Annotated in this window: 42 protein-coding genes and 1 pseudogene; 20 read left to right on the top strand and 23 right to left on the bottom strand. The window is 70.7% G+C overall.

Going from position 1 to position 41,874, the window contains the following annotated elements:
* Nucleotides 1-432 precede the first annotated feature (432 nt).
* Nucleotides 433-1,506 carry a M23 family metallopeptidase gene (locus GWK15_RS24420; RefSeq protein WP_168044025.1) on the top strand — a complete coding sequence of 358 codons (1,074 nt, stop codon included), beginning with the start codon at nt 433-435 and terminating at the stop codon, nt 1,504-1,506.
* Nucleotides 1,507-1,549: 43 nt separating this feature from the next.
* On the opposite strand, the gene clpB is transcribed toward GWK15_RS24420, so the two are convergent.
* The gene (gene clpB, locus GWK15_RS24415; RefSeq protein WP_168044024.1) at nt 1,550-4,135 is read right to left on the bottom strand and encodes an ATP-dependent chaperone ClpB; all 2,586 of its coding nucleotides are present in this window, start codon (nt 4,133-4,135) and stop codon (nt 1,550-1,552) included.
* A gap of 112 nt (nt 4,136-4,247) precedes the next feature.
* Between clpB and GWK15_RS26445 the strand changes: the two genes are divergently transcribed.
* Nucleotides 4,248-5,015 (top strand): MOSC domain-containing protein, encoded by a 768-nt coding sequence (locus tag GWK15_RS26445; RefSeq protein WP_168044023.1) that lies wholly within the window; start codon nt 4,248-4,250, stop codon nt 5,013-5,015.
* An 80-nt stretch (nt 5,016-5,095) separates the two neighbouring features.
* Here the strand turns inward: GWK15_RS26445 and GWK15_RS24405 are convergent, their stop codons facing one another.
* From GWK15_RS24405 to GWK15_RS24360, 10 genes are all read right to left on the bottom strand, one after another.
* On the bottom strand, nt 5,096-5,416 hold the full coding sequence (locus tag GWK15_RS24405; protein WP_168044022.1) for a hypothetical protein: 321 nt from the start codon (nt 5,414-5,416) through the stop codon (nt 5,096-5,098).
* A 79-nt stretch (nt 5,417-5,495) separates the two neighbouring features.
* Nucleotides 5,496-5,951, bottom strand: a complete 456-nt coding sequence (locus GWK15_RS24400; protein WP_408892082.1) for a DUF4167 domain-containing protein — start codon at nt 5,949-5,951, stop codon at nt 5,496-5,498.
* A gap of 236 nt (nt 5,952-6,187) precedes the next feature.
* Nucleotides 6,188-7,057 (bottom strand): peptide chain release factor N(5)-glutamine methyltransferase, encoded by an 870-nt coding sequence (gene prmC / locus GWK15_RS24395; RefSeq protein WP_168044020.1) that lies wholly within the window; start codon nt 7,055-7,057, stop codon nt 6,188-6,190.
* Nucleotides 7,054-8,109 carry a peptide chain release factor 1 gene (prfA, locus tag GWK15_RS24390; protein ID WP_168044019.1) on the bottom strand — a complete coding sequence of 352 codons (1,056 nt, stop codon included), beginning with the start codon at nt 8,107-8,109 and terminating at the stop codon, nt 7,054-7,056. Before prfA ends, prmC begins: the two co-directional genes overlap by 4 nt.
* 139 nt (nt 8,110-8,248) lie before the next feature.
* Entirely contained in the window at nt 8,249-9,487 is a 1,239-nt protein-coding gene (hisS, locus tag GWK15_RS24385; RefSeq protein ID WP_168044018.1) for a histidine--tRNA ligase, read from the bottom strand.
* Nucleotides 9,488-9,511: 24 nt separating this feature from the next.
* The gene (locus GWK15_RS24380; RefSeq protein ID WP_168044017.1) at nt 9,512-9,958 is read right to left on the bottom strand and encodes a hypothetical protein; all 447 of its coding nucleotides are present in this window, start codon (nt 9,956-9,958) and stop codon (nt 9,512-9,514) included.
* Between the two features lie 29 nt (nt 9,959-9,987).
* On the bottom strand, nt 9,988-11,127 hold the full coding sequence (gene ispG, locus GWK15_RS24375; protein WP_168044016.1) for a flavodoxin-dependent (E)-4-hydroxy-3-methylbut-2-enyl-diphosphate synthase: 1,140 nt from the start codon (nt 11,125-11,127) through the stop codon (nt 9,988-9,990).
* A 78-nt stretch (nt 11,128-11,205) separates the two neighbouring features.
* Nucleotides 11,206-12,213, bottom strand: a complete 1,008-nt coding sequence (locus GWK15_RS24370; RefSeq protein WP_168044015.1) for a helix-turn-helix domain-containing protein — start codon at nt 12,211-12,213, stop codon at nt 11,206-11,208.
* Between the two features lie 66 nt (nt 12,214-12,279).
* Nucleotides 12,280-13,272: an NAD(P)H-dependent flavin oxidoreductase gene (locus GWK15_RS24365; RefSeq protein WP_168044029.1), complete on the bottom strand. Its 993-nt coding sequence runs from the start codon at nt 13,270-13,272 to the stop codon at nt 12,280-12,282.
* 53 nt (nt 13,273-13,325) lie between these two features.
* Nucleotides 13,326-14,549, bottom strand: a complete 1,224-nt coding sequence (locus tag GWK15_RS24360) for an aspartate kinase (RefSeq protein WP_168044014.1) — start codon at nt 14,547-14,549, stop codon at nt 13,326-13,328.
* Nucleotides 14,550-14,729: 180 nt separating this feature from the next.
* On the opposite strand from GWK15_RS24360, the gene ubiG reads away from it, so the two are divergent.
* Nucleotides 14,730-15,452, top strand: coding sequence for a bifunctional 2-polyprenyl-6-hydroxyphenol methylase/3-demethylubiquinol 3-O-methyltransferase UbiG (gene ubiG / locus GWK15_RS24355; protein WP_168044013.1), 723 nt, complete (start codon nt 14,730-14,732; stop codon nt 15,450-15,452).
* Nucleotides 15,453-15,459: 7 nt separating this feature from the next.
* Here the strand turns inward: ubiG and GWK15_RS26650 are convergent, their stop codons facing one another.
* From GWK15_RS26650 to GWK15_RS24330, 5 genes are all read right to left on the bottom strand, one after another.
* The gene (locus tag GWK15_RS26650) at nt 15,460-16,944 is read right to left on the bottom strand and encodes an autotransporter domain-containing protein (protein WP_168044012.1); all 1,485 of its coding nucleotides are present in this window, start codon (nt 16,942-16,944) and stop codon (nt 15,460-15,462) included.
* Between the two features lie 162 nt (nt 16,945-17,106).
* Complete coding sequence (locus GWK15_RS24345; RefSeq protein ID WP_168044011.1) at nt 17,107-17,616, bottom strand: DUF1178 family protein; 510 nt, start codon at nt 17,614-17,616, stop codon at nt 17,107-17,109.
* A gap of 86 nt (nt 17,617-17,702) precedes the next feature.
* The gene (gene grxC / locus GWK15_RS24340) at nt 17,703-17,960 is read right to left on the bottom strand and encodes a glutaredoxin 3 (protein WP_168044010.1); all 258 of its coding nucleotides are present in this window, start codon (nt 17,958-17,960) and stop codon (nt 17,703-17,705) included.
* 51 nt (nt 17,961-18,011) lie between these two features.
* A complete protein-coding gene (locus GWK15_RS24335) occupies nt 18,012-18,794 on the bottom strand; it encodes a ComF family protein (RefSeq protein WP_338147328.1) in 783 nt (260 codons plus the stop codon).
* 8 nt (nt 18,795-18,802) lie between these two features.
* The gene (locus GWK15_RS24330) at nt 18,803-20,392 is read right to left on the bottom strand and encodes a rhodanese-like domain-containing protein (RefSeq protein ID WP_168044009.1); all 1,590 of its coding nucleotides are present in this window, start codon (nt 20,390-20,392) and stop codon (nt 18,803-18,805) included.
* Between the two features lie 77 nt (nt 20,393-20,469).
* Here GWK15_RS24330 and GWK15_RS24325 point away from each other — a divergent pair, with 77 nt between their 5' ends.
* The 4 genes from GWK15_RS24325 to GWK15_RS24310 all read left to right on the top strand — a co-directional run bounded on the left by GWK15_RS24325 (nt 20,470) and on the right by GWK15_RS24310 (nt 24,102).
* Entirely contained in the window at nt 20,470-21,357 is an 888-nt protein-coding gene (locus GWK15_RS24325; RefSeq protein ID WP_168044008.1) for a methyltransferase domain-containing protein, read from the top strand.
* Between the two features lie 81 nt (nt 21,358-21,438).
* Nucleotides 21,439-22,245, top strand: coding sequence for a type I methionyl aminopeptidase (gene map / locus GWK15_RS24320; protein WP_168044007.1), 807 nt, complete (start codon nt 21,439-21,441; stop codon nt 22,243-22,245).
* A gap of 75 nt (nt 22,246-22,320) precedes the next feature.
* Nucleotides 22,321-23,079, top strand: a complete 759-nt coding sequence (gene radC, locus GWK15_RS24315; protein WP_168044006.1) for a RadC family protein — start codon at nt 22,321-22,323, stop codon at nt 23,077-23,079.
* Between the two features lie 75 nt (nt 23,080-23,154).
* A complete protein-coding gene (locus GWK15_RS24310; RefSeq protein WP_168044005.1) occupies nt 23,155-24,102 on the top strand; it encodes a S1C family serine protease in 948 nt (315 codons plus the stop codon).
* A 12-nt stretch (nt 24,103-24,114) separates the two neighbouring features.
* Here the strand turns inward: GWK15_RS24310 and GWK15_RS24305 are convergent, their stop codons facing one another.
* Both GWK15_RS24305 and GWK15_RS24300 read right to left on the bottom strand, forming a co-directional pair.
* Nucleotides 24,115-24,750: a hypothetical protein gene (locus tag GWK15_RS24305; RefSeq protein ID WP_168044004.1), complete on the bottom strand. Its 636-nt coding sequence runs from the start codon at nt 24,748-24,750 to the stop codon at nt 24,115-24,117.
* 265 nt (nt 24,751-25,015) lie between these two features.
* A pseudogene (locus GWK15_RS24300) lies at nt 25,016-25,654 on the bottom strand (TerC family protein); the annotation flags it as partial.
* Between the two features lie 154 nt (nt 25,655-25,808).
* On the opposite strand from GWK15_RS24300, the gene purB reads away from it, so the two are divergent.
* The 7 genes from purB (at nt 25,809) to purQ (ending at nt 30,497) form a co-directional block, all read left to right on the top strand.
* On the top strand, nt 25,809-27,146 hold the full coding sequence (purB, locus tag GWK15_RS24295; protein ID WP_168044002.1) for an adenylosuccinate lyase: 1,338 nt from the start codon (nt 25,809-25,811) through the stop codon (nt 27,144-27,146).
* Between the two features lie 86 nt (nt 27,147-27,232).
* Entirely contained in the window at nt 27,233-27,559 is a 327-nt protein-coding gene (locus GWK15_RS24290; RefSeq protein ID WP_168043987.1) for a hypothetical protein, read from the top strand.
* Nucleotides 27,560-27,601: 42 nt separating this feature from the next.
* The gene (locus GWK15_RS24285; protein WP_168044001.1) at nt 27,602-28,348 is read left to right on the top strand and encodes an NRDE family protein; all 747 of its coding nucleotides are present in this window, start codon (nt 27,602-27,604) and stop codon (nt 28,346-28,348) included.
* Nucleotides 28,349-28,460: 112 nt separating this feature from the next.
* Complete coding sequence (gene purC / locus GWK15_RS24280; RefSeq protein ID WP_168044000.1) at nt 28,461-29,225, top strand: phosphoribosylaminoimidazolesuccinocarboxamide synthase; 765 nt, start codon at nt 28,461-28,463, stop codon at nt 29,223-29,225.
* 91 nt (nt 29,226-29,316) lie between these two features.
* Nucleotides 29,317-29,556 (top strand): phosphoribosylformylglycinamidine synthase subunit PurS, encoded by a 240-nt coding sequence (purS, locus tag GWK15_RS24275; protein WP_168043999.1) that lies wholly within the window; start codon nt 29,317-29,319, stop codon nt 29,554-29,556.
* Between the two features lies 1 nt (nt 29,557).
* Nucleotides 29,558-29,785: a hypothetical protein gene (locus GWK15_RS24270; protein ID WP_168043998.1), complete on the top strand. Its 228-nt coding sequence runs from the start codon at nt 29,558-29,560 to the stop codon at nt 29,783-29,785.
* A 16-nt stretch (nt 29,786-29,801) separates the two neighbouring features.
* Nucleotides 29,802-30,497 carry a phosphoribosylformylglycinamidine synthase subunit PurQ gene (purQ, locus tag GWK15_RS24265; protein WP_168043997.1) on the top strand — a complete coding sequence of 232 codons (696 nt, stop codon included), beginning with the start codon at nt 29,802-29,804 and terminating at the stop codon, nt 30,495-30,497.
* A gap of 184 nt (nt 30,498-30,681) precedes the next feature.
* Here purQ and GWK15_RS24260 read toward each other — a convergent pair whose 3' ends face one another.
* On the bottom strand, nt 30,682-32,100 hold the full coding sequence (locus GWK15_RS24260) for an LCCL domain-containing protein (RefSeq protein WP_168043996.1): 1,419 nt from the start codon (nt 32,098-32,100) through the stop codon (nt 30,682-30,684).
* 508 nt (nt 32,101-32,608) lie between these two features.
* Between GWK15_RS24260 and GWK15_RS24255 the strand changes: the two genes are divergently transcribed.
* The 5 genes from GWK15_RS24255 (at nt 32,609) to grxD (ending at nt 37,398) form a co-directional block, all read left to right on the top strand.
* The gene (locus GWK15_RS24255) at nt 32,609-33,907 is read left to right on the top strand and encodes an AAA family ATPase (RefSeq protein ID WP_168043995.1); all 1,299 of its coding nucleotides are present in this window, start codon (nt 32,609-32,611) and stop codon (nt 33,905-33,907) included.
* A 67-nt stretch (nt 33,908-33,974) separates the two neighbouring features.
* Nucleotides 33,975-34,538 carry a transposase gene (locus GWK15_RS24250; protein ID WP_168043994.1) on the top strand — a complete coding sequence of 188 codons (564 nt, stop codon included), beginning with the start codon at nt 33,975-33,977 and terminating at the stop codon, nt 34,536-34,538.
* Between the two features lie 47 nt (nt 34,539-34,585).
* A complete protein-coding gene (purL, locus tag GWK15_RS24245) occupies nt 34,586-36,814 on the top strand; it encodes a phosphoribosylformylglycinamidine synthase subunit PurL (protein ID WP_408892085.1) in 2,229 nt (742 codons plus the stop codon).
* Nucleotides 36,814-37,047 carry a BolA family protein gene (locus GWK15_RS24240; RefSeq protein WP_168043993.1) on the top strand — a complete coding sequence of 78 codons (234 nt, stop codon included), beginning with the start codon at nt 36,814-36,816 and terminating at the stop codon, nt 37,045-37,047. Before purL ends, GWK15_RS24240 begins: the two co-directional genes overlap by 1 nt.
* 12 nt (nt 37,048-37,059) lie before the next feature.
* Nucleotides 37,060-37,398, top strand: a complete 339-nt coding sequence (gene grxD / locus GWK15_RS24235) for a Grx4 family monothiol glutaredoxin (RefSeq protein WP_168043992.1) — start codon at nt 37,060-37,062, stop codon at nt 37,396-37,398.
* A 15-nt stretch (nt 37,399-37,413) separates the two neighbouring features.
* On the opposite strand, the gene GWK15_RS24230 is transcribed toward grxD, so the two are convergent.
* The 4 genes from GWK15_RS24230 to GWK15_RS24215 all read right to left on the bottom strand — a co-directional run bounded on the left by GWK15_RS24230 (nt 37,414) and on the right by GWK15_RS24215 (nt 41,290).
* The gene (locus GWK15_RS24230) at nt 37,414-37,983 is read right to left on the bottom strand and encodes a hypothetical protein (protein ID WP_168043991.1); all 570 of its coding nucleotides are present in this window, start codon (nt 37,981-37,983) and stop codon (nt 37,414-37,416) included.
* 98 nt (nt 37,984-38,081) lie between these two features.
* Nucleotides 38,082-39,875 (bottom strand): DNA helicase RecQ, encoded by a 1,794-nt coding sequence (gene recQ / locus GWK15_RS24225; RefSeq protein ID WP_168044026.1) that lies wholly within the window; start codon nt 39,873-39,875, stop codon nt 38,082-38,084.
* Nucleotides 39,875-40,255: an OmpA family protein gene (locus tag GWK15_RS24220; RefSeq protein WP_168043990.1), complete on the bottom strand. Its 381-nt coding sequence runs from the start codon at nt 40,253-40,255 to the stop codon at nt 39,875-39,877. Before GWK15_RS24220 ends, recQ begins: the two co-directional genes overlap by 1 nt.
* A gap of 75 nt (nt 40,256-40,330) precedes the next feature.
* Nucleotides 40,331-41,290 (bottom strand): radical SAM protein, encoded by a 960-nt coding sequence (locus tag GWK15_RS24215; protein WP_168043989.1) that lies wholly within the window; start codon nt 41,288-41,290, stop codon nt 40,331-40,333.
* 192 nt (nt 41,291-41,482) lie between these two features.
* Here GWK15_RS24215 and GWK15_RS24210 point away from each other — a divergent pair, with 192 nt between their 5' ends.
* Nucleotides 41,483-41,803 (top strand): Hsp20 family protein, encoded by a 321-nt coding sequence (locus tag GWK15_RS24210; RefSeq protein ID WP_168043988.1) that lies wholly within the window; start codon nt 41,483-41,485, stop codon nt 41,801-41,803.
* The last annotated feature ends 71 nt before the right edge of the window (nt 41,804-41,874 follow it).

Below are 41,874 nucleotides of genomic sequence, written 5' to 3'. Positions count from 1 at the left end.
CCAGCGAAACCCCGCTTCCTCAGCGGGCCAACGAACCTAAGGCACCAACCCCAGCCCGTCAACCCCGCCCCACCAGCGGCGTGGCGGGCTTTTACGGGCCTCCTCGAACCATGTCAAACGGGTTTCATGCGGTTTCGTGCAATGCGCTGGACGCATAGGTCGCACCCTTGATTGCCCAGGGAATCGCAGACGGGCATTACGCCCTTGTCATCGGTCCGCGATCCATGCCCCCTGCCCCCTCGCGATCCTTGCCAGGGAGCCACGTCGAACATGCGGCCACGTCGCGCCAGAACCGCGCTGATCCTTCCTTTCCTCACGCTCTGCCTCGCCCACGCCCCGGCCCGGGCCACCCCACCTGAACCTTCCGCGCCCGCCGAAGCGGCCGACTCCTCCCCGGCCGAGCGGGTCCTTGTCGTCCGTCGCGGCGACACCTTGGCCGGCCTCCTCGGCAGCGCCGGCATCGACGCCGCCGCCGCCCATGCGGCGGTCGCTGCTCTCGCGAGCCTCTACCGCCCCTCCGCGCTGCGTCCCGGCGACGAGGTCGCCATTCGTCTCTCCGCCGGCGAATCCCCCGACCTGCTCGAGATCGAGGTCGAGCCCCAGCCCGGCCGCACCGTCCGAGCCCTCCGACAGCCCGACGGCACCTGGCGCGCCGCCGAGACCATCGCCCCCCGCAGCCGCTTCCTCGTCCGCGCCGAGGGCACCGTCGATGGCGGCCTCTTCCCCGCCATGACCAAGGCCGGCATCCCGCCCGGCCTGGCGCTCTCGCTGATCCGGATCCTCGGCCACCAGGTCGACTTCCAGCGCGACCTGCAGCCAGGCGACCGCTTCTCCATCCTGTTCGACCGCTACCGCGACAGCGACGGCGACATCCTCGGCCACGGGCAGGTCCTGCAGGCGACGCTGACCCTCTCGGGGCGGGCTCTCGCGGTCTGGCGCCACAAGGACCGCGGCGGCTCGGCCGACTGGTACGACTCCGACGGCCGCACGCTGCGCCGCTCCTTCCTGCGCACCCCGCTCGACGGGGCGCGCGTCTCCTCAGGCTTCGGGATGCGCAGCCATCCGGTGCTCGGCTTCAACCGCATGCACCAGGGCATCGACTTCGCGGCACCCACCGGCACGCCCGTCTATGCCGCCGCGGACGGCATCGTGGTGACCGCCAAGCGCGAAGGCGGCTACGGCCTCATGGTCCGCCTCCGCCACGCCGGCGGCACGGAAACGCGCTATGCCCATCTCTCGCGTTTCGGCCGCGGCATCACCACCGGCCGGCGCGTCCGCCAGGGCGACGTGATCGGCGCGGTCGGATCGACGGGCATGTCGACCGGCCCGCACCTGCACTACGAAGTCATTGCGCAGGGGCGCGCGGTGAACCCCTCACGGCACGTGCAGCCCGCCACGCGCCTCGCCGGCGCCGAACTTAACGCCTATCGCACGCGCCAGCGCGTGCTCGAGCGCATTGCAGCGAACCTCCGCACGCAGGAGGAAGTGGCGATGGCGCCCGACTGACGCGACACGGGCCGGCGGATCGCTCCGCCGGCCCGTCGACGCCTCAGGCCGCCGCGGCCAGGCCCGGCCTCACCTCGAGGCCATCCTGCGACGCGGTCACACGCACCGTGTCGCCGTCCTTGATGCTGCCTTCCAGCAGCAGCCCGGCAAGCCGGTCCTGCAGGTTCCGCTGGATCACCCGCTTGAGCGGCCGCGCGCCGTAAACCGGGTCGTAGCCCGCCTCGGCCAGCCACTCCCGCGCCTTGTCGTCCAGTTCCAGCGTGACCTTGCGGTCCTCCAGCAGCTTCAGCAGCCGCTGCAGCTGGATGTCGACGATCGAGGCCATGTCCCCGCGCGCCAGGCGCCGGAACAGCACGATCTCGTCGAGCCGGTTCAGGAACTCCGGCCGGAAGCGCTCGCGCACCGCCCGCATCACCGCCGGCCGCGCCGCGTCGATCTCGGCATTCTCCGGCAGTTCCGCGATCGCCTGGCTGCCGAGGTTGCTCGTCAGCACGATGATCGTGTTGCGGAAGTCGACCGTCCGCCCCTGCCCGTCCGTCAGCCGCCCGTCGTCGAGGACCTGCAGCAGAACGTTGAAGACGTCGTCATGCGCCTTCTCGACCTCGTCGAACAGGATGACCTGGTACGGGCGCCGCCGCACGGCCTCGGTCAGCGCACCGCCCTCCTCGTAACCGACATAGCCCGGCGGGGCGCCGATCAGGCGGGAGACGGCGTGCTTCTCCATGTACTCGGACATGTCGATGCGCGTCATCGCCCGCTCGTCGTCGAACAGGTACTGCGCCAGCGCTTTCACCAGCTCGGTCTTGCCCACGCCGGTCGGGCCGAGGAACAGGAACGACCCGATCGGGCGGTTCGGATCCTGCAGCCCCGCCCGCGCCCGCCGCACTGCCTTGGAGACGGCTTCCAGCGCCTCCTCCTGGCCCACGACGCGACGGCGAAGCTCGTCCTCCATGCGCAGCAGCTTGGCGCGCTCGCCCTCGAGCATCTTCTCGACCGGCACGCCGGTCCAGCGGGAGACGACCGCCGCGATGCCTTCCTCGGTCACCGCCTCGTTCACCAGCCGCGCATCGCCCGAACCCGCATCGGCGATCTTCTTCTCGAGCTGCGGGATGGTGGCGTAGAGCAGCTCGGACGCCTTGGTGAGATCACCCTTGCGCTGCGCCAGCTCCACCTCGGTCCGCGCCTTGTCGAGCTGCTCCTTCAGCTTCTGGCTCTCGACGACCTTGCCCTTCTCCGCCTCCCAGCGCTGCGTCATCTCGCGCGAGCGCTCCTCGAGGTCGGCGAGCTCCTTCTCGAGCTTCTGCAGCCGGTCCTTCGACGCGACATCCTGCTCCTTCTTCAGCGCCTCGCGCTCGATCTTGAGCCGCATCAGGTCGCGGTCGATCGCGTCGAGCTCCTCGGGCTTCGAATCCACCTGCATGCGCAGGCGGGAGGACGCTTCGTCGATCAGGTCGATCGCCTTGTCCGGCAGGAAGCGGTCGGTGATGTAGCGGTTCGACAGTGTGGCGGCGGCCACCAGCGCGCTGTCCGTGATGCGGACGCCGTGGTGCAGCTCGTACTTCTCCTTGATGCCGCGCAGGATCGAGATGGTGTCCTCGACGCTCGGCTCGCCCACGAAGACCGGCTGGAAGCGCCGCGCCAGCGCGGCGTCCTTCTCGACATGCTTGCGGTACTCGTCGAGCGTCGTCGCGCCGATGCAGTGCAACTCGCCGCGCGCCAGCGCCGGCTTCAGCAGGTTGGACGCATCCATCGCGCCATCCGCCTTGCCCGCCCCGACCAGCGTGTGCATCTCGTCGATGAACAGGATGATGTCGCCCTCGGCCTGCTCCACTTCCTGGAGCACACCCTTCAGGCGCTCCTCGAACTCGCCGCGGTATTTCGCACCCGCGACCATGGCGCCGAGGTCGAGCGCCATGACCTTCTTGTCCTTCAGCGCCTCCGGCACGTCGCCCTTGACGATGCGCAGCGCCAGGCCCTCGACGATCGCCGTCTTGCCGACGCCGGGCTCGCCGATCAGCACCGGGTTGTTCTTCGTGCGCCGCGCGAGCACCTGGATCGACCGGCGGATCTCCTCGTCGCGCCCGATCACCGGGTCGAGCTTGCCCTGCCGCGCCGCTTCCGTGATGTCGCGGGCGTACTTCTTCAGCGCGTCGAAGGATTCCTCGGCGTTCTGGCTGTTCACGGTGCGGCCCTTGCGCAGGTCGGCGACGGCCTTCTCCAGCCGCTGCGGATCGGCCCCCGCGTCGCGGAAGGCCCGCCCCGTCTCCCCCTCGCTCGCCGCCAGCGCGACGAGCAGGCGGTCCTGCGCGACGAACTGGTCGCCGGCCTTGGTCGCCTGCTGCTGCGCGGCGTCGAGCACGCGCACGATGTCGGGGGTGAACTGCGGCTGCCCCGCCCCGCCACCCGAAACCTTCGGCAGCTTCGCGAGGATCGCTTCCAGCGCCTGCTTCACGCGGGCCGGATCGGCGCCGGCGGCGCGGATCAACCCACTGGCGGCGCCTTCGGCATCATCCAGCAGCGCCTTGGCGAGATGCGCCGGCGTCACCTGCTGGTGATACTCGCGAATGGCGATGGTCTGTGCGGCCTGCAGGAAACCGCGGGCCCGGTCGGTAAACTTCTCGATGTCCATATGCGTCCCTCTCCAGAGCGGACAGGCGGAACCTACCCCCATCCGGGCAGCAGGCACGCCTCTATCGACCACCCATGTGGTATGCGTCCTTGATCTGCTTCAAGGGGCCGCCATGCGCATCGAGACGATCTATCGCTACCCGGTGAAGGGCCTCACGGCGGAGGCCATGGAAGACGTCCTGCTCACCGCGGGCGAGACCCTTCCCCATGACCGCCGCTTCGCCCTGGCCCAGGGCGATTCCGCCTTCGACCCTGCTGCCCCGTCCTGGCTGCCCAAGCGCAACTTCGCCTGCCTGATGGTCAATGCCCGCCTGGCCCTGGCCCATTCGGCCTTCGACGCCCGCACAGGCGAACTCGCCATCCGCATCCCCGGCGCGGGCCTCTTCCTGGGCGACACCCGCACCCCCGAGGGGCGCACCGCCATCGCCGCCCACCTCACCGCCTTCCTGGGCGAGGAAGCCCGCGGCACCCCCCGCTTTCTCGAGGCCCCCGGCCATTCCTTCTCCGACGTCGCGAAGAAGGTCGTCTCCATCATCGGGCTGTCGAGCCTGCATGCCCTCGAACAGGCGACCGGCACGACGCTCGACCCGCTGCGTTTCCGCGCCAATGTCTATGTCTCGGGTGGCAGCCCCTGGGCCGAGTTCGACTGGATCGGCCGGGAAATCCTGCTCGGCCAGGCCAGGCTGCGCATCGTCAAGCGCATCGTCCGCTGCCCGGCGACCGAGGTGAACCCAGCCACGGGCGAACGCGACGCCGAGCCCCCGCGCTGGCTGCGCCAGCATTTCGGCCACGCGGATCTCGGCGTCTATGCCGAGGTGATCGAAGGCGGCCGGATCTCGACCGGCGACACGCTGCAACTGCACGAGGACGACGCGCCCTGACCTCCGAACCCGCCGCCCCCCTCGGGTGCCGGGCCCCCGCACGCAGATCCGCCGCCGTGGCGTCGGGCCTGACGTCACTCTCAGCCGAACAGGCGCCAGCCCTTGCGCCTGCGGTCGAGATAGCCCTCCCAGCCCGGCGGAACCGGGAAGGCGCGCTCATAGGCTGCCTGCTCGGCCGGGGTCAGGGCCGCATAGCGCTCGCGCGCCTGGAGGAAATAGGCCTCCCCACCCATCCGCCACCCGATCGAATCACCCGGCCAATCCGGCCGGGCGACCCACGGGGGCGGCAGAAGCGCACGGGGATCGAAGCCGCGATCAGGCGGTAGCGCGCGGCGGACGGTGTCCCGCAGCTGGCGCCCAAGCATCGCCAGCCGCGCAAGGAGGTAGCGCAACGCGGTCACGGCCGCGCCGCTGGGCCGCCCGCAGACCGCTCACGCATCCGTCCGGTCCATGGCGGCGCCAGACATCGCCGCCGCGGCGTCACGCGGGCTCGCGGGCCTCGCCCTCGGCGCCTTCCGCCTCGGGCATCTCGGTCGGCCCCGGGCTGGTCATCTCGACCGCCTCGCCCTGCGGCTCGCCCTCGCCCGGCTGCTCCTGCCCCTGGTAGCGCCGCCCCTGGGGCTGCTGCTGCTGGTGCTGGGCCGCGGCCTGGTTCATGGCGTTAAGGATGCGGAAATAGTGCTCCGCATGCTGGAAGTAGGATTCCGCCATCACCCGGTCGCCGCCGCTCGTCGCATCTCGCCCGAGCTGCAGGTACTTCTCGAACAACTGCTGCGCCGTCCCGCGGAGCCGCATGTCCGGCCCGTTCGAGTCGAAGACATGGTTGCGGTTCAGGGGCTGCCGGTCGCCGCCCCCACCCCCGCCGCCGCCGCCGCTGTGGCGGAACTGCCCGCCGCCCCCGTGGCGATGGCCGCCACGGCCGCGCATGCGCTTCATGTTCATCGGTGTGCTGTTTCGCTGTCTCGCATCCGCGCCGCACCGGCTGAAACGACCCCTTGTGGGGCCGAGGGAGCCAGCACGCATCCGGTTTCGTTGCATCCACGCGGTCCCGGATCGTTCGGGCGGGATGACCCGCCGCTCGGCTGTCCGGATATGGGGAGGGGTCCGACCTTCCCCGGCCGCCCCCGCAACCTAGCCGCGACGGCCGGGCCCGCCAAACGGTTTTTTGAGACCTACCCCGCCGCCAGGACGAGTGCCCGCTCCACCCCGCCCAGGTCCGCCCGTACGCCTAGCGACCGCAGCCCCTCCGCCGCCGCGATGGCCTCGACCGCCGCGCGCTGGCCGACCCCCAGTTCCAGCACCGCCCGGCCGCCCGGCGCAAGCAGCGCCGGCAGCCGCGCCAGGATCCGCCGGTAGGCGCCCAGCCCATCCGCCCCGCCATCCAGCGCCAGCCGCGGCTCGTGCCGCGCCACCTCCGGCATGAGCCCGCCGATGTCCTCCGAGGCGATATAGGGCGGGTTGGACAGCACCAGGTCGAACCGTCCGGACAGCGCCGAATCCCAATCCCCCGCGACGAAGGCCGCCCGCCCCGCCAGCCCGTTCGCCGCCGCATTCCGCGCCGCGAGAGCCGCCGCGGCCGGCGCCAGATCCACCCCGACGCCCCAGGCCCCCGGCACCTCGGCCAGCACGGCCAGCAGCAGCGCCCCGGTCCCGGTCCCGAGGTCCAGAACCCGCCCGATCGCCTCGGTCGCAGGAAACGCCGCGAGGGCCGCCTCCACGATCGCCTCCGAATCCGCCCGGGGGATCAAGGTGTCGGCAGAAACCTCGAGGTCCAGCGTCCAGAACCCCTGCCGCCCGAGGATATGCGCCACGGGCACATGCGCCGCCCGCCGCCGCAGCGCCTCGCCGAACGCCGCCGCCGCCCCGCCCGGCACGGCCGCCCGCGGATCACGCAGCAGGTCCTCCTCCCGGCAGCCCATCGCATGGGCCAGCAGCCGCCGCGCCTCGAGCCGCGGCGCCTCGATCCCCGCCGCCCGCAGCACCTGGCCCGCCTGGCACAGGAAGGCGCCGACGGACCCGCCCGGATCCGCGCAGCCGCTCACGCCGCCTCGGCCGCCAACCGCGCCGCCTGGTCCTCGGCGATCAGCGCGTCGAAGATGTCGTCGAACTCGCCCAGCATGACGCGGTCGATCTTGTGCAGGGTCAGCCCGATCCGATGGTCGGTCACCCGCCCCTGCGGGAAGTTGTAGGTGCGGATCCGCTCCGAACGGTCCCCCGTGCCCACCTGCGACTTCCGGTCCGCCGCGCGTGCACTGTCGGCGGCCGTCCGCTGCGCATCGTACAGCCGTGCCCGCAGCACCTTCATCGCCTTTGCGCGGTTCTTGTGCTGCGACTTCTCTTCCTGCATCGCGACCACGATCCCCGTGGGCAGATGCGTGATGCGCACCGCGGAATCCGTCTTGTTGACGTGCTGCCCGCCCGCGCCCGAAGCACGATAGGTATCGATGCGCAGGTCGCCCTCATTGACCTGCACGTCCACCTCCTCGGCTTCCGGCAGCACCGCGACCGTCACCGTGGAGGTATGGATCCGCCCCTGCGTCTCCGTGGCCGGCACGCGCTGGACCCTGTGCACACCGCTCTCGAACTTCAGCCGGGCGAAGACACCGCGGCCGGCGATCTCCGCCGTGGCGCCCTTCACGCCGCCCAGGTCGCTCTCGTCGTAGTCCAGCACCTCGAACCGCCAGCCGCGGCCTTCGGCATAGCGCTGATAGGCGCGGAACAGCTCCGCCGCGAACAGCCCCGCCTCATCGCCGCCCGCCGCCGGCCGCACCTCGAGGATCGCGCTCCGATCATCCGCCGCGTCGCGCGGCAGCAGCAGCAGGCGCAGCTCGCGCTCGAGCACCGGCACGCGCTCCTTCTGCTCGAGCCATTCGGCCTCGGCCAGATCGCGCATCTCCGGGTCGGCCATCAGCGCCTCGGCCTCGTCGCGCGCACGCTCGGCGGCGCGCAGCTCGGCGACCTTGGCGACCAGCGGCTCCAGTTCCGCCAACTCCTTCGACAGCGCGCCGATCTCAGCACCCGGCGCGGTCTCCAGCGTGTGGCGGATTTCCTCCGCGCGCGTCAGCAGGCGGTCGAGGCGGGCGGGGAGACTCATGCGCGGCGATCCAGGAAGGTCGGGGGAGGAGAACCTCCCCCGATCCCCCTCCCTTCTTTGTCTCTTTGGTTCCAAAGAGGGTTGAGGGGGGCGTGGGGGGAGAAGTTCCCTTCTCCCCCCACCTCTTCAATCCCCGCGATCACCCAAGCCGCCCCGGCACCTCCAGCAGAGGCACCTTCTCCTGCGTCCCGGCATCGAGGTCGCGCAGCTGCGCCACGCCCGCCGCGATCTCCTCCTCGCCCAGGATCACCGCGGCCCGTGCCCCGATGCGGTTCGCCCGCTCCATCCGCCGCTTGAGGTTCCCGCGATAGGCGATCTCGGCGACCACGCCCTGCCGCCGCAGCGCCTGCAGCATGTCGAGCGCCGGCCCCTCGGCAGCCTCGCCCACGGGGATCACCGCCACGGGCCGCGGCGCCGGAGGCGCCTCGGGCAGCAGCATCGCCAGCCGCTCGATCCCCGCCGCCCAGCCGACCGACGGCGTCGCCGGCCCGCCCATCTCCTCGACCAGGCCGTTGTAGCGCCCGCCCGCCATGACCGTGCCCTGCGCGCCCAGCCGATCGGTCACGAACTCGAAGGCCGTGTGGCTGTAGTAGTCGAGCCCCCGCACGATCCGCGGATTCTCCCGGAACGGCACGCCGAAGCGCAGCAGATGCGCCTTCACCGCCGCGTAGAAGCCGGCGGCCTCGGCCGTCAGGTGGTCGCCGATCACCGGCGCGCCGGCGACGATCGCGCGATCCTTCTCGTCCTTGCTGTCCAGGATGCGCAGCGGGTTCTTCTCCAGCCGCACCTGGCTGTCATGGCTCAGCCCGCCCCGGTGCGCCGAGAAATACCCGACCAGCGCGGCCCGGTAGGCCGCCCGGCTCTCGGCATCCCCCAGCGTATTGATCTCGAGGACCGTGCCTTCCGAGACCCCGAGCCCGACCAGGATGTCCCACCCGCAGGCGATCACCTCGGCGTCGGCGAGCGGCTCCGCCGCGCCCAGAACCTCGATCCCGATCTGGTGGAACTGCCGGTAACGCCCCTTCTGCGGCCGCTCGTAGCGGAACATCGGGCCCGCGTAGAACACCTTGCGCGGCAGGTTGGACTGGGTGAGCCCGTTCGAGACCAGCGCCCGGCACACGCCCGCCGTCATTTCGGGCCGCAGCGTGACGGAATCACCGCCGCGGTCGGTGAAGGTGTACATCTCCTTCATCACGACGTCGGAGGTGTCGCCCAGGCCGCGCGCGAAGACGCGGGTATCCTCGAAGACCGGCGTAGACCATTCCTCGAAGCCATAGAGCGTGCTCACGCGCCGCGCCGTCTCGCCGACGGCATGGTGGCGGCGGAATTCCTCGCCGATGAGGTCGCGCGTGCCACGGACGGGCTGCAAGGCTGTCATCACGGTATCCAGTCGAAAGGGCGTCTAGCGGCGCTGCGGCCGCGCCTGCTGCGAGGAAGGGCGGGCCGGAACGGGGCGCAGCACCTCCTCCCGTACCTGGTTGCCGACACGCGCGGCCAGGACCAGCGCACGCCTGTAGGTCTCCGCCTCGCCCTCGTCCAGGCATTGCGCGCCGTCGCCAAGGTCCACCAGCACCCGCAGCCGGCCTATCCACTGGTCGAGCCAGGCCAGCATCTGCAGCGCCTGCGGCCGCGCATCGGGCTCGAAGCCGGCCGCGAGCGCGTTCGAGTGCTGCCGGATCACCAGGGACGCCTCATAGGCGCGTGCATTGACCTCGGTGCAGAAGGCCGACCCGCCGCCGCCGCGCGGGGCGCCGCCCTCGGGCGCTTCCTCGCCACCGGTCTGCGCCGTCGCCGGCTGCACCAGCAGCAGGCCGGCGAGCAGCAGGGCACCGGACCAGAGGCGCCGCACGGGCGCCGCCGCGCGACGGGACGGACCTGTCATTCGGCGGCCTGCCGCGCTGCCTCGGACGCCTCCGCGCGCTTCGCCTCTGCCATGGCCTCGGCCTTGGCGGTCACGAGGCCGACGATATGGTCCACCATCTCCTCGCTGCGGATGGTGTGGTCGGTCTTGCCGGCGGCATAGACCATGTGCGTGCCCGCGCCGCCGCCGGTCAGCCCAATATCCGTCATCAGCGCCTCGCCCGGCCCGTTCACCACGCAGCCGATGATCGACAGGGTGATGGGCTCGGAGATGTGCGCGAGCCGTTCCTCGAGCTTCTCGACCGTGCGGATCACGTCGAAGCCCTGCCTGGCGCAGGACGGGCAGGAGATGATCTTCACCCCGCGATGGCGCAGGTGCAGGGACTTCAGCAACTCCCAGCCGACCGAGACCTCCTCCTCCGGCTCCGCGCTCAGGGACACGCGCAGCGTGTCCCCGATCCCGGCCCAGAGCAGGGATCCGAGCCCGATCGCGCTCTTGACCGTCCCCGCGCGCCGCCCGCCGGCCTCGGTGATGCCGATATGCAGCGGATGGTCGCAGGCCTCGGCGAGTTGCTGGTAGGCCGCGACGGCGAGGAAGACGTCGGACGCCTTCACGCTGATCTTGAACTCGTCGAAGCCTTCCTGGAGCAGGTGGTCGGCGTGCCACAGCGCGCTCTCGACCAGCGCCTCCGGATTGGGCTCCCCGTACTTCTCGAGCAGATGCTTCTCGAGGCTGCCTGCATTCACCCCGATGCGGATCGAGCAGCCATGGTCGCGCGCGGCCTTCACGACCTCCTTCACGCGTTCCTTGGACCCGATGTTGCCGGGATTGATGCGCAGGCAGGCCGCGCCCGCCTCGGCGGCCTCGATGGCGCGGCGGTAGTGAAAATGGATGTCGGCGACGATCGGGACGTTCACCTCGCGCACGATCTCGGCCAGCGCGGCGGTGCTCTCCTCGGTCGGGCAGGACACGCGGACGATGTCCACGCCGGCGAGCTCGCAACGCCGGATCTGCTCGATCGTCGCCTTGGCGTCCTCCGTCGGCGTGTTGGTCATGGTCTGCACCGAGATCGGCGCATCCCCGCCCACGCGCACCTTGCCCACGCCGATCTGCCGCGACGTGCGGCGCAGGATCTGCTGGTAGGGACGATAGGACATGCAGGGCTTCCGATCTCGGGCGCGACGACCCGCTCAATATGGCCCGTGGTGCGGGCGGCCGGAAGGCCGGAACGCGCCTTAGGGCCGCGCGCCCTGGTTTGCCGGGGGTCGCGGCGCGGCGTCCGGCGCGGCAGGCCTCGGCTGCTGCGGCGCGGCGGCCGCCGGGGCAGGCGCAGCCGGCGCGGCCGCAGGCGCCGCCGCGGCGGGGGCCGGCCCCGCGGCGCGCAGGCGGTCGGTGTCGAGCGGCACGGCGCGGCGCACGCCGGTCGCGCCGACCAGGACCGCGACCACCTGCCCATCCAGCAGCACGTCGAGGTTCTCGGCCTTGCCCGTCGTCAGGACCATGCCTTCGCGGGCCGGCACCTGGTAGGTGTCCCCGGTCCGCAGCACGCGGTCGAGGACGGTCTGGTTCTGACGGCTGTCGCGAACCTGGACCCAGGTCTCGCCCCGCGCGCGCAGCACGACGCCTGCCATGCCCGGCGGCACCGGCGCCGCGGCGGGGGTCGGCGCGGGCTGCGCCGGCTGCGTCACCGCGGCAGGCCCGGCCGGCGCGGCGGCCGCCTGCGTCGGCGTGCCGGGCGCCCCAGGGGCGGCGGCCTCGCGCGGGCGCTGCGCCTCGGGCACGGCGGGATCGAGCCGCGCCGGCACCGGCGGCACCGCATCGACCACGCGGTTGCCCGATCCGCTCCAATTGTACCAGGCGACATAGGCGCCGACAGCCAGCACCGCGCCGACGGCCACCAGCGCACCCGCCGGCACGCCGCGCGAGGGCACGGGCTCCGGGAACACGAGTTCGCCGTTCTTCGTCGCCGCCCCGCCGGTCACGTCGCGGAACCGCCGCACCGCCTCATCCGGGTCGAGCCCAAGCGCGGCCGCATAGGACCGCACGAAGCCGACGGCATAGGCGGGCCCCGGCAGATCCTTGATCCGCCCTTCCTCGAGCGCATGGATGTAGCGCCGGTTGATCCGCAGCCGTTCCGCCATGTCCTCGACGCTGGCGCCGAGCGTCAGCCGGGCCTCGCGCAGGTCTTCCCCCACGCGGGCGGCTTCGGCGGCGGTCAGGTCGGGGCGGGGCGTCCGTTTCATGGGCTCTCGGTGTCGACCGGCGGCTTCTAGCCTTGCGGGCGACGCCCGCAAAGGCCCTTGGGGCGGTCAGGCGGCCTTGTTGCGGCGGGCGGCGATGGCGGCCGCGGCCTGGTCGATCAGCTCGGCGATGATCTCGGCCGCCGGCTGCTCCTTCGTCACCATGCCGACCGACTGGCCGGCCATGACGGATCCGCTCTCGACATCGCCGTCGATCACCGCGCGGCGCAGGGCGCCGGCCCAGAAATGCTCGATGTCGAGCTGCGCGGCCTCCTTGTCGAGCTCGCCCGCCTTGAAGCGGCGGATCGTCTCGGCCTGGTGCTCGAGGAAGCGCTTCGTTCCCAGGTTCTGCAGGGCGCGCACCGGGATCACCGGGAAGGCGTCGTCCAGCTGGATCGTCGGCATGGCGTCGCGCGCCTGGCCGCGGATGAAGGCCTGCTTGAAGTTCGGATGCGCGATGCACTCGCTCGCGCAGACGAAGCGCGTGCCGAGCTGCGCGCCCGCCGCCCCCATCTCGAGGTACGACAGGATCGCCTCGCCCCGCCCGATCCCGCCGGCGACGAAGACGGGAACATCGGCGATGTAGGGCAGGATCTCCTGCGCCAGCACGTTCAGCGACACCGGGCCGATATGCCCGCCCGCCTCGGACCCCTCGATCACCAGCGCATCCGCCCCGCTGCGGATCAGCCGCTTCGCGAGCACCAGCGCGGGGGCGAAGCAGACGACCTTCGCCCCGCCCTCCTTCGCCTTCTTGATCGCGGATCCCGGCGGGATGCCGCCGGCGAAGACGATGTGACCGACCTTGGCCGCAAGGCACACATCCACCAGCTGGTCGAGCCTCGGATGCATGGTGATAAGGTTCACGCCGAAGGGCTTCTGCGTGAGCGCCTGCGTCCCCGCGATCTCCTCGGCGAGACGCGGCGGCTCCATCGCTCCGCAGGCGATCACCCCGAAGGCGCCGGCATTGGACAGGGCGGCGACCAGGTGCCGCTCGCTGACCCAGGACATGGCCCCGCCCATGATGGCGTAGCGGCTGCCGAGGAACCCGGCGCCGCACGCCATCAGGCGGTCGAGCTCGGCATAGGCCCAGTCGGGCGCGCGGGCGGGGGCTTCGCTCACGCCGGGGCGTCCAGCCCATAGGCGGTGTGCAGCGCGCGCACCGCGAGTTCCGTGTAGTCGGCCGCCACCAGCACCGAGACCTTGATCTCCGAGGTCGAGATGACCTGGATGTTGATCCCCTTCTCGGCCAGCGCCTTGAACATGGTGTTCGCCACACCCGCATGGCTGCGCATGCCGATGCCCACGACCGAGATCTTCGCGACCTCGGGATCCGCCAGCACCGCCTCGTAGCCGATCTCCGGCTGCGCCTTGCCCAGCACGTCCTGCGCGCGGGCGAGGTCCGCCTTGCCGACCGTAAAGGTCATGTCCGTGGTGCCGTCGGCGCCGATGTTCTGGACGATCATGTCCACGTTCACGTTCGCCTTGGCCATCAGGCCGAAGACGCTCGCTGCCACGCCCGGCCGGTCCGGCACGCGACGCAGCGTCACCTTGGCATCGTCGCGGGAATACGCGATGCCGGAAACCACGGGCTGTTCCACGATCTCGTCCTCATCCACCACGAGCGAGCCGGGCTTGTCCTCGAAGGAGGACACGACCTGCACCCGCACGCCGAGCTTCATCGCCAGTTCGACCGACCGGGTCTGCAGCACCTTGGCGCCGACCGAGGCCAGTTCGAGCATCTCCTCGAAGGAGATGCGCTCCAGTTTCCGTGCCCGCGGCACGATGCGCGGGTCGGTCGTGTAGATGCCGTCCACGTCGGTGTAGATGTCGCAGCGGTCGGCCTTCACCGCCGCCGCGATCGCGACCGCCGAGAGGTCCGACCCGCCGCGCCCGAGCGTCGTGATCCGGTGGCGCGTGTTCTCGATGCCCTGAAAGCCGGCGATCACCGGGACCTGGCCCGCTTCCATCCGCTCGATCAGCACCGCGCCGTCGATCTGCTCAACCCGCGCCTTGCCGTGCGCCTGGTCGGTGACGATCGGCACCTGCCAGCCCTGCCAGGACCGCGCATCGACGCCGATGGTCTGCAGCGCGATGGCCGTGAGGCCCGTCGTCACCTGCTCGCCCGTCGCGACCACGGTGTCGTACTCGCGCGCGTCGTGCAGCGGCGAGAGGTCCTGGCACCATTTGACCAGCTGGTTGGTCACGCCGGACATGGCCGAGACCACGACGGCGACCTGGTTGCCGGCGTCCACCTCCCGCTTCACGCGGTTGGCGACGTTGCGGATGCGATCGAGATCGGCGACGGAGGTGCCGCCGAACTTCATGACGATACGAGCCATCGGCGGCGGTCGGTCCCTGGGGCCGGGCGGGGCGGAAAGATCGCGCCGGCGGCGCTGCCGCCCGGCGGGGCCGGACAGATACAGACCGGCCGGGGGCCGCGCAACCCGCCTCCACCCCTTCCCCCTCGCCTCGGGGCGGAAAACCCGGCATGTCCTCCCCATCTCGACCGGATGCCCCCGATGACCGCTCTCGGCGCTGAGATCGCCAAGTTCGACGCCCTGGCCGCCCGCTGGTGGGACCCCGACGGGCCCATGAAGCCGCTGCACCGGATGAATCCGCTGCGCATCGGCTGGATCGCCGACCGCCTGGCCCGCCGCCACGGCCGCGACCCGAAGGCCCCCGACGCCCTGGCGGGCCTTGCCATCCTCGACGTCGGCTGCGGCGCCGGCCTGGCCTCGGAGGCGCTGGCCCGCCGCGGCGCCCGCGTGACCGGCCTCGACGCCGCGGGGGAGGCCCTGGACGCCGCCCGCGCCCATGCCGACGCCGGCGGCCTTTCGATCGACTATCGCGAGGGCCTGCCCGAGGACCTCCCCCAGGGCGAGACCTTCGACGCCGTCGTCGCGCTCGAGGTCATCGAGCACGTCTCCGACCGGCAGGCCTTCCTCGCCGCCCTCGCCCGCGCGGCCAAGCCCGGCGCGCCGCTTATCCTCTCCACGCTGAACCGCACCCCCCGCTCCTTCCTGATGGCGAAGCTTGGCGCCGAATACGTGCTGCGGATGCTGCCGGTCGGCACGCATGACTGGCGGATGTTCGTCACCCCGGGCGAACTCGGGGACGGCCTGCGCGCCGCCGGCTTCCGGGTCACCGACATCGCCGGCATGACCATGGACAAGCTCACGGGGCGCTGGCGCGCCACCCGCGACGTCGGGATAAATTACATCGTGATGGCGGAGGCGCGCTGAGCGCGCCTCAGAAGGAGAACCGCGCCCGCGCCGCGAAGACCTGGGAATTGTACCCGGCGCCCGCCTGCCCGTCGTAGGAGACCTGGATCACCCCCGCGACCAGCGGCACCCGCACGCGGATGCCCCATTGCGCCGCCCAGCCTTCGGTCTGCGGCCCGGCGAGGTTCACCTGGCCCGCCCCCGGCACGGTCGCGAAGATCGCGTTCATCGAGGCATCGGTATCGCCCCAGATGTTCATCGCCCGGACATAGACGCGCGGCTCGACGCGGAAGTTCCACACCTCGTACTCGTCGCGCCACACGGCGCCGAGCCACATGCGCTGCCGCTGGGCGGACCCCGAGAAACCCTGCAGCGCCAGCGGATTGCCCGTCTCGGTGAAGCCCTCGTTCTCCACCCGCGCATACTGGTAGCCGAACTGCGGCGTGATGGAGGTGCCGATCAGCCGCTTGAGGTCGAAGGAGAACTGCCCCCCGCCCGTCGCCGTGGTCAGCCCGTAGGAGGCAGAGGCCACCCCGCCCACCTCCTGCGACCCGTTGCGCGTGCTGTTGTCGCCGCGGCCGACCACGCCCAGCAGCGCGACCGTGAAGTCGCCGAGACGGTAGGATCCGAAGGGCCCGGTCTTCATCAGGTCGAGCCGGCTCGATTCCGGCGCGAAACTGTCGTTGGTCGACATGTCGACGCGGCTGACATCGGCGATCCAGCCCAGCATCAGCCCCGGCAGCGGCGCGCCCGCGACGCCGCCCGTCACGCCGCCGAAATCGCTCCGCGCCCCGGGCACGTACTGCCCCGGATTGGCGTTGAGGAAGCCGTAGCCGCCATAGGCCTCGGCGAAGACGGTCCAGGGCCGGTCGCCGATGTCGAAGAAGCCGGGATCGCTCGCCTCCCCCAAGATCCGGTCGGTCAGCCGGTCGAGGTCCTGCAGGGCGCCGATCCGCCCCAGCGGGTGCGCCGTGCCGATCCGCACCACGGGCGTCCCGGTCACTTGGTAGATGTCGGTCGTCGCGGTCAGGATCGTCTGCGGCGTGTTGGTGTTCACCAGGGTGAAGGCACCGCCGACCGCCACATTCGCCACATTCGCGTTGTTCTGGCAGCCCGCCGGCAGCGCTCCGCCGCTGCCCAGCACCCCGGACACGCCCGCGCTGCCGCAGACGCCGCGATCCCCGATCGGGATGGCCAGGGGCTGGAAGGTGCTGGGGTTGGTCCCGGTGACCGTCACCTGGAACGGCGTCCCGTTGATCACCTGCTGCGTCGTGGTCTGCCCGACCAGCAGGGGGTTCGACAGCTGCACCCGCACCGGCGCGGCCGCGTTGGTGATGGCGACGCCGGTCTGCGCGACGGCCGACTGGCCGGCGGCGCTGCCGATCGTGTCACCGAAGGTCGTGGTGAAGACCGTGCCCGGCTGGCCGCCGATCACCCCGTCGATGCGCGTCGCGGTCCCGTTCGGCTGGAAGGTCTGCGTGACCGAGGAGGAGGTGAGATCGAGAGGCGCCACCTGGGCCCTGGCGCCTGGGGCAGCCGAGGCAAGCACCGCCGCAGCCAGCGTTCCAATCCGGAGCGAATCGCCGAATCGCAGCACCTGACGCCTCCCTCCCGTGGGCCGGGCGATTCTCGGCTTTCGGGAGGCGCCGGCGCAAGCATGCCGGCGTGAGCGGGATCACGCGTCGGACGGCGGTACCCAGGGAATGCGCGCGACCTCGATGCCTTCCTCGCGCAGGGCCTCGGTCTCGGCATCCGTCGCCTCGCCGAAGATTCCGCGGCGCTCGGATTCGCCGTTGTGCATCCGGCGCGCCTCCTCGGCGAAATCAGCGCCGACATAGTCGCAGTTCCGCTCCACCTCCTGCCGGAGGCGCTGCAGCATCGCACGCATCTGCGCGGGCATGGGCCCGGCCGCCGCCTGGCCCGCCACCTGGGCCGAGGGCTCCGCGGGGGCCGGGGGCGCCTCGGCGGGCGGCGCCGGAACGGGCACCACGGCATTGCGGGCCGGCCGGCCCTTCTTCGGAATGGCCGGCGCCATCAGCGCGCGCGCGACCTCGGTCCCGCCGCAGACGGGGCATTCCACCAACCCGGCCTTGGCCAGGGTGTCGAAGGCGGCACTGTCCTTGTACCAGCCGTCGAAGGCGTGCTCCTCGGGCGTGCTGGTGCAGCGCAACTGGTAGTGGATCATCGCTCGGTCATCCTTGGCCCGCCGTCTCCGTGGCGCAGCCTCCCCCTTGATCTGGCACTCACCGGTCGAGACTGCCAGAGGGCGGTTCAGGCCGCCAGCAGGGTGTCCAGCTTGCCGGCGCGGTCGAGGGCGGCCAGGTCGTCCGACCCGCCGAGCGCCTGCCCATTCACGAAGACCTGCGGCACCGTCGTCCGCCCGCCCGAGCGTTCGATCGCCTGTCGGCGGGCCTCGGACCCGTTGGGGGCGTAGATTTCCTCATAGGCGACGCCCTTGCGGTCGAGCAGCGCCTTGGCGCGCGCGCAATAGGGGCAGAAGTCCTGGACGTAGATCTCGATCTTGGCCATGCGCCGAGACTTGGCACGCCCGCAGCCATGGTCAAGCCGCAGCGCTCGGCTTCACCCATCCCCCAGGCGCGGGTCGGGCACGCGTGCCGCGGCGAGCACGTCGACCCCCGCCGCCCCCGCCGCCACCAGCACGCGCGCGCAGGCATCGGCCGTCGCGCCTGAGGTCATCACGTCGTCCACCAGCAGTACCTGCCGCCCCGCGACCAGGGCGTGCCCGCGGCGCGGCAGGGCGAAGGCCCCCTCGACCGTCGCCGCCCGCTCGGCCGCCCCCTTCTGCCCGAGCGGCGGCGTCCGCCGCGTCCGCCGCAGCAGGTCGGGCACGACCGGCCGTCCCGCGATCCGCCCGATGGCCTGGGCCAGCAGCGCCGCCTGGTCGTAGCGCCGCCCGATCAGCCGCCGCCAATGCACCGGAACCGGGGCGACGAGGTCGGCCCGCGCGAGAAGCCCCGCCCCGGCCCGGGCCATCTGCCGCGCCAGCGGCAGCGCGAGATGCGTCCGGTCGCCATGCTTGAAGGGCAGGATCAGCCGTTTCGCGCCCTCGTCGTAGCGCAGCGCCGCGCGGGCCTCGCGGAAGGCCGGCGGCCGGTTCCGGCAGCGCGGGCAGGTCCCTTCCTCGGTCCCGGCCTGCGCGGCATGGGCGAAGGGCACCCCGCATCGCGCGCAGAAGGGCGCCGTGATGACCGATAGCCCCCCGAAACAGGCCGGGCAGAGCGTCCCCTGGACCGCCACCTCCGCCTCGCAGCCAAGGCAGCGCGGCGGCAGCAGCAGGTCGAGCAGGCCGCCCCCCGCCCGCCGCAACCCGGCCGATAGCCGGCGAAGGGGCTCCGCCTGCACCCCGCCCGTCAGACCCAGAGGCCGAAGGGCGCGTCCCCGTCCTTCTCGACCTCATGCACCAGGTCGATCTCCCAGGAGAGGTACTCGCGCATCGCCTCCTCGATCCCCGAATTGCGGTCATAGGGGCGGAGGTAGAAATCGGCGCAATCGGCATCGGCCGGCACCGTGCGGTCGGCCTCGAGCGGGAAGCCCGCCGCCTTCCACGCCGCCGTCCCGCCGGACAGCACCTTCACCGGCGCCCTGGCGAAGCCGAGCAGTTCCTTCGCCGCAAGCCGCGCCTGCGCCTCCTCCGGCGCCGCCACCACGACCTGCCGGTCGCCCGTGATCTGCCCGGCGAGCCGGTCGAGCCGCGTCCGGATCCCCCACATCGCGCCGGGGATATGCCCATCGCGGAAGTCGATCGACCGCGCCAGGTCGACAACCTGCGCCGCGCCTTCCCCCGCCAGAACGGCAAGTTCCGGCACCGTCACATGCGGCACCTTCACCGCATCGGCTTCCGGGCAATCGGGCTTCCAGAACCCTTCCTCGAGCCGCCCTTCCAGCCCGTCCGCGAGCACGTAGACGTCCCAGCCGCCCAGTTGCCGCAGCCAGCCGCCGGTCATGCGCGCACGCACGCCGGTATCGTCCACCAGCACGATCCGCGCCCCGCGCACCGCCACCCACTGGTCCGTCGCCTGCACCAGCTGCCCGCCCGGCGCCGATCGGCTGCCGTACAGGTGCCCAGCCGCATATTCGGCAGGATCCCGCACATCGAGGACATAGGTCGTCCGCTTCGCATCGCCGCGCATCTTCTCGAGCTCGGCGCGGGTCGTGACCTGCACGCCGTTGCGGCGGGCGAAGCGGTCGGCCCGCGCGAAGGCGTCGTCGAGCCCCGCCGGCGTGCCCTCCGGATAGCGCACGTCCCGCCCGCGGTCGCAGGCGAAGCCCGCGAGCTCCCAGCCCATGGTGCCGTTGCGCAGTGCCACGACCTTGTTCGGGATGCCCGCGCTGCGCAGCGACTGCGCGCCGAGGATCGAGCGCGTCCGCCCCGCGCAGTTCACCACGACCGTCGTCTCCGGCCGCGTCACGAATTCCCCGATGCGATAGACCAGCTCGCCGCCCGGGACGTTCACCGCCGTCGGGATCGTCATGCGGCGGAACTCGTCGATCGGCCGGCTGTCGAGGACGACCATGTCGGTCCCCGCATCCATCATCGCCTTGAGCTCGCCCGGATCGACCGAGGGCGTCTCGTAGTGATGCTCGACCCATTCGCCGAAGGCCTTGGACGGCACGTTCACGCCCGAGAAGGCGACATATCCGGCCGCCACCCAGCCCGGCGTCCCCCCGGTCAGCACCGAGACCTTCGTGCAACCGATCCCCTCGAGGTAGGCGGCGAGCCGCGCTGCATACCCCTCCCCGCCATCGACGCAGACGACCGGCACGTCGCGCCGCGGCAGCAGCGTCCGCGCGCGCATCTCCATCTTCGACAACGGGCAGGGCACCGCCCAGAACAGGTGCGACCTGCCGAACTCGCCTTCCTCGCGCGCATCCAGCACCGCGAGTTCCTGCCCTTCCTGAATGAGGCGCTTGAGCGTCGCGGCGTCGATCTGGCTGGCCATGCTTTCCATCCCCTTGTCCCACGCCACCTCTACTCCCGCTTGATACGCGGCGGAACCGGGCGCATGTCGCGCCCAGCATGACCGATCCCGTCCAGGTCTTCGACCGCCGACTCGTCCGCCTCCGCCGCGACCGCGCCGCGGCCACGGTCGACCGTGTCGCCCCGATCCTCGAGGACGTCGCCGACCGGCTGCTCGACCGCCTGGACGACACGACGCATCGCTTCACCCGCGCCCTCGACCTGGGCGGCCGCGGCATCGTCGCCCCGCGCCTCGCCGCCCGCGGCATCCCCTTCGTCGTCTCCGCCGATCTCGGCCCGCGCATGGCCGCGCGCGCCGGCGGCCTGCCCGTCGCCGCCGACGAGGAATGGCTCCCCTTCGCCGAGGGCGCCTTCGACCTCGTCGTCGCCGCCTTCTCGCTCCACTGGGTCAACGACCTGCCCGGTGCCCTGGTGCAGATCCGCCGCGCCCTCGCCCCGGATGGCCTGTTCCTCGCCGCCCTGCCCGGCCTGCCGACGCTGCAGGAACTCCGCAGCGCGCTCGCCGAGGCCGAGAGCGAGATCCGCGGCGGCCTCGCCCCCCGCGTCTCTCCCTTCCCGGAACTGCGCGACGGCGCGGCCCTGCTGCAGCGCGCCGGCTTCGCCCTGCCGGTCGCGGATGCCGAGGACATCAACCTCCGCTACCGCACCCCGCTCGGCCTGGTCGCGGACCTCCGGGCCGCCGGCGAGACCAACGCCGTCCTCGCCCGCGACACGCGCACACCGCCGCGCGACCTTTTCCCCCTCGCGGCCGCCCGCCTGGCGACCCCGGAGACCGGCATCCCCGCAACCTTCCGTCTTCTCGTCCTGACCGGCTGGGCGCCGTCCGCCACGCAGTCGAAGCCCGCGCGCCCCGGCAGTGCAACGACGCGCCTCGCCGAGGCCCTCGGCACCGTCGAGCGCAGCGCGGGCGAGAAGACGGGCCACTGATACCCGCACCGCTTGCAACGGCGGGGTGCGAAGCGCATCTTCCGCCCCTCCACGAACGCCGTTTTTCGGACCAGACCCCCCATGGAGCAGCAGGGCGGCGAAGCCCGCCGCATCATCATCCATCGCCCCGAGGACTTCGAGGGCATGCGCAAGGCCGGACGCCTGGCCGCCGAGACGCTCGACATGATCGCCGAGCACGTCCGTCCCGGCATCACCACGGGCGAGATCGACCGCATCTGCCATGACTTCATGGTCGCCCACGGCGCCGTGCCGGCGACGCTCGGCTATCGTGGCTACACCAAGTCCTCCTGCACCTCGGTCAACCACGTCGTCTGCCACGGCATCCCGGGCGACCGCGTGCTGGCCGACGGCGACATCGTCAACATCGACGTTACCGTCATCCTCGATGGCTGGTACGGCGACACCAGCCGCATGTTCGTCGCCGGCACGCCCTCGACCAAGGCGCGGCTGCTGATGGACGTGACCTATGAGGCGATGATGCGCGGCATCGCCGTCATCAAGCCGGGTGCGACGCTCGGGGATATCGGCCACGCCATCCAGACCTTCGTGGAACGGCACCGCTTCAGCGTGGTGCGCGACTTCTGCGGCCACGGCATCGGGCGCCACTTCCATGCCCCGCCGAACGTCCTGCACTACGGCCGCCCCGGCGAGGGCCCCCGCCTCAAGGCCGGGATGTTCTTCACCGTCGAGCCGATGGTGAATGCCGGCCGGCCGGAGGTGAAGATCCTCGACGACGGCTGGACCGCCGTGACGCGGGACCGGTCCCTCTCCGCCCAGTTCGAGCACATGGTCGGGGTCACCGAGACCGGCGTGGAGATCTTCACCCTCTCCCCCGCCGGCCTGCACCGCCCCTACCACCAGGGCTGACGAAACCCCTTCTCAACTATCGGTAGAATTGCCTAACCTGCCCCCGTCCGGCGCCTTTCGCCGGCGCGGGGCAGCATGGGCAGGAAGCCGGGGCTGGCCGAGGCATCGCCCGGCCTGCTCGCCATCATCGACAGCGGCGCCGCCAGCACGGCCGAGGCCGCACCGCCCGGCCATCTCGGCCATCGCGCCCGCATGCGCGCCAAGCTGCTGACGGCCGGCCCCGATGCGCTGCTCGACCACGAATTGCTCGAGATGGTGCTGTTCCTCGCCCTGCCGCGGCGGGACACCAAGCCGATCGCCCGCGCCCTGCTCGCCCGCTTCGGCTCCTTCGCCGGCACCCTGGCCGCCCCGCCGCAGGAACTCGGTACCATCGAGGGCCTCGGCGAGGCCGGCATGGCCGCGCTCAAGACCGTCCAGGCCGCGGCCCTGCGCCTCGCCCGCGCCGAGGTCATCGACCGCCCCGTCCTGAACAACTGGGACCGCCTGCTCGCCTACCTCACCGCCGCCATCGCCCGCGAAAGGGTCGAGCAGTTCCGCATCCTCTTCCTCGACACCCGCAACCGCCTGATCGCCGACGAGGCCCAGGCCCGCGGCACGGTCAATCACACGCCCGTCTATCCGCGGGAGGTCGTGAAGCGCGCCCTGGAACTGCAGGCGACGGCCCTGATCCTGGTCCACAACCACCCCTCGGGCGACCCCACCCCGTCCCGCGCCGACCTCGAGATGACGCAGGAGATCAAGGTCGCCGCCGGCAGCCTCGGCATCGTCCTGCACGACCACCTGATCGTGGGGAATGGCCGCCACCTCTCCTTCCGCCGCGAGGGCCTGCTCTGAAGCGCTTCGCGCCGCGTCGCGCGATGTGAGCGGACGCGATTGACCGCCATGCCGCCAACTCGGCACCCTTGGCCCATGCGCATCGCCCCCTCCGTCGTCATGCTTGCGGCGGCCCTCGCGGCAGGCTCCGCCTCGGCCCAGAAGCCGGGCTCGTCCGGGGGCTCGCTCGGCAATCTGCCCTCGCCCCCGCCGCCCCAGGCGGCGCCTGGCTTCCGCCCCGGCCCGCAGGTCAACCTGCCGCGCGACAAGCCCCCGCCGCTCGGCGCCGCCCCGCGTCCCTTCGCCCAGGGCAACGACCGCCCGCCCGGTCCCGTCGCCGCGCTGCCGCGCGACAAGCCGCCGCCCCTCGGCGCCGGGCGGCCCGGGCCGCCGGGAACGACGCCCGGTCAGCCGCGTCAGGTCTCCTCCGGCACCGGCTTCATCGTCGCCCCGCGCCAGATCATGACGAACCATCATGTCGCGGAAGGCTGCGCGGCGATGCGCGCGCGGCTGAACTCGGGGCAGGAGATCGACGTCACCATCGTTGCCGTCGACGCCCAGCGCGACCTCGCGCTGCTGCGCGCCGAGGCCGATCCGGGCCCCGTCCTGATCTTCCGGCGCGCCACCGATGTCCGCCGCGGCGAGAACGTCGTGACCTACGGCTTCCCCCTCGCCGGCCTGCTCTCCTCCGGCCCGACTCTGACCACGGGCGACGTCTCCGCCCTCGCCGGGCTCGGCGACAACCCGCGCCAGATCCAGATCAGCGCGCCGGTGCAGCAGGGCAATTCGGGGGGGCCGCTGCTCGACCTGCGCGGCCACGTCGTCGGCGTCATCGTCTCCAAGTTGAACGCGCAGCGCATCGCGCAGGCGACCGGCGACATCCCGCAGAACGTCAATTTCGCGGTAAAGCACACCGAGGCGGTCGACTTCATGCGCGAACACGGCGTCCAGCCGGTCCTCGACGACGCCGGCGCCGTGCGCACCGCCGCCGAGGTGGGCGAGCTCGCCCACGCCTCGACGGTCTTCCTGCGCTGCATGCGGTAGGGCGGAAGCGCCCTACCGGCCCCGCACCGCGCGCATCGCGCCGGCGGCGAAGGCCGTCGCATCGGCCGGGGCTGGCGTGCGCGCGGCCATGGTCACCTGGATCTTCACGAAGCGCCCCTGCGCGCCGCCGACGCAAAGCGTGCGCGCAACCGGCGCGCGGCCGAAGGACCCTTCCATCCGCGCGCAGCGCAGCCCGGCATCGCCGAGCGTCACGCGCTCGCGCTCGGTCAGGCGCCGCCCAGTCCGCCCCGCCGGGGCCTCGGTCACTTCCATCACCGCGGCGGACAATTCGCGGTCGATCTCGGGGGCGGCCGGGTTGTCCGGCGCGGCGCGACCGCCGCTTTCATAGACGAGCACGGTCGCGACCGCGGCGCGGTTCGCCGTCGCATAATCCATCGACAGCAGCGGACCGGGCCGCTGGGCGATGTCGCCCTGGACGAAGCCCGCGATCTCCCGCGGCATCCGCGCCTCGACCTCCTCGAGCGAGGGTCGCTGCGAATCCGTCATGCCCGCGCAGGCGGCCAGCAGGCATCCGGCGGCGATCGCCGTCGCCCTCGCCAGGCGCCCCGCATCGGGGCGGCCGAAGGGACGCATCCGCGCCGCCTCGGCCTGGGCGGGGCCTTCCGCCCCGTTCGCTCGCTGCCTCATGGGTGCAGACATAGCGCAGCCGGGCGCGGAAGAAACGTGGCAGGCCGGGGACGCGATCATGGCCTGCGCCCCGGCCCGTCCGACCTCAGCCTTCCGGACGCGGCCGCATGGCGCCGCGGATCACCCCGGCGACGACCGTGATGACGGAGGTGTAGATGATCATCTGCATCACCGTCGCACCGACCCAGAGCCACACCGGGAAGACCCCCATGATGGTCGGGGCGAGGAAGCCGAGCGGCAGGAACAGGTAGGCATAGGCCTCCGGCACCTCGCTCGTGACCTGGTGCGTGCCCTCGTAGATCATGTTGCCGGCGACGTAGAGGATCACCAGCAGGCCGACCCAGGCGATCCAGCGATGCTTGTTGAGCAGGTTCGCGATCAGCGTCGCCGCCACGCCCATCAGCACGACCGAGAAGGCGAGCCCGACGATCAGGATGTAGGGATGGTCCTTCGCCGCGCCGGCGACCGCCAGCACGTTGTCGAGGCTCATGGAGACGTCGGCGACCAGGATCTGCGTGATCGCCTGGCGCAAGGTCTTGCGCGGCGCCCCGGGCGTCGCCTGCCCTTCGAGCGCGGCCGCGCCTTCGTGCTGCTCGGTGGTGTCCGCGTCGTCATGCCCGCCGTCGCGCAACTCGCGGTACATCTTCCAGCAGACCCACAGCAGCAGCACGCCGCCCGCGAGCACGATGCCGACGATCTGCAGCAGCTGGACCGTGATGGACGCGAAGGCGATTCGCATCACGGTGGCGGCAATGATGCCCCAGAAGATCGCCTTCTTGCGCTGATCGGTCGGCAGGCCGGCCGCGGCCATGCCGACGACGATCGCATTGTCGCCGGCGAGGACGACGTCGATGAACAGCACCATGGCGAGCGGCTGAAGCCACTCGGGCAGCATTTCCAACATGTGGTCCCAGCCCCGCAACGCGTTGCATTAAGTTAATCCGCTGCGCAATACCGGGGCGTCCGGATGCCCGCAACCCTGAATGCGGCTCCTGGCTTGCGCCGCGGCGCCGCAGGCGCCAAACCCCGCCCGTCAGTCCCTCCCCGGAGCCGCCCGCATGGTCCCGCGCTATTCCCGCCCGCAGATGGAGGCGATCTGGTCGCCCGCCACGCGCTACAAGATCTGGTTCGAGATCGAGGCCCTGGCCGCCGAGGCGATGGCGACGCTCGGCACCATCCCCGCCGAGGCCGCGCGCGCGATCCGCGACAAGGGCGCCCCCCGCGCGGCGGCGATCGGCGACGCCGAAGTCGCCCGCATCGACGAGATCGAGCGCGTCACCCGCCATGACGTCATCGCCTTCCTGACCTTCATGGCCGAGGGCATCGGGCCCGAGGCGCGCTTCATGCACCAGGGCATGACCTCGTCCGACGTGCTCGACACCTGCCTCGCGGTGCAGATGGCCCGCGCGGCCGATCTGCTGATCGCCGACATGGACGCGCTGCTCGCCGCGCTGAAGGCCCGGGCGATCGAGCACAAGACGACGCCGACGATCGGGCGCAGCCACGGCATCCACGCCGAACCGACCACCTTCGGCCTCAAGCTCGCGGGCCATTACGCCGAGTTCATGCGCGGCCGCGAGCGCCTGGTCGCCGCGCGGCGCGAGATCGCGACCTGCGCCATCTCCGGCCCGGTCGGCACCTTCGCCTCCGTCGACCCGCGGGTGGAGGCCTTCGTGGCCGAGAAGCTCGGCCTCGCGGTCGAACCGGTGAGCACCCAGGTCATCCCGCGCGACCGGCACGCCGCTTTCTTCTGCGCGCTGGCCGTCGTCGCCTCGGGCATCGAGCGCCTGGCGACCGAGGTCCGCCACCTCCAGCGCAGCGAGGTCCGGGAAGCCGAGGAATACTTCCACCCCGGCCAGAAGGGCTCCTCCGCGATGCCACACAAGCGGAACCCGGTGCTGAGCGAGAACCTGACCGGCCTCGCCCGCCTGGTGCGCGGCTACGCCGTCCCGGCGCTCGAGAACGTCGCCCTCTGGCACGAGCGCGACATCAGCCATTCCTCGGTCGAGCGCGTCATCGCCCCGGACGCGACCATCGCGCTGGACTTCGCCCTGGTCCGCCTGACCGGGATGATAGAGAAGCTCACCATCTATCCCGCCCGCATGACGGCGAACCTCGAATCGCTCGGCGGCGTGGTGCACAGCCAGAAGGTGCTGCTGGCGCTCACGCAGGCGGGCATGAGCCGCGAGGATTCCTACGCGGCCGTGCAGCGCGCCGCGATGGCGACCTGGACCGCGCTCGGCACGCCGGACGGCCGCTCCTTCCGCGACAACCTCCTCGCCGACGCGACCGTCTCGGCCCTGCTGACGCCCACCGCGCTCGACACCGCGATGGATCCGCGTCGGGACTTCGCGCAGGTCGACACGATCTTCCGCCGCGTCTTCGGCGACGCCTGAGCATTGGTAAAGAAGTTGTGAGAATCGCGCCGTCTTTCCGCCGCAAGGCGTTACTACAACGTCGAGCCTAAGGAGGAGGGACTCACATGCGCCCCCTGAAGTTCATCGGTACGGTCGCCATCGCTGCGATGGCCGGCCTTTTCGCCACCCAGGGCCAGGCCCTGGCCGATCCGCCCTGGCGTGGCGGTGGCGGCCCGCCGGGCCATGGCTGGGGCGGCCCGCCCGGCCGCGGCTGGGGCCCGCCCCCGCGCCCGGTCTACGTGGCACCGCCGCCGGTCTACTACGCGCCGGCCCCACGCGTGTACTACGCGCCGCCGCCGGTCTACTACGCGCCGGCGCCCCGCTACTATTACTACGCGCCGCCGCCGGTCTATTACGGCCCGCCCGGCGTCTCGCTGAACTTCCGGTTCTGAACCCCCATTGCCGGCGGGCGCGGGCGATCGCAGCCTGCCGGCATGTGCACCGTCATCCTGCTGCGGCGGCCCGGCCATCCCTGGCCACTGCTCCTTGCCGCCAACCGCGACGAACGGCTCGACCGCGCCTGGGATTCGCCCGCCCCTTGGTGGCCTGACAGCCCCGGCGTGACGGGTGGCCGCGACCGCACCGCCGGCGGCACCTGGATGGCCCTCGGCCCCACGGGCGTCGTCGCCGCCGTCCTCAACCGCCCCGGCAGCCTCGGCCCCGCCGCCGGCAAGCGCTCCCGCGGCGACCTGCCCCTCGCTGCCGCCAGCGCGGCATCCGCCGCCGCCGCGGCCGAGGCCCTCGCCCCCCTGCCCGCCGTCGAATGGCGCCCCTTCAACCTGGTCATCGCCGATTCGCAGGACGCCTTCTTCATCCGTGGCCTCGGCGAGGGCCGCCCCGAGATCGTCCCCCTCCCCGCCGGCCTCTCCATGGTCACGGCCCACGACCCGAACGACCTCACGAGCCCGCGAACGCGCCGCCACCTGCCCCGCTTCGCCGCCGCCTCCGTGCCCGACCCGGACGCGCCCGACTGGACCCCCTGGTCCACCCTCCTCGCCGACGATGCCTACGACCCCGCCCTCGGCATCGCCGAAACCCTCAACGTCCCGCCCGTCAACGGTTTCGGCACCGTCTGCTCGAGCCTCATGGCCCTCGCCCCCGACGGCCGCCGCCACTGGCTCTTCTGCGCCGGCCGCCCCAGCGAGGCCCCCTTCACGCCCGTCCCCCTCCCCGCCGCCTGACGCGCACCGGCCCTGGCCGGGGGGCAATGGCCCTCCCGCCCCGCGCTTGCTATACGCCCCGGAACACACCGCCAGGCACCCCGGCCCGGCGGCCCGAGGGATTCCAACCGCCATGGCACGTCGCCGACAGCTCTACGAAGGCAAGGCCAAGATCCTGTTCGAGGGCCCGGAACCCGGCACCCTCGTCCAGTACTTCAAGGACGACGCCACCGCCTTCAACGCCCAGAAGAAGGGCACCATCACCGGCAAGGGCGTGCTCAACAACCGCATCAGCGAATACCTGATGACGCGCCTGACCGAGATCGGCATCCCGACCCACTTCATCCGCCGCCTCAACATGCGCGAGCAGCTGATCCGCGAAGTCGAGATCATCCCCCTCGAGGTCGTCGTCCGGAACGTCGCCGCCGGCTCGCTCGCCACCCGCCTCGGCATCCCCGAGGGCCAGCGCCTGCCGCGCTCGATCATCGAGTACTACTACAAGAACGACCAGCTCGGTGACCCCATGGTCGCCGAGGAACACATCACCTGCTTCGGCTGGGCCTCCACCCAGGACCTCGACGACATCGTCGCCCTGACGCTGCGCGTGAACGACTTCCTCACCGGCCTCCTCCTCGGCGTCGGCATCACCCTCGTCGACTTCAAGCTCGAATTCGGCCGCCTGTGGGAAAACGAGGAGATGCGCATCGTCCTCGCCGACGAGATCTCCCCCGACAATTGCCGCCTGTGGGACGCCAAGACCGGCGAGAAGATGGACAAGGACCGCTTCCGCCGCGACCTCGGCAAGGTCGAGGAAGGCTACCAGGAAGTCGCCCGCCGCCTCGGCATCCTGCCCGAGGCCGGCGCCCGCGACATGAAGGGCCCGGAGAGCATGCAATGACCTCCGATCGTCGGAGGGCGGAGACGGCGCGCGGAGAGCGCGCTCTCCACGTGTCGTCGAGCAGCGGAAACGTGAATCGGATGTCCCATCGATGAAAGCCCGCGTCTACGTCATGCCCAAGGCCGGCGTCCTCGACCCCCAGGGCAAGGCCATCTCCCACGCCCTCGAAGGCCTCGGCTTCGCCGGCGTCAACGACGTCCGCGCCGGCAAGGTCATCGAGCTCGACCTCACCGAGACCGACCCCGCGAAGGCGAAGTCCGCCGCCGAGGACATGGCCCGCAAGCTCCTCGCCAACACGGTCATCGAATCCTTCCGCGTCGAGCTCGCCTGACATGATCAAGGCCAGCCTCGTCGCGATGATGGTGCTCACCTTCCTCATCGCGACCGGGCTGCGCTGGCGGGAAGACCGCCTCGCCACCTCGCGCCCCACCCCCCGCCTCGACATCATCACCCGCGGCAAGCGCACGGTGAACCGCTGGGTCACCGCCGCCGCCATCGCCGCCGGCGCCACCATGATCGTCCTCGGCGGGATCCACTGGCTCCGCCTCGCCATCGGCTGACACCAGGAAGCACGCCATGAAAGCCGCAATCGTCGTCTTCCCCGGCACCAACCGCGAACGCGACATGCGCATCGCCCTCAAGCGCGTGACTGGCCGCGACCCCCTCATGCTGTTCCACCGCGAGGAGCTGCCGAAAGGCCTCGACCTCGTCGTCCTCGCCGGCGGCTTCTCCTACGGGGACTACCTCCGCTGCGGCGCCATGGCCGCCCAATCCCCCGTCATGAAGGACATCAAGGACTTCGCGGCCAAGGGCGGCCACATCCTCGGCGTCTGCAACGGCTTCCAGATCCTGATCGAGGCCGGCCTCCTCCCCGGCGGCCTGCTCCGCAACGCCTCCCTCCGCTTCCTGTCCATGGACTGCCACATGCGCGTCGAACGCGCCGGCACCGCCTTCACCTCCCGCTGGCAGAAGGGCGCGGTCTTCCGCGCCCCCATGGCCCACGGCGACGGCAACTACTTCGCCGACGACGCGACGCTCGACCGCCTGGAAGGCGAAGGCCTGGTCGCCTTCCGCTACACCGACGAGAACGGCACCGTCACCGAAGCCGCCAACCGCAACGGCTCCGCCCGCAACATCGCCGGCATCCTCTCCCCCAACCTGCGCATCTGCGGCCTGATGCCGCACCCGGAAGACCTGGTGGACCCGCTGATGGGCGGCACCGACGGCCTGCCGATGTTCGAAAGCCTGGCTGAGGCCTTCACCGCCGCCTGAGCAGGCCTCAGCGCGGCGCCTCGCGCGTGCCGCGCCGCAAGACCGGCACGCCGACCCGCGCAGCAACCGCCCGCGCCGCGGGCTCGGCCGCCGCCACGTCGCCGAACCGGTCGAGATGAAGCCCTCGCCGGCCATGCCGACCATCCAGGCCCCGGTTCCGTCGACGGCCGAAGGCCGCGCGGGATCACTCCACCCGTACCGCCTCGACCCGACGGTTGAGCGCCCGGCCCGGCTCGCTCGCATTGTCCGCGATCGGCTCGTTCTGGCCGCGGCCCTCGGCCAACAGGCGGTCGGGCGCGATGCCGTTCTGGACCAGCCATACCCGCACCGCCTGGGCACGCCGTTGGCTGAGCGGCACGTTGACCGTCGGCCCGCCCTGGTTGTCCGTATGGCCGATCAGGCGCAGGCGCAGCGCCGGGTCCTCTTGCAGCGCGTCGCGCACCTGCTGCAGCACCGGCGCGGCGCTGATGTCGAGATCGGCGGAGTTGGTGCGGAAGGTGACGTAGAGCGACACGCGGCCGGTCCGCCGCAGCGAATCCGCCACCGGCGCCTGCACGGGGGCCGCGGCAGTGATGTTCTGCGCGCCCTCGAAGCGGTAACTCGACCCGTAGTCGCCGAAGGCCATGCTCTGCACGCCGTTGCGGCTGCTGGCGGCGTAGCGCGGCTCGCCGGGCAGCATGCGCACGGTGACGCTGCCGCCGGTCACCGGCACCACGCCGGCATGGCGGGCGGCGCGGCAGACATTGGAATCGCCAGTGTAGGGTCCGCTGCCCCATATCGTCGTGCCGCGCGCCACCGCCTCTCCGGAGCAGACGCAGGTCAGCGTCTCGTCGGTGTTCTCGTAGGACAGCATGGTGTCGGGGCAGACCTGCGGCCCGGAGGAGACGCCGAGAAAGGCGTAGCTGGCGCCGTAGTCGGGGTAGTCGATGCTCTGCACGCCGTTGCGCGTTGAGCCCGGATAGCGCGGGCGGCCCGCCAGCATGCGCAGCGTTACCTCGCCCCCGCGCCGGGACACCGCGCCGGCGTGCAGGGCCGCGGCACAGACCGCGCTGTCCGCGGTGTAGGTGTCAGTGCCCCAGACCGCGCCGCGCGGGCTGCCGACGGCGGGACAGGTGCAGGTGAGCTTCTCGTCGCTGCCGGCATAGGCGGTCATGTCGTCGGGGCAGGGCTGCGGCCCGGTCGCAGCCTGCACGCCGTCGAACTGGAAGCTGGCCTCGTAGGAGCCGTAGGTGGTGCTCTGCACGCCGTTCCGCGTGCTGCCCGGATAGCGCGACTGCCCGGGCAGGATGCGCAGCGTCACCGCCCCGCCGCGCCGGGACACCGCGCCGGCGTGCAGGGCGGCGGCGCAGATGGCGCTGTCGGCAGTATAGGGCCCGCTGCCCCAGACCGCCTGGTGCGCGCTGCCGGCCTCCGGGCAGGTGCAGGTCAGCGCGCTGCCGGTGCCGGCCAGGGCGCTGGCGTCATCCGGGCAGGGCTGCGGTGCACTGGTGGACGAGGATACGGCCGGCGGCGCGGGCGCCGTGCCGGTTCCGCCTGCCGTGTCGTTCTTCTGCGCCACCGCCAGGCCAGGCAGCAGGCACAGCAGCATCAGGAGGGTTCGCATCGCCTTGTCGATCCCGAGGAAGACCGGCCGGCGCAGCTTGCCACCGCGCCCGCCCCGCCGTCATCAGCGATATCCCGGCGCGGCCATGCCGGCCCCGTCACCGCGCCCCACCGATCGGCGGATCAGCCCCGCGCGCCTGGCCCTTGCCTTGCGTGGACGCTTTCGCGACCAACGCACCATGGCCGAAGTCGCCCGCGTCCCCCGCTTCCGCCTGACGCTGCGGCTATGCAGGGGCTCTGCCCCTGCACCCCGGCAGGAAACTTAGTTTCCTGCACCTTCTGTTCTGACAATTCAGCTTGGACTTGCTTGAAAACGGTGCTCTTCCGGGACGAATGGAGCGCGCCTGCAACGAATTCATATTGACGGCGCGCAAGCGTCGCCATGCATACTTCTACGGACAATAGCACCGTCCAAACGATCAAGATCTGGTTCACAGGCGCGATTCGTTGACTTAGATCATTCGAATCTCAGGGCGTTCGACACCCTGCAGCGGAGATTATGAGATCAAATGACCGAAGAATATAAGCCCATACCAAGAACACCCGACAGACAAGCCCTCAAATTCTTTGAAGCTCTGGAAGAGACACTTAATTTCTCCAATTCCACAATTAATCTCATAGGCTCACACGAAACCATCAAGTTTCCATCAGACGACATCATAGAGAAAATAATAGAATCCGATGGATACATCGTATCTCGAATAACATCCAATAAAGCGATACACGGAAGAACTAACAACGGTTCCCCCGTGCACGTCAGTGTGACCTTTCAAAGGGGCGAGCCAAAACTCAATTCGAATTCAAGAACCTTGATCGAGCCCTCTGTTTACGTCGATACCATACAAATATCGGGCGTCGAGCATGCAGACGCGGCTATGGCGTTTGATATCAACCAACTGATACAAAACGATCTTATTTCGAAATCTACACCGCTCTTATTGCCTGATCCGGGCAGCACGCTACGCGGCGTGGTTGAAACGCACCACCAGCTGATTTCCGCTCTTGAAAGTAAAATGCTCGCAATAAGTGATAATTTCACCGAAAAACGTCTGAATTTTGAAAAAGAATTCGATAATAGAAAGAAAATTCTCGAAGAAGAATACTATAAGAAGACCGTACAATTATCCGAAGATGAGCGCACTCTTCGTGACGCCATCAAGAATGAGGCGGACGCCCTTGAGGCACAGAGACAAGCCCTCGACGATCGAAATAATACGCACGCTCGACGTGAAATACGCCAAAACTTAAAGAAGCAGCTGAATTCATATAAAGAACATTTTAGACTAACTAAACAGACTCGATCACTTCGATGGCCTATTCATTTTGCTGTTATTTTAGGTGTTGGACTTTCCTCTTTAGGTGTTTTTTGGACTTTGAGTCAAAATATTCCAGAAGGCGATTACTGGGCTCGTGCGATTTTTTCTGTGAAATCCGCAGCGTTTTCGTTTTTTGCTGCTGGACTTGTCATTTGGTATCTCAAATGGCTAACAAAATGGTCTGATCGCCATGCCGACGCAGAATTTCATTTAAGGCAATTGGAACTTGATATCGATAGAGCGAGCTGGCTTGTTGAGACTTCGTTCGAATGGAAAAGCTCTCAAGACTCTCCGATACCGAACCAACTTCTTGACGCTCTATCCAGGAACCTCTTTTCCGACGCAACACGAAGCGAGATGCCCGATCAAAGCCCCGCAGACCACTTAGCATCCACACTTCTTGGGGAAGCCTCGCGCCTCAAACTCAATATTGGTGGCCATGAGATAGAAGTCTCTCGGAACGGCCTAAAGAAGCTCTCGAAGAGCGAATGAGTGGACACGGCCAGCGGCCAAAAAAGGAATTATTGCCTATTCTGCCTCGATATGCTAGCCGTAAGGCATGCGCCCCCTCACCGACCCCCAATGGCTCTCCCTCCTCCCCTACATCCTCCCCCGCTCCCCCGCCGGCCGGCAGATCGGCGACCTCCGCGCCCGCATGGACGCCATATTCCACCTAACTTCCACCACTGCCCCCTGGCGCGCCCTCCCGCCCGAACACGGCAAGCCCGACACCGTCTCCCGCTACTTCCGCCGCCTCACCCATGCCGGCCTGTGGGAGAAACTGCTCGAAGCCCTCAAGGACAATGATCCCAGACACCCGTTGAATGAGATCGCGCCCCTCATCTTCCGCGCCTGCCGCCGCGCCATCCGGATCCGAGGGCTCCGCTTCATCGCCCTCATCCGCCGCCTCGGCTTCCTCCAGGCCCTGAACGGACCGCCCGGGAAGGTCCCGAACCCCAATTTGTCCGAAAACATGCGGCGCAACCTCCGCCTGCCGCCCGCGCCCCAGAACACGGTGCAGGACGGCATCTTCATCGGCCTCCTGCGATCCCTCCGCAGGCTCCATCGCCGCTGCGCCGGGGTCCGCTACCTGCCCCGCGCGCTCCGCCTGGGCTGGTCATGACAGGCCCCGCGGCGAAGCCTCTGGACAGCGCGGCCCGGCCGGTCGACATGGCGCACATGACCGCCGCCGCCCCCGTCTCCCTCGACCCCGCCCGCGCCGCCCAGCTCGCCGCCGAATTCGGCCTCAAGCCGGATGAATACGAACGCTGCCTGGCCATCCTCGGCCGCACCCCCTCCCTCACCGAGCTCGGCGTGTTCTCCGTGATGTGGTCGGAACACTGCTCCTACAAATCCAGCCGCGTCTGGCTGAAGGAACTGCCCACAAAGGCCCCCTGGGTCATACAGGGCCCGGGCGAGAATGCCGGCGTCATCGCCATCGGGGATGGCCTCGCCGCAGTCTTCAAGATGGAATCCCACAACCACCCCAGCTGGATCGAGCCCTACAACGGTGCCGCCACCGGCGTGGGCGGCATCCTGCGCGACGTCTTCACCATGGGCGCGCGCCCCATCGCCAACCTCAACGCGCTGCGCTTCGGCGCCCCCGACGCGCCGCGGATGAAGCAGGTGATCGACGGCGTCGTCCGCGGCATCGGCGGCTACGGCAACTGCGTCGGCGTCCCGACCGTGGGCGGGGAGGTCAACTTCCACCCCGCCTACAACGGCAACCCGCTGGTCAACGCCATGACCGTGGGCATCGCCAAGGCCGACCGCATCTTCACCGCCGCCGCCACCGGCGTCGGCAACCCCGTGGTCTATGTCGGCTCCAAGACCGGCCGCGACGGCATCCACGGTGCGACCATGTCGTCAGCGGAATTCAGCGCGGACAGTGAGGAAAAGCGCCCCACCGTCCAGATCGGCGACCCCTTCGCGGAAAAGCTCCTCATCGAGGCCTGCCTGGAACTGATGGCCACCGACGCCATCGTCGCCATCCAGGACATGGGCGCCGCCGGCCTGACCAGCAGCGGCGTCGAGATGGCCGGCAAGGGCGGCATGGGCGTCGAGCTCGTGCTGGACAACGTCCCCCAGCGCGAAGAAGGCATGACCGCCTATGAGATGATGCTCTCCGAGAGCCAGGAGCGCATGCTCATGGTCCTCAAGCCCGGCCGCGAAGCCCTGGCCGAGGCCATCTTCACCAAGTGGGAACTCGACTTCGCGGTGATCGGCCACCTCACCGACACCGGCCGCATCGTCATCCGCCACAAGGGCCAGGTGGAAGCCGACATCCCCCTCGCCCCGCTGGAATCGGAAGCCCCCCTCTACCGCCGCCCGACCGAGGAAACCCCGAAGCATCCCGTCCTCGCCCCCGGCACGGTCGCGAACCCCACGACGATCGAGGACGCCCTGCTGCGCCTGGTCGCGACACCCGACCTCTGCTCCCGCCGCTGGATCTGGGACCAGTACGACAGCCTGGTGAACGGCCTGACGGTGAAGCGCCCCGGCGGCGCCGACGCGGCCATCGTGAAGATCGAGGACCACGACCGGGCGCTGGCCATGACCACCGACTGCACCCCCCGCTACGTGGTCGCGGACCCCGAGGAAGGCGGCAAGCAGGCCGTCGCCGAGGCCTGGCGCAACATCACCGCGACCGGCGCGCTGCCCTTGGCCATCACCGACAACATGAACTTCGGCAACCCCGAGAAGCCGCGGATCATGGGCCAGTTCGCCGCCTCGGTGCGCGGCATGGCCGCGGCCTGCAAGGCCCTCGACTTCCCGGTCGTGAGCGGCAACGTCTCCCTCTACAACGAGACCGAGGGCCGGGCGATCCTGCCCACCCCCGCGATCGGCGGCGTCGGCGTCATCGACGATGCGGCGGACGCGATCGGCCTCGGCATGCCCCACGGCGCCGAGCTGATCCTGGTGGGCGAGACGGAAGGCTGGCTCGGCCAGTCCCTCTGGCTGCGCGACATCGCCGGCCGCGAGGAAGGCGCCCCGCCCCCGGTGGACCTGGCCGCGGAACGCCGCAACGGCGACTTCGTCCGCGCCCGCATCCGGGCCGGTGAGGTGCTGGCCTGCCACGACTGCGCCGATGGCGGCCTGCTGGTCACGATCGCCGAGATGGCCATGGCGACCGGCATCGGCGCCACCCTCGCCGCCCCCGCCACCGAGGCCCCCGAGCACGCCTTCTGGTTCGGCGAGGACCAGGGGCGCTACGTGCTTGCCGTCTCCGACGCCGCTGGCATTCTCGCGGAGGCTGAGGCCGCCGGCGTCCCCGCCGCCCGCATCGGGCGTTCGGGCGGCGGGGCCTTGGTAATGGCCGACGGCCGGTCCATATCGGTTGCGGCTCTGCGGGAAGCGAACGAGGCGACGCTCCCCGCGCTGATGGGAGGGAAGGCCTGATGGCGATGCAACCGGCGGAGATCGAGGCGCTGATCAAGGCAGCCCTCCCCGATGCCGATGTGACCATCGAGGATCTCGCCGGCGACGGCGATCACTACGCGGCCAAGGTCGTCTCGGAATCCTTCCGCGGCATCTCCCGCGTGAAGCAGCACCAGATCGTCTACGCCGCGCTGCAGGGCCGCATGGGCGGCGTCCTGCACGCCCTCGCCCTCCAGACCTCCGCTCCGGAATAGGACCCCGACCCGATGTCCAACCCGACCTTCGACCGCATCCAGGCCACCGTCACGGAGAACCCCGTGGTGCTCTTCATGAAGGGCACGCCGGTCTTCCCGCAGTGCGGTTTCTCCGCCCGCGTCGTCCAGATCCTCAGCCACATGGGCGTGCCCTTCGCGGGCGTGAACGTGCTCGAGGACATGGAGATCCGCGAGGGCATCAAGGCCTTCACCAACTGGCCGACGATCCCCCAGCTCTACGTGAAGGGCGAGTTCGTCGGCGGCTGCGACATCGTCATGGAGATGTTCCAGTCCGGCGAGCTGGCGACCCTGCTCGCCGAGAAGGAAATCCCCCACAAGGCCGAGGCCTGATCGCTGCGCCGGGCGCTACCGCCCGGCCAGCTTGGTGACGTTGATCGCCCGCGCGTAGGCGAGCCTCGCCTCCGCGGGCGCGTCGCCCTGCACCTGCACCAGGATGCGGTTGTCCACCAGCATCTGGACATTGCCGTCCGTGCCCTGGATCGCGCGCTGGTCGCCGATCCGCACCAGCCGCCCCATCGCCCCGGCCAGCATCGGGTTCGACATCACCGCGCCCAGCTGGGCGATCATCGGGTTGTCGCTCATCACCTGGATCTCGACCGACTGGTCCTGCGCGTTGGTGTAGCGGCGCGAGGCGTTCGCTCCGCCGAAGAATCCGGCGGCCCCCGTGGCGGAGGAACTCGCCTCCTCCGCCGTCCAGCCCGGCAGCGCATCCGGCAGCGCGGCGGCAAGGTTGGCTGCGGCGCGCTGGGCCAGCAGCTGCAGCGCTTCCTGCAGCGCCGTCTGCGCCGCCTGGACTCGCCCGCCCTGGTAGGCGCGCTGCGCCTCGGTGATGGCGTCGGAGATATCGTCCGCGCGGGCCGGCGCCGCGGCGAGCAGCGTCACGCAGGTTGAGGCGAGCAGGATCGATCGGCGCATGGCGGCATCCCTCCTTGGGCGGCAGCACGATAGACGCGCCCCACCTTACCACCCATGCGTCGCTTCATGACGCGTGACCGCAGGGTGACGCAGGTCGCTCAGACCTCCCGCAGGATGCGCAGGATCTCCACACCGTAGCGTTCGACGCGCGACCGCCCCATCCCCGGCACCTCGAGCAGCGCATCGATCGTCGTCGGCCGCCGCGCCGCGATGCCGGCAAGGGTGCGGTCATCGGCCACGACATAGGCCGGGATCGACTGCTCCTGCGCGACGCCCCGCCGCCAAAGGCGCAGCGCTTCGAAGCACGGATCGTCGGACCCCACGCGCGCCTCGGCCGATGCGGCGCGACGCGATGCCGGCTGTACGGCCTCCTGCCGCATCATCACCGGCGCCTCGCCACGCAGGACGGGTCGTGCGGCTTCGGTGGCGACCAGCTCGCCATGGTTCTCCACCGCGACGTCCAGCGCCCCGCGCGCGACGAGCTGTCGCGCGACGCCGCGCCAGGCGCTGTCGCTGAGGTCCTTGCCGATGCCGAAGGTCGGCAGCTTGTCATGGGCGAACTGCGCGACCTTGTCGGTCAGCCGCCCGCGCAGCACGTCGACCACATGGCCGACGCCGAAGCGCTGGCCCGTCCGCACGACGGCAGACAGCAGCTTCTGCGCCGCGACCGTGCCGTCGAACATCCGCGGCGGCGTGCGGCAGACGTCGCAGGCACCACAGTCGTCGGATGCGGGTTCCTCGCCGAAGCAGCGCAGCAGCAGGGCGCGGCGGCAGGTCGCGGCCTCGGCGATCGCGATCATGGCATCGAGGCGCGAGCGCTCGACGCGCTTCTGCTCCTCGCTCGCGGGGCTCTCGGCGATGCGGTGGCGGGCGATCGCCATGTCGCCGGCGCCGAACAGCAGCAGCGCGCGGGCGGGCAGCCCGTCGCGCCCGGCGCGGCCGATCTCCTGGTACCAGCTCTCGGGGCTGCGCGGCAGGTCGAGATGCGCGACCCAGCGCACGTCAGGCCGGTCGATGCCCATGCCGAAGGCGATGGTCGCGGCCATGATGACGTCGTCGCCGCGGGCGAAGCGGCGGTGCGCCTCCCGCTTCGCGCCCGCATCCATGCCGGCGTGGAAGGCGAGCGCGTCATGGCCGTCGGCGCGCAACCATTCGGCGGTGCTCTCGGTCTTGGCGCGGCTGCCGCAATAGACGATGCCGCAGCCGCCGACCTCGCGGATCAGGGCGCGCAGCTGACCGCGCTCGCTGTCCCGCGGCGCCGCCGAGACGAAGATGTTCGGCCGGTCGAAGGAAGCGCGGAAGACCGGCGCCTCGGTGAGGTCGAGCTGGAGGCGGATGTCCTCGACCGTGCGCGGGTCGGCGGTCGCGGTGAGCGCCAGGCGCGGCACGCCAGGGAAACGCTCCCCCAGCACGCCGAGGCCGCGATACTCCGGCCGGAAGTGATGGCCCCATTGGCTGACGCAATGCGCCTCATCCACCGCGAAGAGGGCGATGGGCATCTCGTCCAGCCTCTGCAGCATGCCGTCGAGCGTGAGCCGCTCCGGCGAGACGTAGAGCAGCTTCAGCCGCCCGCCATGCAGGTCGCGCAGCACGGCGCGCGCTTCGTCCGGCGGCAGGTCGGAGTGCAGTGCCGCGGCAGCGACGCCCTGCTGGCGCAGGGCGGCGACCTGGTCCTCCATCAGCGCAATGAGGGGCGAGACGACGACGCCTACACCGGGCCGGCAGAGCGCCGGCACCTGGAAGCAGAGGCTCTTGCCTCCGCCTGTCGGCATGAGGACGAGACCCGATCCGCCGCCGGTCGCGTGGCGGATGATCTCCTCCTGCCGGCCCCGGAAGGCCTCGTAGCCGAAGACCCGGCGGAGGACCTCCGGCGGGTCCTCCAGGAGGTCCATCACCCGCCGATGCGGATCTCGACGCGCCGGCTCTCGGTCGGCATGTCCTGGAAGGGCACGGGGCCGCGGGGGACGATGCGGATCCGATCGCGCGCCACGCCGTTTGCGACGAGCAGGTCGGCGACGTGCTGCGCACGGGCCTCGGAGAGGGCGCGGTTGTAGGCGGCGCCGCCGGCGGGGCCGGCGAAGCCGAGCACCGTTACCGGGCCGGTGGCGGATGCGGCGCGACGCGCGGCGGCCTTCACGACGTCCTGGGCCTCCGCGTTCAACGTCGCGCTGTCTTCCATGAAGAAGACGGTGATGACCGGCGAGGCCGGCTCGTTCGCGCAGGCGGCGGCCAGCAGGACGGGGGCGGCAGCGAAGAGGGAGCGGCGGCGCATCGGGGTCGACTCCGGTTCGAAGGCCTCCCTTGGTCGCGCGAAGCGCCGGGCGCCGTCAACCGGGAGTCGAGGCTCCTAGCGGGAGCACGCCGCCCCGCCGAGGACGCAGAACTTCGCGCAATGCGGGTGGTTGAGCGCGACGGGGCGGGCGGCCTCGGCCAGGGTCGCGCCGAGTTCGAAGGCGGGATCGTAGGGCAGCAGGGTGCAGGCGACGACCGCCGGCGCCGCGGCGTCGCGCCGCTTCACCACCATGCGGGCCGAGGCGCACATCATGCTGTCGGGCGACTTGCGCAGTATGCCCCAGCAAGCCTCGGTGATCTCGGGCACGTCGACCTCGGCGTCCATCTCGGGGAACAGCATCAGGGCGACGGGATCGGCGGCGTCGACGGGGATGCCGTGGGCCGCGAACAGGTCGGCGTAGCCCGTGCGCATCGCCGCCTCGCCCTCCCCGCCGAAGGCGGCGCGGCCGGCGACATGCAGGGTGAAACCGTGGCGCGCGAGCCAGGCCAGACCCTCCATCGTCTTCTCGAAGGTGCCCTCTCCGCGCTCGAGGTCGTGCAGGGCGGCGTCATGGTGGTCGAGCGAGACGCGGATGGTCAGGCGGTCGCCGAAGGCCGCGCGCAGGTCGAGCAGCGCCGCCGCGTGGTTCATCATCGGCTTCATGGCGTTGGTCAGCACCAGCGCGCGCAGCCCGCGGCCGAGCACGTCGCGGAGCATCGCGGGCAGGTCGCGGTTGAGGAAGGGCTCGCCGCCGGTGAAGCCGACCTCCTCGAGCGGCGTGCCGAGCGCGACTGCCTCATCGAGGTAGCCTGCTACCTCCTCCGCCGTGATGTAGACGAGCGCGTCGTTGCGTGGGCTGCTTTCGATGTAGCAGTTGCGGCAGGTGATGTTGCACAGCGTGCCGGTGTTGACCCAGAGCGTCCGGAGGCCGGCGAACGCGACGACGGCACGGCGCTCGCCCTTCGCCGTCACAACGGGGTCCTGGAACTTGGCGGGATCGAGCCGCTTGGGCGCGGCGACGGCAAGCCCTGTCACGCAGCGGTGTCCGGCCCGATTGATCCAGGGCAATGAAGGTCCGCGCGCGGACGCCTAGATGCGATGCATCCGGCCATGCCGGGTGGCGACCCGGCGGGCCCTTTCGCAAGGAGGGATGAGGTCATGGTTTCGCGCGTTCCAATGTCTCCGTCCGGGTCTTCGCCAGATCTCTTTGGAACGTTACAGCGCGAAGTGAACCGGGTCTTCGACCAGATGTTCGGTGGCGGCGGCGGATTGGCAAGGGCCGGCGGCTTCGCGCCCTCGCTCGAAATGAAGGAAACCGACACGGGCCTGGTCGTCACGGCCGAGTTGCCGGGCCTCGAGGAAAAGGATGTCGAGCTGTCGCTGGAAGGCGACATGCTGACCCTGTCCGGCGAGAAGCGGCAGGAGACGAGCGAGGACAAGGGCGGGCTGCACATCTCCGAGCGCAGCTACGGCGCCTTCACGCGCAGCGTCCGGCTGCCCTGGGCGGCCGACCCGGCGCAGGCAAGCGCTAGGCTCAGGACCCATTAATCGCTTGGAGCGACGCGGCGGGGCGTGATTCTGGGTGTGGTGGAGGTGCCACCATGCCCACGCCGCCGTTC

This window comes from Neoroseomonas oryzicola (genome assembly GCF_012163135.1).
In the GTDB taxonomy this organism is placed as follows: domain Bacteria; phylum Pseudomonadota; class Alphaproteobacteria; order Acetobacterales; family Acetobacteraceae; genus Neoroseomonas; species Neoroseomonas oryzicola.
This window is presented reverse-complemented; position numbering and strand designations above follow the sequence as displayed.

Bases quoted from the DNA above. Each gene is read 5' to 3' on its own strand.
- grxD (WP_168043992.1), top strand. From the start codon at position 37,060: ATGTCCAACCCGACCTTCGACCGCATCCAGGCCACCGTCACGGAGAAC.
- GWK15_RS24370 (WP_168044015.1), bottom strand. From the start codon at position 12,213: ATGAAACGGACGCCCCGCCCCGACCTGACCGCCGCCGAAGCCGCCCGC.
- purQ (WP_168043997.1), top strand. From the start codon at position 29,802: ATGAAAGCCGCAATCGTCGTCTTCCCCGGCACCAACCGCGAACGCGAC.
- GWK15_RS24345 (WP_168044011.1), bottom strand. From the start codon at position 17,616: ATGATCCACTACCAGTTGCGCTGCACCAGCACGCCCGAGGAGCACGCC.
- radC (WP_168044006.1), top strand. From the start codon at position 22,321: ATGGGCAGGAAGCCGGGGCTGGCCGAGGCATCGCCCGGCCTGCTCGCC.
- ubiG (WP_168044013.1), top strand. From the start codon at position 14,730: ATGACCGCTCTCGGCGCTGAGATCGCCAAGTTCGACGCCCTGGCCGCC.
- GWK15_RS24330 (WP_168044009.1), bottom strand. From the start codon at position 20,392: ATGGCCAGCCAGATCGACGCCGCGACGCTCAAGCGCCTCATTCAGGAA.
- GWK15_RS24255 (WP_168043995.1), top strand. From the start codon at position 32,609: ATGACCGAAGAATATAAGCCCATACCAAGAACACCCGACAGACAAGCC.
- clpB (WP_168044024.1), bottom strand. From the start codon at position 4,135: ATGGACATCGAGAAGTTTACCGACCGGGCCCGCGGTTTCCTGCAGGCC.
- prfA (WP_168044019.1), bottom strand. From the start codon at position 8,109: ATGAGTCTCCCCGCCCGCCTCGACCGCCTGCTGACGCGCGCGGAGGAA.
- purL (WP_408892085.1), top strand. From the start codon at position 34,586: ATGGCGCACATGACCGCCGCCGCCCCCGTCTCCCTCGACCCCGCCCGC.
- GWK15_RS24285 (WP_168044001.1), top strand. From the start codon at position 27,602: ATGTGCACCGTCATCCTGCTGCGGCGGCCCGGCCATCCCTGGCCACTG.
- GWK15_RS24305 (WP_168044004.1), bottom strand. From the start codon at position 24,750: ATGAGGCAGCGAGCGAACGGGGCGGAAGGCCCCGCCCAGGCCGAGGCG.
- ispG (WP_168044016.1), bottom strand. From the start codon at position 11,127: ATGTCCTATCGTCCCTACCAGCAGATCCTGCGCCGCACGTCGCGGCAG.
- GWK15_RS26445 (WP_168044023.1), top strand. From the start codon at position 4,248: ATGCGCATCGAGACGATCTATCGCTACCCGGTGAAGGGCCTCACGGCG.
- recQ (WP_168044026.1), bottom strand. From the start codon at position 39,875: ATGGACCTCCTGGAGGACCCGCCGGAGGTCCTCCGCCGGGTCTTCGGC.
- GWK15_RS24270 (WP_168043998.1), top strand. From the start codon at position 29,558: ATGATCAAGGCCAGCCTCGTCGCGATGATGGTGCTCACCTTCCTCATC.
- purS (WP_168043999.1), top strand. From the start codon at position 29,317: ATGAAAGCCCGCGTCTACGTCATGCCCAAGGCCGGCGTCCTCGACCCC.
- GWK15_RS24400 (WP_408892082.1), bottom strand. From the start codon at position 5,951: ATGAAGCGCATGCGCGGCCGTGGCGGCCATCGCCACGGGGGCGGCGGG.
- GWK15_RS24240 (WP_168043993.1), top strand. From the start codon at position 36,814: ATGGCGATGCAACCGGCGGAGATCGAGGCGCTGATCAAGGCAGCCCTC.
- GWK15_RS24325 (WP_168044008.1), top strand. From the start codon at position 20,470: ATGACCGATCCCGTCCAGGTCTTCGACCGCCGACTCGTCCGCCTCCGC.
- GWK15_RS24365 (WP_168044029.1), bottom strand. From the start codon at position 13,272: ATGGCGTGCGGCGCCGGGTTCCTCGGCAGCCGCTACGCCATCATGGGC.
- map (WP_168044007.1), top strand. From the start codon at position 21,439: ATGGAGCAGCAGGGCGGCGAAGCCCGCCGCATCATCATCCATCGCCCC.
- purC (WP_168044000.1), top strand. From the start codon at position 28,461: ATGGCACGTCGCCGACAGCTCTACGAAGGCAAGGCCAAGATCCTGTTC.
- GWK15_RS24360 (WP_168044014.1), bottom strand. From the start codon at position 14,549: ATGGCTCGTATCGTCATGAAGTTCGGCGGCACCTCCGTCGCCGATCTC.
- GWK15_RS24310 (WP_168044005.1), top strand. From the start codon at position 23,155: ATGCGCATCGCCCCCTCCGTCGTCATGCTTGCGGCGGCCCTCGCGGCA.
- GWK15_RS24290 (WP_168043987.1), top strand. From the start codon at position 27,233: ATGCGCCCCCTGAAGTTCATCGGTACGGTCGCCATCGCTGCGATGGCC.
- GWK15_RS24230 (WP_168043991.1), bottom strand. From the start codon at position 37,983: ATGCGCCGATCGATCCTGCTCGCCTCAACCTGCGTGACGCTGCTCGCC.
- GWK15_RS24260 (WP_168043996.1), bottom strand. From the start codon at position 32,100: ATGCGAACCCTCCTGATGCTGCTGTGCCTGCTGCCTGGCCTGGCGGTG.
- purB (WP_168044002.1), top strand. From the start codon at position 25,809: ATGGTCCCGCGCTATTCCCGCCCGCAGATGGAGGCGATCTGGTCGCCC.
- GWK15_RS24220 (WP_168043990.1), bottom strand. From the start codon at position 40,255: ATGCGCCGCCGCTCCCTCTTCGCTGCCGCCCCCGTCCTGCTGGCCGCC.
- hisS (WP_168044018.1), bottom strand. From the start codon at position 9,487: ATGACAGCCTTGCAGCCCGTCCGTGGCACGCGCGACCTCATCGGCGAG.
- GWK15_RS24250 (WP_168043994.1), top strand. From the start codon at position 33,975: ATGCGCCCCCTCACCGACCCCCAATGGCTCTCCCTCCTCCCCTACATC.
- grxC (WP_168044010.1), bottom strand. From the start codon at position 17,960: ATGGCCAAGATCGAGATCTACGTCCAGGACTTCTGCCCCTATTGCGCG.